The sequence below is a fragment of the Pseudoalteromonas sp. NFXS39 genome (assembly GCF_040148775.1).
GTDB classification, from domain to species: Bacteria; Pseudomonadota; Gammaproteobacteria; order Enterobacterales; family Alteromonadaceae; genus Pseudoalteromonas; species Pseudoalteromonas apostichopi.
In genome coordinates, this window is the sequence record NZ_JAGDEC010000008.1 from 173015 (window position 1) to 218513 (window position 45499).

A 45499-nucleotide genomic window follows, 5' to 3' on the forward strand; every position below is an offset into this window, starting at 1 on the left:
ATTAAATTTAATTACTTAACTAATTGGCAACCTTGCCGATAAGTATTGATTAGTACTATTTTCTGGAATTACATATGAACTTGACCGTTAGACAGCGAATTTGGGGTGGCTTTATTGTTATTACGTTACTCCTGCTATTTATTGGTGGTAACTCGTTGATCAGAATTACCAACATTGATCAATCGACACAGCGAGTTAATCAGCTGTCATTACCGGCTCTCGACAAAAGTTATGAGTTGCAAGTTGAATTCATTTTGATGAGTAAGTCAGCGCAAGCGAGCTTTTACACTACATCACAAGATGAATTAGCTGCACTTAGAAAAAACTTTAACGAACAGAAAAAGCGTTACGATAACTCCTACCAAGATTTACAACAGGTAGTTAGTAACGATCCGAAACTGAAACAAAGCAGCCAAGAAGTTGAACAAACTTATAAACGCTTTGCTAAATCTGTCGATAACCTTTTTGCAGACAAACAAACTCAACTTGAGCTCAACAAAACACTGCGCACCCAGCTTGAAAACATCGAGATAAGTGCTGAAGATGCTAACTCTGTTGTACTTGATATTATTGATATTGATGGTCTTGAAGAAAACCACTCGCGTGCTTATCAAGCTGCCAATAACATGGAAAATAACTTCCAATCAGTAGTAACTAATAGCACAGACATGCTAACGGTTAAAACGCTTAATACCTTAGATATCATCAAAAACGAACAAACTTATTACCTAGAAGAAGTTGAACGAAGCCTTGGCCTTATCCGTCCAGCTATCATTGATAATAATGCGGATTTATATAATGACCTAAATGGTTATTTTGAAAGTCTTGCTGACAACGTTCGCGGCAACAACAGTTTATCAGCAAATAAAAAACGTCTCATTGATGCAATTGCACAAACTCAATCTGAGCTGGCTAATGCAGAAAAATCAACCACTGAAGCTCTAAAGCAACTTAAAGAGCTTGTTGACCAAGCAACGGTCCTTGCTTTTGACTTACAGCAAGATGTAAGTGGGAACGTATCTACGGCAACCATTTGGACTTGGATTGCCATGGTTATCGCCACTTTAATTGCCATTGCTGTTGCAGCTATTACTGTTAGCCGTATTACTAAACCGCTTTCTGAAGTAAACCGTATTCTTGATATTGTCGCTAGCGGCGATATGACTCAACGTCTAGACGATTCAGCTAAAGACGAATTTGGAGAACTATCGCGTAGTTGTAATACGCTAATCGAAAGTTTACGTACGCTTATTCAAGGCATTATCTCTCGCTCTACACAGCTTGCTGCAGCCTCTGAAGAGACTTCAGCAATCACTGAAGAATCTAGCCAGGCCATTCGTAATCAACAAGCGCAAGTTGAACAAGCTGCGACAGCAACCACTGAAATGAGCAGCACATCACAAGCGGTAAGCAGCAGTGCTCAACAGGCACTTAGTGAAATCAAGAACGCAGATAAAGAAGCTGACCGTGTTAAAGGTATTTCTTCGCAAAACAAAGCGACTATTGAACAACTTGCTCGTGAAGTTGATGATGCATCACAAGTTATCAATAAGCTACACAAAGATAGCGCATCAATTGGTGGCATCTTAGATGTTATTCGTGGCATTGCAGAGCAAACTAACCTACTTGCACTGAATGCTGCAATTGAAGCTGCACGTGCTGGCGAACAAGGTCGAGGCTTCGCTGTTGTAGCTGACGAAGTACGCTCTCTAGCGAGTAAGACTCAAGAATCGACGCAAGAGATCCAAGCTATGATTGAATCGCTTCAGGTTGGTGCAGAGGCTGCTGTATCGGCAATGTCGAAAGGTAAGCAACAGGCTGAGTCGTGTGTTGAGCAATCAGACCTTGCCAACACAGCTCTTGACTCAATCACCGCAGCCGTTGCACAAGCTCATAATGTAAGTGAAGAGATCTCGACAGCCGCTCACGAACAGCAACAAGTATCGCAAGAAATTAGCGAACGCTTAGAGTCGATTGTTGCAATCGCAGAGCAAACAGCTGAAGGCGCAAACCAAACCAATATTTCGAGTTCAGAAGTTGCTAAGTTAGCAGAAGAACTTCGTTTATCGGTAGATGCGTTTAAAGTTTAAGAAGCTGCAAACGAGCTACGATCTAACAAAGATAGAAGCCGTGTTTGTGAAAGCAAACACGGCTTTTTTATATGTATTCACTTTATAAGGTGTTATTCAGGCACAAAAAAACCGCAACGAGTGCGGTTTCTTAAATTCTATTGGCGTTTAAATTAAAGGCCAGCGCGGTCTTTAATAACAGCGATCAGTGGTGAACCACCGTGACCGTTTGATTCAGCCCATGCGATGTCTGCACCGTCTTCTAAAGAGCTTTTAGATAAGTTCTTAACGATGTATTCACCAGCATCCGCAGCGCCGCTTTCAATTGCATGACGAAGCATATTTTTGCCATTACATTTTACAGCATCAAAGATGTTACGAATTTTCACACGTGAGCTTTTCAGCTTACTACGTAAACGGTTTTTATCATCAGCTGCGATGTACTCACAGATAGAAACCGCTAATTGATCATCAGCTTTTGCTGGTGCTGTATACGCAACTGACGCTGAAACAACAGCCGCTGCAAGTAACATATTTGGTAACTTCATCATATTTTGCCCTTATGTAATACTTTCTTCTTACCAAGATTGTGTAATATTGTACCAACTAATTATTTTTACCGCAATAATGTTACGAATTTTTATACAGCGTTACAAAGGTATACGAGTAAGAGTTTTTGTTATCAGGCTGATGCTGTTCTTGCTCTACAACTGTCCAATTAGCAACACTTTCGTAATCTGGAAACTGCGTATCACCGGCCACTTCAAGGTCGATGAATGTTAAGTATAGACGATCTGCTTGAGATAGAAATTGTTCGTATATATTTCCACCTCCAATAATCATAACTTCTTCAACATCAGCAACCAATTCCAGCGCAGCCTCAGGTGAAGTAACCACCTCAATACCCTCTGCGGTATAATCAGCATTTCGCGTGATAATAATATTTTGACGGCCTGGCAAAGGGCGGCCTATTGATTGAAACGTTTTACGGCCCATGATCACAGGCTTTGCCATGGTTACTTTTTTAAAGTGTTGCAGATCGGCAGGTAAATGCCATGGCATTTGGTTGTCTTGACCAATTACTCGGTTATTTGCCATAGCAGCAATCATTGAAATTTTCACACTAAACCTTAATACTTTTTTCTTATTAATAAAAAAAGGAGCGCATGGCTCCTTTTCAGTTTTAAATTTTATCGTTGGTAGATAACTTCTACATCGTAGTCATCATCATCCCAGTCGTCATCCCAATCATCATCGTCTTGAGAGGTCGCTTTCTGATGATAAGTATCCCACTTAAATTCAACTTCTTCTTTCTCTTCTTCAGCGAATTTCTCTTTCGGCATACTATCAAGTAGCGCCATAATGTCATGACAAAGTGCTTGAGTATTTTGTTTATTCGCAGCAGAGATACGGTAAACATTAGCCTCTTCACCTAGCTCTTCGGCAATTTCATTACACAGGGCTTCAGCTTCACCTTCTGGTAATAGGTCAATTTTGTTAAACACTAACCAGCGCGGCTTTTCAGCAAGTTTAGGGCTGTATTGGTGCAGCTCATTAATAATCGCAAAGGCATTATCAACCGGATTTGTGCCATCAACAGGCATAACATCAATGATATGCAGTAATACACGACAACGCTCTAAGTGCTTTAAGAAGCGAATACCCAGGCCAGCACCATCTGAAGCGCCTTCGATTAGACCAGGGATATCAGCAATTACAAATGACTTATTAGCGTCTGGGCGTACTACACCAAGATTAGGAATAAGCGTCGTAAACGGGTAATCAGCCACTTTTGGTTTAGCTGCAGAAACACTGCGGATAAACGTTGATTTGCCGGCATTTGGTAAACCAAGTAAGCCAACATCCGCAAGTAGCATTAGCTCTAGGCGTAAGCTGCGAACTTCACCAGGTGTACCTAATGTTTTTTGACGAGGCGCACGGTTTGTACTTGATTTAAAACGTGCATTCCCCAAGCCATGGAAACCACCTTTTGCAACAACAACCTTTTGACCATGCTTGGTCAAATCACCTAATGACTCTTCAGTATCAACATCAATGATACGTGTACCCACAGGTACTTTAAGCGTTAAATCAGCGCCTTTTTTACCAGTCATGTTACGGCTTTGACCATTTGTGCCGCGCTCTGCTTTATGAAAACGCTCAAATTGGTAATCAATTAACGTATTTAAGTTTTCATCGGCTTGTAGATAAACGCTGCCGCCATCGCCGCCGTCGCCGCCATCAGGACCGCCATCTGGTACATATTTTTCACGTCGGAAAGATACGACACCGCTGCCGCCATCACCCGCGTCACAACGAATTTCTACTTCATCTACAAACTTCATGATTACTCACTTTAAGATTGGCTTGTTAATAACTCTATTATATACCTAAGTGCCCTATTCAGCACCCAATGCCAAGGTGCTTAGGTATATATTTATACGCACTATTATGTGCCTTAAAACAAAAAACCCCGCAAAGGCGGGGTTTTTCAAATATCGAGTTGATTACTCAGCTACGATATTTACGTATTTACGGTTTAAAGGACCTTTCTGTTCGAATTGAACTTTACCATCTGCTTTTGCGAAGATAGTGTGGTCTTTACCGATACCTACGTTTGCGCCAGCGTGGAAACGAGTACCACGTTGACGAACAATGATGCTACCCGCTAGAACTGATTCGCCACCAAAACGCTTAACACCTAGGCGTTTGCTTTCTGAATCGCGACCGTTACGAGTACTACCAGCTGCTTTTTTATGTGCCATTTCTCAGTACCTCTAATTAAGCGCTAATGCCAGTGATTTTAACTTCAGTGAACCATTGACGATGGCCCATTTGCTTACGAGAATGCTTACGACGTCTAAATTTAACAATCTTAACTTTCTCACCGCGACCGTGTGAAACAACCTCAGCTGTTACTTTACCACCGTTTACGAACGGTACACCGATCTCGATTTTCTCACCATCAGCAACTAAAAGTACTGAATCAAATTCAACTGCTGCACCAGTTTCAACGTCTAATTTCTCAAGACGAATTGTTTGACCTTCAGTCACACGGTGCTGTTTACCACCACTTTGGAAAACCGCGTACATAATTAACTCCGTCTGTGCGCCCTCAAATCGACGCAACTAAAATATTCTTCAATAGGGCGCGAAGTTTACGCTAATGTGCAAAAACTAGCAAGCCTCTTTTTCGATAAAATGAATAAAAAATAGCTGCATTGAGAGCAATTCAATATTTTTCTCTATTCTATCTTAAAAACACCACATGCCAAGCGGTTTTTACGATCTCATGACAATTAAATTACGCTAATAATACGCACCTTGAAAATTCAAAAAGCTGATCACTTATTAATCAAGGTTATAAATTTATCTCGGCAAAATTGATCTCAAATAAAAAACTTTACAGTGTTTTTTTAATGAATCATCACAAAATATCGAGCAAGTGCTTTTTTTGTTGTACAATCAGCCCCGTATACCCATAAATATTGGCTCGGAGATCAATGGATATAAAAGCTATCCAGACGTTAATCGAAAATGAAATGGATGACGTCAATCAACTTATACATGCCCAAATGCGTTCAGATGTCGCTTTGGTTAACCAACTCGGTTTATACATAGTAAACAGCGGCGGTAAACGCGTTCGTCCTATGTTGGCCATTTTAGCGGCAAAAGCACTCGGTTATGAGGGTAAAGACCACATTACGCTTGCCACTATCATCGAATTTATTCATACCGCTACTTTATTGCATGACGACGTTGTCGACGAGTCACATTTGCGCCGCGGCACACCTACAGCAAATGCTGAGTTCGGTAATGCAGCAAGCGTATTGGTGGGTGATTTTATCTATACACGTTCGTTTCAGCTAATGGTTGGCCTTGGAAAAATGCCAATTATGCAAATTTTGGCTGATGCAACGAATGTCATCGCTGAAGGTGAAGTATTACAGCTAATGAACTGTAACGACCCTGACACCACAGAACAAAGCTACATGCAGGTTATTTACAGCAAAACAGCCAAATTGTTCGAAGCTGCAACAGGCCTTGCCGCAATTATTACTGAGCAAGATGAACAAACCCTTGAAGCATTAAACTTATACGGAATGCATCTTGGGACTGCATTCCAACTAGTAGATGATGTCCTTGATTACAACGCCGATGCCGAGCAACTTGGTAAAAACATTGGCGATGATTTAGCTGAAGGTAAACCTACCCTACCGCTTATCTACGCAATGCAAAAAGGCACTCCCGAGCAAGTTAAGCTGGTACGAGAAGCTATTGAGCTTGGTAATGGTATGGATCACTTAGAGAGCATTCTAGCAGCACTAGCTGACACTAAAGCGCTTGAGTTTGCGATGCAAAAAGCAGAACAAGAAGCTAACAAAGCGATTGCTTGTATTGCTTTCTTACCAGACACACCTTACAAACAAGCATTAGAGAGTTTGGCCCGCATCGCCGTTGCCCGCGATCATTAAACTCTATTTATTCGAGCCATTAAAAAAGCCTGCATTTGCAGGCTTTTTTGTTTTCAGCGCTTTTACTAAGTTAACGAATAAGCAAAGCGCCTATCATCCGGCGGAATTAACCGTTGATGAAATCAACACCTTCTTGGATGTCTTTATTAAGTGTAGCTAGCATGTCGTTTTTAGCTTGCTCTTCGAATGCACTTAACTCACCGTAAGAAAGGATTTCTTCAACGCCGTTTTTACCTAGACGTACTGGGTGTGCGAAGTATGCTGCGTCACCGTTTTCAACTGCAACGTATGCATAATCAACAACTTCTTCACCTTGTAGGCCTTTCACTAAAGACATACAGAAGCGCGCTGCTGCTGCACCCATTGAAAGAGTTGCTGAACCGCCACCGGCTTTAGCGTTAACAACTTCAGTACCTGCGTTTTGGATACGTGGTGTTAATGCTGCAACTTCTTCATCAGTGAAAGTAACACCTTCAACTTGAGAAAGAAGAGGAAGGATTGTAGTACCTGAGTGACCACCGATCACTGGAACTTTAACTTCAGTTGCGCTTAAACCTTTAAGTTCAGCTACAAAAGCTTCTGAACGGATCACGTCAAGCGTTGTGATACCGAATACACGGTTAGCATCGTAAGTACCCGCTTTTTTGAATACTTCAGCAACGATTGGCACAGTGCCGTTTACTGGGTTAGTGATAATACCTACTAACGCTTTAGGACAGTTTTTAACGATGCCTTCAGCTAATGTTTTGATGATACCTGCGTTTACGTTGAAAAGGTCCGCACGGTCCATGCCAGGCTTACGTGGCATACCCGCTGGGATAAGAACGATATCACAACCAGCTAATGCTGCGTCTAAGTTGTTAGCACCAAAGCCTTCAACTTTAACGTCTGTTGGGATGTGAGAAAGATCAACCGCTACACCAGGAACAACAGGGGCAACATCATATAACGATAATTCAGAACCTGCAGGTAAACTTGTTTTTAATAATAAAGACAATGCTTGGCCGATACCGCCAGCTGCGCCTAAAACAGCAACTTTCATTGGAATTCTCCGTAATTTGAGGTAGGAAATATTTGTGGCCCTAAAGATAATGAAATTAGCGACTAAAAACAAATTTATCCTGCTTATTTCGCGTATAATTTCGACCATAGTTGTAAACTTAGCTGTAAAGACACAGCATTTTGGACGACTTTGTAAACTAATACTGCATAAATATGCAGAGTTGTGTAGAATTACTCCACATTTTATGAATAAAGAAACGGCAACATGCAACCACAAGACAAACAAGAAGCACTAATCAAAGCGTTTAAAGCGCTATTAAAAGAAGAAAACTTCGGCTCACAAGGTGAGATTGTCGAAGCATTGAAAGAGCAAGGCTTTGATAATATTAGCCAAAGTAAAGTCTCTCGCATGTTAAGCAAGTTCGGTGCTGTACGTACCCGTAATGCAAAGCAAGAAATGGTTTATTGTTTACCGGCTGAAATGGGTGTACCAACAGCGAAAAGCCCGCTGCGTCAGCTTGTTATCGATATTATGCATAACGAAATGATGATCATTATTCGTACTAGCCCAGGCGCAGCTCAATTAATTGCTCGATTACTTGATTCTCTAGGTAAGGCGGATGGTGTACTAGGCACTATTGCAGGCGACGACACTATTTTTATCGCCCCTGCGAAGATTTCAGAAATCGATGTCACGCTTGATCGCGTGCGCACTTTATTCGATACAGTTTAAAGCTGCTTTAAAAAGTTTACTGACGGGGCGAAAAACGCAGATCCCATATCGGCTTGAGTAAAATCGAGCCAATGATCATAGCAATCGCCCTGCCCCAACCGGCTCTTTAATACCTGCTCAAACGCATCCCCTTGCGCCGCACACGAAACCATCAAAATCCCCTGTTTATGCACATCACCAAATGGCATGCTTTGATTAAGTAATAGTGGCTGACCGTGCTCATCTTTTAGTTCACTGCGAACCGCATGACTAGTTTCTACAGCAGGCACAATCAAGGTATTATCAAGACGCGTACGCCCCATGATTTGTTCTTGCTCGAACAACGACAAATGCTGCCAGACACTCAAGTCATGCACAAAACGCTGCACATGAATATAGCTGCCTTGGTCTTCAAAGTGCCCCGGTTTGTTGATAAGAGCCGTGCTACGCTTTTGACGACCATGAGGGGTATCACCAGCATAAATAAAGCCATTAAAATCACGCCCATCTAAAAACCGAAAATTACGTACCTGCTCCACCAGCTCTACATCCGGTGTTAATAACTTTAGAATTTGCAGAGCAAATAGATGGTTTACATCTTCGCGGTCTGAGCGAATTTGTACAAACAAGTCAAAAGGCTGTGCACTGATCACATGCTCACTATGAGTCACATTAGGAAAGCTTTGTAATTGACTTGGAATAAATTCGGGCAGGATATGCGGCCAATACTGAGCACCAAGGGCAACCACGCACGACAGCATGGCTTCAGAGAACTGATCTGCAAACTCATCTTGAATAACGCTGACGCGTTTTAGTTTTTTACGTAATGACTCATCATGGCCATCGTAAACATTAAAAAACAGGTGCAAACCATGTAAGTTTGCTTCAGCACAAATCCCAGATTGCGCTTGCGCCATAGTGAATCCTTAGCTTCTCGTTATTTGCACCTAGCCAAGGATTCAAGATTGATTAATCATGAAAAAAATTGACTGTGTGCGGCATTATTTTTATTTTTACAGGCTGCTCAACAGCTAACACGCGATCTTGCTCTGCGGCAACTTCACACTCTTGCCCTGCAATATTGATACGATACACATAACGCGTACCGATAAAGCGTCTTTGCAAGATTGTTAAACTGTTTGCGTCACTGTGAGCAGCTTCGCACAACTGAATATAGTGCGGTCTTATGTACACTTGACCTTGCTGACAATCTACATTGTTCGCCGTCAATGAGTGAACCACGCCAAACGCCGTTTCGTATTCAGTTGGCGTTAATACTTTCGCCGTTAAGTATATGCCCGTACCAAGAAACTCTGCAACCACCTTTGAGTTAGGTTGGCTAAATAACTGCTCCGCGGAGCCCTGTTGGGCGATTTTTCCACCATGCATAACCGCAAGCGTGTCGGCAAACGCGAAAGCTTCTTCCTTCGAGTGGGTAACAAATACCGCAGATACCTGCTGATCTTTAATAATGCGACGTATATCTGCAATAAGCTCAAAGCGTACTTGTGTGTCAATATTCGAAAATGGCTCATCAAGTAATAATAAGCTTGGCTTATAAGCAAGAGCACGAGCAATCGCGACTCGTTGCTGCTGACCACCTGAAAGTTGATGAGGGTAACGTCCAGCACAACCATCTAATTTAACAAGGCTGAGCATTTCGTCCACGCGCTCACGCTTTTGTGCTTTGCTCATATTACTGAGGCCAAACGCAATGTTGTCACTAACCGTTAGATGAGGGAATAACGCATAGTCTTGAAACATCATGCCGATATTACGTTTTTCAGGTGCAACAAATAGTCCGCTATCATTGACCACATTTGAATCTATGCTCATATAGCCTTGCTCGGGCTGTAAAATCCCCGCGATTGCCTTTAAGGTGGTGGTTTTGCCACAGCCACTTGCGCCAAGCAAACAAACAATTTCATCTTGCTCAACATTAAGATTGAGTTCACTCAATACCTTAGTGCCATTATACTGATAAGCTAGGTCTTGAATTATCAAATGACTCATGAGTGATTTTGCTCCATCGAACGATTAACGAAATACAAAGGTATTAACCCAACTAACACGATAAACAAAGCTGAAATAGACGCAAGCTCTAACTGCTCATCACTAACATACTGAAAAACATGGGTCGCAAGCGTTTCAAAATTAAAAGGCCTAAGTAATAAAGCTGCTGGCAACTCTTTCATGCACTCAATAAATACTAACAAACCAGCAGTAAGAATCCCTCGTTTTAACAACGGTAAATGTACCCGCCATAAGGTTTGTAATGGTCCTTTGCCCATTGATTGACTAGCCATATCTAGCGATGGACTAATACGCAGAAAGCTACTTTCAAGCGCACCATGCGCAATCGCATAAAAACGCACAACATAAGCAAAGATCATGGCAAATAAAGTGCCACTCAACAGTAACCCAGGCGATAAACCAAAAGGCTCAAGCCAGTTATTTAATGCATCATCTAGCTGAGTTAATGGGAGTAATACGGCAATGGCCAACACTGTACCTGGCAAGGCATAACCTGTACTAGCTAAACGTCCAGGAAGTAAAGAGTAAGCTTGTTTAGCAATTCGCTGATAAAACAATACCAACAAGCTCAATAGGATGGTTGCAATACTCACCACAACAGCGACTTTAAAACTCTGCCAAGCGTAATTAAAAAATGCCCCATTCCATGCTTCATCGGAATACGCAATGGCGTACTTAATTAACACCCCTACAGGCAGTATAAAAGCAAGTAACAGAACTAACATGCAAGCTAAGCTTGCAGCCCATGCAGCCCAGCCTTTTAAGCGATATAATGTTGCGCTGTTGATACTTGACTGACGTTCATATACAGCTTGATTACGTCGGCTAAAGCGCTCCACCATGATGGTTAAAAATAAAATGAGTAGCATAATGCCAGAGATTTTCGCTGCAGCCGTCAATGAGTAATAGCCAAGCCAAGTATCGTAAACAGCAGTCGTTAATGTACTCACCGCAAAATAATTAACGGTGGCAAAGTCAGCCATTGCTTCCATGCTGATTAATGTTATTCCTGCCACAATAGCCCCTCGACCAAGGGGCAAACTAACTCTTAAGAAACTTTTAAATGGCGATAACCCCATCAACTGACTAGCTTGTACTAATTTAAAAGACTGCTCTCTAAGCGCTGTTTTAAAAATAAGGAATAAGTATGGATAGAGTACCAGAGCAATCATAATAATGGCCCCGGTTAACGTACGAATATCAAAAAACCAATAATCATCTGGTGATTGCCAACCAAACCACTCTCTTAGCGCTATTTGAATTGGCCCAGCATAATCAAGTAAGTCAGTATACACATAAGCTATGAGGTACGTTGGCATTGCTAATGGCAGCATTAAAGCCCACTCAAACTGCTTACGTCCCGGAAAATCACAATAGGCAGTTAACCAAGCTAACGGTAAAGCAATAACGCAGCTTAATAGTCCCACTCCGACAATGAGTAATAGCGTATTACGGGTATAATCCCAAAGCACCGTGTCAAATAGGTGCTGAAATACGTCTGAATCCCCTTGCAGAGATTCAAATAACAAAAAGCCTAATGGCGTAACAAGCAACAGGCCAATAAGCCAGGCTATAAGCTGCCAACGCGACAGCGAAAACTTCACATGCATAAGTGGATTAATACCAGATAAAATAAAAGCTGTTAAAAAACAGCTTTTATAAAACGAGGTGTGTTCTCGTTATAAATCAAATTTTACTTCGTCAATTAGCTTCAGTGCCACAGGGCGATATTTGCTGATCTCATCAAGAGGAAGACTGTCTTCTTTAAATTCCCCCCATGATGCAACCATCTCAGATAATGCAACCCCTTGCTTTACTGGGTATTCCATATTAACTGAAGCATACATATTTTGCGCCTTATTGTCGGTCATATACTCAATCAGTTTCAAGGCATTTTCAGGGTTTTTAGCGTAACGGGTCATAACAACGCCCGATACGTTAATATGAGAACCACGGTTAGTTTGATTAGGGAAGTTAATATAAACAGCTTCTGCCCAAGACTTTTGCTGCTCATCTTGCAGCATTTTACCGAAATAGTAGCTGTTGCCTAACGCCAAATCACATAAGCCTTCTTTTACAGCTTTTACTTGCGCTCTGTCATTACCTTGCGGCTTACGCGCTAAATTAGCTTTAACACCTTCTAACCATTGCTTAGTTTTTACTTCGCCATGGTGAGCAACCATCGAAGCAACTAAACCTAAATTGTATGGGTGTTTGCCTGAGCGCGTGCAAATTTTGCCTTTGTACTTTGGATCGGCTAAATCTTCATATGTTAACTCAGAAAGAGCACCAATACGCTCTTTTGCAGAGTATACATTACGTACACGTTTAGTAAGCGCTATCCACTGACCATCTGCATCGCGAAAGGTGCTTGGCACATTCGCATTTACCACATCACTATTAATTGATTGTGTTAAACCTAAATCTTCTAATTGAATAAGTGCACTAAAATTTGAGGTTAATACTAAATCAGCTTTACTGTGCTTGCCTTCACGCTTTACACGCTCAATCAGACCTTTTTTCGCAAATACCACATTAGTTTTAATGCCAGTTTGCTTAGTGAAATCATCCAAAATAGGCTGAATTAAGAATGGCTGGCGAAACGAGTAAATATTTACTACGTCTGCAGCAAATGCCGGCACGCTCAATAATGCGCTAACTAATACTAAGGCTGTTTTCTTCATTTTATAGCACCTAAATAATAACAATTATCAAAATATTTTACCTAGAGTTAGCGCAAAGTGCACCCGTTTAAACTCATATTTCAATCAACCTAGCTGCCATTTAGGAATTTACATGTAAGAGATGTCTCACCTATATGGCAGCAATTGAGTAAAAAGCACCAGAAAACACTGCCCAAAAACACATAACCAATTGAAATTTAATAATATATATTAAATGACAATAAAATAACCAATAGATTAAGTAGGATTTTGACCTACTCAGCTTTGACCATTTCTCTATAATTACTTACATCAACTAAGCAAGAAGCTTAATGAGTAGATGGATAAGGAAGCATTACTCATAAAACCGCGGAATAAGGTTCATTTGGAGAATAAGGAATTAAGGACAGGCTCAGGAAGAGTAACGCAAAGGAGTGACAACCTACGGACAGCATCAGGATGATGTGGAATGGAATAACAGCAGGATGTTGTTATACAGGAAGTTAAAAAAGTGGAACAAAGGACAGGCCGTTAGGGCATCGCAACGGATTTGCAAATAAAGGGATAGTGTCTGGATGACACGTAAGGGAAGGGTAAAGTAATTACCAGCAAGGATGTAATGGACTTACAAGGAAACAAGGCGGGATTGCCTTATATTACACAGAACCAATAAGTAAAGTGTAATCGCATGGAGTGGCAAAGTTTAGGGAGTTGATTAGATTCAATTGCAGGATGCAAAAAATTAAGAAGATTCCGCAAGCGCGACTAGAGATAGTTCGCGCTTTTCTTTTATCCAAAAGGAACTACTCTGGACGCCCTTTATTTCTCTTACCAAGCAAGTATGCATCTCTGAACTTAAAAAAATGTTCCTCTAGCTTTTTCGTAGCATCCATTTCACCAGCTAGCTCAAGCACCATAATAGCAACCTCAGCGGTGCCTAATTGATGCTCATGTGGGGCAACACGCAATCGATAATCTGAGAGCTTTTCAGGCGTAATAGAAAGCACAGGTAAGTTATCTAGATAAGGGCTTTTACGGATCATTTTCTTTGCTTCGCGCCATGTACCGTCTAAAAAGATAAACAATGGACGTTTACCGTCCTCAGGCACTACTTCAGTGATCACACGGGTTTCATCTTCAACATCACTAGCAGGAAAAATAACCATGGGCTGATACTGTGGATCTGCCAATAAGCTTAACAAAGCATCATCTGGGTTCGTTCTATCCCATTTAAAAGCGTGGTTATCTGGAACGATCTCAGCAATTAAACGCCCAGTATTTGATGGCTTAAAACTCTCATTGTGATACATAAGTAAGCAGACCGCCGATTCACACTCAGCCTGCTCTACCCCTTCGCAGATACAATAATGCTCAGCTAATAAACAGCGCTCACAACGCGTTAATTTAGCTCCTCGCGCTTTAAATTCACGACGAGACTCAGCCATTTGTAAAGCACGAAGTACTAACACGGAGTTATTTGAGATAGTAGCCACTGTATTTACCAGAAAATTGAACGGCGCGTATTGTAGCTAAAAATAAGGGGAATAGATATTAATCTGAGTGGTTTGTTATAGCTCTAAACTAAAACAAAAAACCCAGCAGAAGCTGGGTTTTTAAGCTATTCGTCAAAAGAACTTACTTCTTTTTAACTGCTTTTTTATTTGGAAGGTCAGTGATTGAACCTTCGAAGATTTCAGCAGCTAGACCGATTGATTCGTTTAACGTTGGGTGAGCGTGAATAGTTAACGCTAGGTCTTCACCGTCTGCGCCCATTTCAACTGCTAGGCCGATTTCGCCTAACATTTCACCTGCGTTGATACCAACCATAGCACCACCGATAACACGACCTGAGTCTTTATCGAAGATTAGCTTAGTTTGACCTTCAGTACGTGCAGAAGCAATCGCACGACCAGAAGCTGCCCAAGGGAATACTGCAGTTTCGATGCTTAAACCTTGCTCTTTAGCTTCTTTCTCAGTTACACCAACCCATGCAATTTCAGGATCTGTGTATGCGATTGAAGGAATGCACTTAGGATCGAAGAAATGTTTCTGGCCAGAGATAACTTCTGCAGCAACGTGAGCTTCATGAACCGCTTTGTGCGCAAGCATTGGTTGACCAACGATATCACCGATAGCGAAGATGTGATCAACGTTTGTTTTAAGCTGTTTATCAACATTGATGAAACCACGCTCATCAACGTTAACGCCCGCTTTGTCTGCGTCAAGTAATTTACCGTTAGGTGTACGACCCACAGCAACAAGTACTTTATCGTAACGTACTGCGTCAGCCGGTGCGTTTTTACCTTCGAATGAAACGTATAGACCGTCTTCTTTCGCTTCAACACCAACAACTTTAGTAGAAAGCATTACGTTGAACTTGTTCTTAACGTATTTTTGGTAAATCTTAATAACGTCTTTATCAGCTGCTGGTACTAATTGATCAGCAAACTCAACTACGTCGATTTCAGAACCTAGCGCACGGTATACAGTACCCATCTCAAGACCGATGATACCACCACCTAAAACAAGTAGTTTCTCAGGAACGTCTTTAAGCTCTAAAGCACCCGTTGAATCAATTACACGGTCATCTTCAGGGATGAAAGGTAAGTTAACAGGTTGAGAGCCTGCAGCAATAATAGCATTATCAAAAGTGATCGTTGTTGTACCGTCTTCACCTTCAACAGCAAGGGTGTTGCTACCAGTGAATTTACCGTAGCCGCTAACTACTTTCACTTTACGCATTTTAGCCATGCCGTCTAGGCCGCCAGTTAATTGACCGATTACAGACTCTTTCCAATCACGGATTTTGTCTAGGTCGATTTCAGGCTTACCAAAAGTAACGCCGTGAGATGACATTTCAGCTGCGTCATCAATCACTTTAGCTACGTGTAAAAGTGCTTTTGAAGGAATACAACCCACATTTAGACATACACCGCCTAACGTGTTGCGAGATTCTACTAATGTAACTTCTAAGCCCAAGTCAGCAGCACGGAAAGCCGCAGAATAACCACCAGGACCACCGCCTAGTACAACAACTTGAGTTTTTAATTCGTTGCTCATGCTATTACCTTAAATGTTTGAACGGGACACTGCCCTTAAGTTTAACTGCCATGTTTCTGCAAGGCAGAAAGGGAGAGCAGATATCTATACCAAGATTGTTCTATGGCAAAGATTGTATCATTGCCAATGGTAAAAATCCCAGCAAAAAACAACTTGCTGGGATTTGATTCTTTATAAATTATGAAACGATTACATCACCAATTGACGGATATCGCTCATATAGCTTGCTAGTGTCACAGTAAAGCGTGCCGCTAGTGCACCGTCAATAACCCTATGGTCGTATGACATTGATAATGGAACCATTAATTTAGGCTCAAACTCTTTGCCATTCCACTTAGGCTTCATTTCTGATTTAGATACACCTAAGATAGCAACTTCTGGCGCATTCACAATTGGTGTGAACGCTGTACCACCGATACCACCGAGGCTTGAGATTGTGAAACAACCGCCTTGCATATCAGATGAAGTTAATTTGCCTTCACGTGCTTTCTTAGAAATATCCATCAATTCGCGAGAAAGCTCAATGATGCCTTTCTTATCAACATCTTTGAAAACAGGAACAACTAAGCCATTTGGCGTATCAACTGCAACACCAATGTTGATGTACTTCTTCAAGATTAAGCTTTCGCCGTCTTCAGATAGAGAAGAGTTAAACGTTGGGAATTCAGCAAGTGCTTTCGCAGCAGCTTTCATTACGAACACAAGCGGCGTGATTTTAACACCTAGCTTTTTCTTCTCTGCAAGGGCATTTTGCTCTTTACGGAATGCTTCTAGGCTTGTGATATCCGCTTCATCAAACTGTGTAACATGTGGGATTTGTACCCAGTTACGGTGTAAGTTAGCACCAGATAGCTTCTGAATACGAGAAAGTTTCTTCTCTTCGATCTCACCAAACTTAGCAAAGTCTACTTTCGGCCAAGGAATAAGACCTAACTCACCGCCACCGGCATTACCTTTACCTGCAGAAAGCTGACCTGACTCAACTTTCTTCACAAGGTCTTTCACGTAGTTTTGTACGTCTTCTTTCACAACACGATTCTTACGACCCGTGCCTTTTACGTTTGCTAAGTTAATACCAAACTCACGCGCTAAACGACGTACAACTGGCGATGCATGTGCATAGGCTTTGTTATCTGCAAAACCTTCGTTGCTTGCAGGTGCTGATGCAGGCTTTTCAGCCGCAGGCGCTTTTGCTGCAGGTGCAGGAGCTGCTTCAGCTTTTGCAGGAGCTGGTGCCGCTGCAGCTGGTGCACTACCCGCTACTTCAAATACAAAGATAAGTGAGCCAGTTGATACTTTATTCCCAGCTGCTACTTTGATTTCTTTAACAGTACCGGCAAATGGTGCTGGTACTTCCATTGATGCTTTATCGCCTTCAACGTTTAAGATTGATTGATCTTCTTCAACCTTATCGCCAACAGCAACCATCACTTCGGTTACTTCTACTTCATCACCACCAATATCAGGCACATTTACTTCTTTAGTGCTTGATTCAGCTGGAGCCGCTTCAGCTGGAGCTGATTCTGCAGCTGGTGCTTCTGAGCCACTTGATGCAGTTTCAAACACAAAGATTAAAGAGCCCGTTTTTACTTTATCGCCAGTCGCGATTTTGATCTCTTTTACAGTCCCTGCGATTGGCGCTGGTACTTCCATTGACGCTTTATCGCCTTCAACACTTAATAAAGATTGCTCTTCTTCAACCGTGTCACCTACCGCAACCATGATTTCAGTTACTTCAACTTCATCATCGCCGATATCAGGTACAGTGACTTCTTGTGTAGCTGAACCTGAAGATTGCTGAGCAGGTTCTGCTTTAGCTGCTTCTTTTGTTTCAGAAGGTGCAGAAGCTTGCTCTTCACCTTCGAAGATCATGATAAGTGAACCTGTGGTTACTGTATCACCTTCAGCTACTTTAATTTCTTTAACCGTACCTGCTTGTGCAGCAGGTACTTCCATTGATGCTTTGTCGCCTTCAACCGTTAGTAACGATTGGTCAACCTCAACCTTATCGCCAACGCTAACAAGGATTTCGGTTACTTCAACTTCATCGCCACCGATATCTGGTACATTAATTTCAATACTCATTGGAACCTCTTATGCGTATAGCGGGTTAACTTTGTTTGTGTCGATGTCAAATTTCTTGATTGCTTCAACAACCACTGACTTCTCAACTTCACCACGTTTAGCAAGCTCAGATAGTGTTGCAACCACAACATAACCAGCATTCACTTCGAAGTGACGACGCAAGTTTTCACGGCTATCAGAACGACCGTAACCATCAGTACCCAGCACTTTATAGTTGCTGCTTGGTACAAATGAACGAACTTGTTCTGCGTAGTTCTTCATGTAGTCTGTTGCAGCTACAGTCACTGCATCTGTTAATGCATTTGTGATGTAAGCAGTCTTTTGCTCAGCTTCAGGGTTAAGCATGTTGAAACGTTCAACATCTTGACCGTCACGTGTTAACTCGTTGAATGACGTTACAGAGAATACATCAGAACCAATGCCATACTCTTCGCTTAGGATTTGTGCCGCTTTACGCACTTCCATCATGATAGTACCTGAACCTAGTAACTGTACTTTCGCTTTCTCGCCAGCCACAGTTTCAAGTTTGTAGATACCTTTACGAATACCTTCTTCAGCGCCTTCAGGCATTGCTGGTTGATGGTAGTTTTCGTTCATTAGCGTTAGGTAATAGAACACGTTTTCTTGGTCTTCACCGTACATGCGACGGATACCGTCTTGCATGATTACCGCTACTTCGTATGCGAATGTCGGGTCATAAGAAATACAGTTAGGAACCGTGTTAGCAAGAATGTGACTGTGACCATCTTCGTGCTGTAAACCTTCACCGTTTAGCGTTGTACGACCTGCAGTAGCACCTAGTAAGAAACCACGAGCTTGTTGGTCACCAGCCATCCACGCCATATCACCTACACGTTGGAAACCAAACATTGAGTAGTAGATGTAGAATGGGATCATTGGTAAATCGTTAGTGCTGTATGATGTTGCAGCAGCAACCCATGATGACATTGCACCTAACTCGTTGATACCTTCTTGTAGTACTTGACCTGATGTAGCTTCTTTATAGTAAGAAACGATATCACGGTCTTGAGGTGTGTAGTTTTGGCCATGCGGGTTATAAATACCAATTTGACGGAATAAACCTTCCATACCAAAGGTACGTGCTTCATCGGCGATAATAGGAACGATGTTTTTACCAATGCCTTTATCTTTTAGTAACACGTTAAGTGCACGTACAAAGCCCATAGTTGTAGAGATGTCACGTTTTTGCTCTTCAAGTAGCGGCTTGAACGCGTCAACTTCTGGCAATGTTAGGCTTTCAGAAAACTTTGGAATACGCTTAGGCGTGTAACCTTGTAGCGCTTCACGGCGTGCATGAAGGTACTTATACTCTTCAGAGCCTTCTTCAAGAGTTAAGTATGGTAAGTCTTTAATTTCTTCGTCTGAAACTAAGTCTTGTAGACCTAAACGTGAACGTAAGTGTTCAACATGGGTCATATCCATTTTCTTAACTTGGTGTGCGATGTTTTTACCTTCAGCAGCGTCACCCATGCCGTAACCTTTTACAGTTTTCGCTAGGATTACTGTTGGACGATCTTTGGTTTCTTCCGCTTTTTTGAATGCAGCGTAAAGTTTTGATGGCTCATGGCCGCCACGCTTAAGCGCGAAGATCTCTTCATCAGTCATATCAGCAACAAGCGCTGCTGTTTCAGGGTAACGACCAAAGAAGTGCTCACGTACGTACGCACCATCTTTTGCTTTATATGTTTGGTAATCACCGTCAATGGTTTCGTTCATTAACTGAAGCAATTTACCTGTTGTATCTTTAGCTAGTAAGATATCCCAACCGCTGCCCCATACAACTTTAATTACGTTCCAGCCAGCACCTTTGAATAGGCCTTCAAGCTCTTGAATGATCTTACCGTTACCCATTACTGGGCCATCTAAACGCTGTAAGTTACAGTTGATTAGGTAACATAGATTATCTAATTTCTCACGAGCTGCGAATGAGATTGCACCGCGTGATTCTGGCTCATCCATCTCACCATCGCCTAAGAAAGCGTATACACGTTGGTTTTTAGTATCTTTTAAGCCACGACCATCTAAATATTTTAAGAAACGAGCTTGGTAGATTGATGCAATTGGACCAAGACCCATCGATACTGTAGGGAACTGCCAAAACTCAGGCATTAATTTAGGGTGTGGGTATGAAGGAAGACCGTTACCATCAACTTCTTGACGGAAGTTATCAAGCTGCTCAGCTGTTAAACGACCTTCAACGAATGCACGAGCATAAATACCAGGAGAGATGTGGCCTTGGTAATAAACTAAGTCACCGCCATCTACATCGTTTGGTGCTTTAAAGAAGTGGTTAAAACATACTTCATAGAATGCAGCTGAAGACTGGTAAGAAGCCATATGGCCGCCTAAGTCTAGATCTTTTTTCGACGCACGTAATACGATCATGATCGCATTCCAACGGATAATTGAACGAATACGACGTTCAATGTTTACGTCACCTGGGTAAGCAGGTTCTTGATCTACCGGAATGGTATTAACGTAGTTAGTGGTTGTGCCAGTAGGCATATCAACACCGTCTAAACGGGCTTGCTCTAACACTTGCTCAAGTAAGAATTGAGCACGTTCAACACCTTCTTCACGCACAACAGACTCAAGGGCTTGTAACCACTCTTGTGTTTCTAGCGCGTCTACGTCAATTTTATTGACTTCAGACATATGGAGGTTTCCTTATGTTTAAAATACTAATTATTTTAATAAATCTTAAAATTAAGTTGTTAACTAAACTTAGCTAATCACTTGCTTAATGTTGTTTGGTGCGTCTTAAACTACGTTCAATTCGCGAATGCTCTTTGCCAGCCTCAAGTAAGGCTTCTTCGATAAAGGCTAAGTGAGCATTACTAGCAAGACGAGCTTGCTCTGGGTTTCCTTCAATAACCGCATCCATCAACAGTCGTCTATGTTCTGCGAGCTGTTGGCTGATCTGTGGTTTTTTTAACAGTACAGTTAAATTCTGTAATACATTTTGCTCAAGCAATGCCTGCATGCCACGTACTAAATGTAGTAACACAACGTTATGAGATGCTTCTGCCACACTAAAATGAAATGCGTTAATTGCTTTTGCTTTTTGCACAAGGTCGTCATTAACGAGCGCAATATTGTCAAAGCTTTGTTTTACTTTTTTAAAGTCATTTGTCGTACCGCGCATAGCCGCATAGTATGCAGCAATTCCTTCAAGGGCATGACGAAATTCTAGTAAATCAAATTGTGACTCTGGATGCTTACTAATCAAATCAAAAAGCGGATCAGTGAGCCCCTCTTCAAGCTGATTTTTTACAAACGTTCCACCGCCTTGGCGACGCGTTACTAATCCCTTGGCTTCAAGTTTTTGAATTGCCTCTCGTAATGATGGTCGCGATACTTCAAATTGTTTCGCTAATTCACGTTCAGGAGGCAGCTTTTCGCCTGGCGCTAACGACCCCTCAAGAATCATATTCTCAAGTTGTTGTAAAATTACATCAGATAACTTTGCTGCTTTAATCTTTAAAGACATTTATTAACGTCCGCATTATTATGCGCTAACCCCATAAATATCGGGTACTTAGCCTTGTGCTTTGACCAAAAAGGTAAATTGGTCATACCAAATTTATCGCATACGTTATCAAAAACCCGAATTTCTGTCAATTTCACTACACTCAGCGCCCGGTTACACCCTAACGCAATTCGTCTAAAGATTAAACAGTATGGATTAAAGTGGCTTTTTCTAAAGGAAAAAACAATAAAAAATAAATGGTCAGACCAGATTGGGCAACTGAGCTTTTAGAGGTCAGGTTTTAGATGTTAGTTGAATTGAGTAGCTTTGTAGCAGCGGGTTTACCCCGCGACAAAACTCGTACACACCTATAAATCAAAACGCGATATAAAATCGCGCCTACGCCAAGCCACCAAACAGGGTTAACGCTGCAATGATCACTAAAAAGAACAAGACATTTCTTTTTACAAGCTTCATCATGCAAGTGGCTTCATAAGTACAGCCAAAATGTTGTTGCTCGATTTGCTCAGCGGCAAGAGCGGTTTGCGTAACAACTTTTCGGTTACTCACTGAAAAGTCGAGCACATACTTCAGCCAACAACTAGTACCTTTATTAAAGTTACCAATCACTAAATAACCAAAGCTCGCAACCCGTGCTGGTAACCAGTCAAGCCAGAATAATAAACTATGGATTAGTTTAAAACGCTTAGCGTAGGGAACATGGTGATCATCTCTTACTTTGTCAGCAAAAGTACGAACCAGCGCATAAAGAACCGCACCAGGTACACCTAAAACCACAAACCAAAAAATAACGGCACAATAAAAGCGAAAATTTAACCAAGCTAAAGTTTGGCCAAAGGTCTCACCAAGCGGCTCATCTTCTGTTTTCTTTTGGCCCATTTGTAATGCATATAAGGTAGCCGCTTCTTGATCGTTTCGTGTTAAAGCATTTAAGTAAGACTTATACAAAGCACGTTGCTTAGCACAGCCAAAACAAACCAGCAGCACAGCAACATTCACAGCCAACTGCCAGATAATAAAATCAGAGAGTTGATAAACTAACCCCGCGGCAAGTACAGGTAACATTAACCATATCAAAAAACCAATTGGCGAATTAAACAACCCCTTTTCTGACAGTTGCTTTTGCGAATGCTTTAAATAGGTATTGGCATAAAAACCGATTTGCCAGTAATCAGCTCGAGCTCCTAAACGCTCAATCACCAAAGCAATAATTATTGAAATTAAGATCATGCTTTTAACTATATCCTTTCAACTAAAACACTAAATCAAAATAGTACTGCCAATCAAAACTACTACCCGGATCAGTTTTTCTGCCGGGAGCAATATCACAATGGCCAACAATGCGTGAACGGTTTATTGCAGGATACTTATCCATTAACGCCTTAGTCACTAAGTGTAATGCATTATATTGTGCTTGGGTATACGCTTGCGTATCTGTGCCTTCAAGCTCAATGCCCACACTAAAGTCATTACACTGCTCTCTACCTTCAAACATTGAGATACCCGCATGCCAAGCTCGCTTCTCAAAAGGCACGTACTGAATAATTTCACCCGTGCGACGAATAAAGCAATGCGCAGACACTCTTAACCCTTTTAAATCAACAAAGGTTTCATGTGCCGTACAATCAATTGCCCCCATAAATAAATCATCAACATAGGGCGTTGCAAACTGCCCCGCTGGCAATGAGATATTATGAATAACAAGTAATGATACTTCGTTTTCAGGGCGCTCATCAAAATGTGTACAAGGCCTTTGTAACACATTGTTTAATTGCCCTAATTCATTTATATGCATATTAAAAACTAACGATGACAATAAAGTTAAATAGTGTAAAGGGTTAAAAACTCAGGGTCTAGTTGCTTTAATTTACTCGCTTAAAGTGAGGCTAAGGTTACATAAATGTGGGCAATCTTTGTCTTCTATTAAGAAGTTAAACATAGTAAAATTTCGCCAATTTATTAATAAACAATGAGCTTTTGACATGTCAGTCCCTCACACTTTAATTAGCCAACTGGTAAAACTTGCCCTTGATGAAGATTTAGATTACCAAAGCGCAAATGACGGTGATATTACCGCGCAACTAATTCCAGAAAACGAGCTAGCCAATGCCAAGGTAATTACCCGTGAAGACTGTGTATTTTGTGGTAAAGACATTATTTTAGAAGTATTTAACCAAGTCGACCCTTCAGTAAAAGTTGAGGTACTAGTAAATGACGGCGACAGAGTCACAGCAAATTCTACGCTCTTCACTGCATCTGGCTCAGCTCGGGCTATTTTAACTGCAGAGCGAACTGCCCTTAACTTTGTACAAACCCTCTGTGGTACAGCAACAACAACCGCTCATTATGTAAAAGAACTTGAAGGCACGACCACGCAACTACTCGATACGCGCAAAACCATTCCAGGCTTACGTGCCCTACAAAAATATGCTGTAAAGTGTGGTGGCGGCGCGAATCATCGCATCGGCTTGTTTGATGCCTTCCTAATTAAGGAAAACCACATTGCTGCCTGTGGTGGAATTGATAAAGCAGTCGCACAGGCTAAAATCAACCACCCCACAAAGCCAGTTGAAGTGGAAGTGGAATCACTTGATGAGCTTGAACAAGCGATTAACGCAGGGGCTGACATCATCATGCTTGATAACTTTACCGTAGAGCAAATTCAACAAGCAGTCGTGCTTACAGATAAGCGCGCAAAGCTTGAGGTATCTGGCAATATGACACTTGAAACCTTAAAAGCCTATTCACAGGCAGGTGTAGACTTTATTTCAAGTGGTGCACTTACAAAAAATTTACAATCAATCGACCTTTCAATGCGATTTAACGGCTAAAACTCTCCTTTACGTATTTAATGCTTTACCTAATTCATTGACAAGAAATTAAAAAAAGCATTAAATACGTAAAAAGCCTGAGCTAGTAACAAAAAACCAACATTCATTCAGCGTTTTTAATTATTTTGTATACCCACGTCCTGAACCTACACAAGATTGCAATCAATTCAATAAGTTCCTAAAGAGATGCGGTGTTTATAAATAGTACAAAGAACTAGATCTAAGCTTATTTTACATCAAACAAAGGTAGGAAAGTTCTGAAAAACTGCTTATTGAACAGGAAAATGGCTTCCAAAAACGCTTAATAATGCTAAAGTAAATTTTATGAACTCTGAACATAGGATGTTCTAGTAAAACTTTGTTAATCATCAAGCTTTACTCAAACTGACTTTAAGTAAAACTGTAAGATTTATCCTGTAAATTGAGCCTTGGTTTTACAACGCTGAAGTTACAGCTAAACTTACAATAAACATATCCTTTAGGAGAGGAACAAAATGACACAACAAAAGCAACAGGGCTTCACCCTAATTGAATTAATGATTGTTGTTGCAATCATCGGTATTTTGGCAGCGGTAGCACTGCCTGCTTATCAAGATTATGCGATTAGAGCAAAAGTAACAGAGGGCTTATCTTTAGCATCAGGTGCTAAAACTACTGTTACAGAAAACGCTATGAATGGTAATGCCCTAGACCAAAGCTGGGTAGCTCCGACAGCAACCAAAAATGTGGCAAGTGTTGCAGTTACACAAGCTACTGGTGTTATCACTATTACTTATACTGCTTCAGCGGGAGGTGGCACAGTTTTACTTACTCCAACTGCAGGAGGGGCTGCTTTAGCCTCAGGGACAGTTCCTACAGGTTCGATTAGCTGGACTTGTTCTGCAGGTACAATGTCTACTACATACTTACCATCTAGTTGCCGATAAAATTTAAAGCGCCTTCATTCGAGGGCGCTATTACCCTTGCATTATCTTCATCATGACAAAAACCAAAAATAATGACTTAGATACTTTCGAATGGGTTGGAGTGAGTGCGCGTGGCAAAAAGTTAGAAGGTGAGCTTTCAGGACAAAGTATTGCTTTGGTTAAAGCACAGCTACGCAAGCAAGGTATTATTCCGTCGAAAGTAAAACGCAAAGCAAAACCTTTGTTTGGTGCTCGCGTACAAAAAATCACAGCAAAAGATATTGCACTGATAACTAGACAAATAGCCACTATGCTCATGGCGGGCGTACCACTAATACAGTCAATTGAGATGATAGGTTCTGGCGCAAAGAATAAAAGTGTCGCTAAGCTTATGGAAGGTATTGGCGATGATGTTAAAGCAGGTATTCCTCTTTCGCAGAGTCTTCGTAAATATCCTCGTTATTTTGATGATTTATACTGTGACCTTGTAGCATCAGGTGAGCAGTCCGGTGCCCTTGATAAAATATATGATCGCGTCGCCCTTTATAAAGAAAAAGCTGAGGCTTTAAAGTCAAAAATTAAAAAAGCCATGTTCTACCCAATCGCGGTGTTAGTGGTTGCTCTAATAGTTACATCTATCTTGCTAATATTTGTAGTGCCGCAATTCCAAGATATTTTTAGTGGTTTTGGTGCTGAACTACCTGCATTTACTCTCATGGTGATTGGTATCTCTGAATTTATGCAGGAATATTGGTGGATAATACTCATTGCTATTATCGCTATTGGCTTTATCTATAAAGAAGCGCTACTTAAAAGTAAAAAACTCAGGGATGCCAATGACAGAGCGATATTAAAACTGCCCGTTATAGGTATGATCTTGAATAAAGCGGCGGTTGCTAGGTATGCTCGTACTTTATCAACCACGTTTGCTGCCGGTGTGCCGCTGGTTGATGCACTCGACTCAGCTGCTGGGGCCTCAGGTAATGCAGTTTACCGCTATGCAATTTTAGAAATTAAAGCCGAAGTAAGCTCAGGTAATCAAATGAACTGGGCAATGCGAAACTCAAAAATATTCCCCGATATGGTCGTACAAATGGTTGCCATAGGTGAAGAGTCAGGTTCACTCGATGGTATGCTTGCCAAAGTGGCCACCATTTATGAGCAGGAAGTGGATGATGCCGTTGATGGTTTATCGAGCTTACTTGAGCCACTTATTATGGCGGTTTTAGGTGTTCTTGTCGGTGGTTTAATTGTTGCTATGTACTTACCTATCTTCCAATTAGGATCAGTGATTTAAAATATAGCTGTAAGCAAAACTCTAACCGCTGATTGATAGCTTGCAAGATAAAATGAATAATAAGAATAGTTCAACACAGCGAAGTAAAATCGGCCTGTAAATGGCCAGAAGTTAGGTATTTTAATGGAAAACTTTTTTCTTGATATAACCACTGCGATGCAAACTCAGCAGTGGTTTTATTTTTTGACCGTCGGCTTAGTCAGCCTATGTATTGGTAGCTTTTTAAATGTGGTGATTTATCGTTTACCACTGATGATGAAAAGAGAATGGCAAACTGAATGCCGTGTCTTATTGGCCGGTGAGCTCAATTCAAAACAACAGACAGAACAAGCGCCATTTAATCTGGTAAAGCCAAATTCGACCTGCCCTAAATGCAAAGCACCGATCAAAGCTTGGCAAAATATCCCTGTGCTAAGTTGGTTATTATTAAAGGGTCGCTGTGCAAATTGTAAAACCGTTATATCTGTTCGTTACCCTATTGTTGAAATGCTTACAGCAGTTTTAAGTTTAATTGTTGCTGCTGTTTTTGGCCCAACGAAGCTTGCTCTTCTTTATATAGTGATTACTTGGGTTTTAGTCGCTTTAACCTTTATCGATATAGATCACATGTTGCTGCCTGACCAGCTAACCCTCCCATTGGTTTGGCTAGCGCTGATTGCCGCTACTATTGATATTACCATTGCCCCAACCGATGCCATAATAGGTGCCGCTGTTGGTTATTTAAGCTTATGGAGTGTCTACTGGTTATTTAAGCTTGCCACTGGTAAAGAAGGCATGGGTTATGGTGACTTTAAACTATTAGCCGTGTTCGGTGCGCTACTAGGTTGGCAAGATATATTAACCATAGTGCTATTATCAAGTGTCGTCGGTGCTATCATCGGCATTGCGCAAATCTTTATTCAAGGTAAGGACAAAACCACGCCAATCCCTTTTGGACCCTACCTTGCCATAGCAGGTTGGGTAACTTTGCTTTGGGGTCAGCAAATTCAAAGCTATTACTTTAACTATTTAGGTTACTAATTATGGCAAACTGGGTTTTAGGGTTAACCGGTGGTATTGGTTCTGGCAAAAGTGCAGTAAGCGCCATGTTTGAAGAGCTTGGTATTCAAGTTGTTGATGCCGATATCGTAGCCAGAGAAGTCGTCGAGCAAGGCTCTATTGGCCTCAAAAAAATTACTGAACATTTTGGTAATGAAATACTTACTAGCGAAGGCACGCTTGATCGTGCAAAACTAAGAAAGATTATCTTTGCAAATGAATCAGAAAAGCAATGGCTAAACAGCTTATTACACCCACTTATTAGGGAGTCAATGATCACGCAATTAAAGCAAGCCACCAGCCAGTATGTCATCTTAGTTGCTCCCTTACTTTTTGAAAATGGCCTAGAAAAATACTGCGATCACACCTTACTAATTGATGTTCCGGTTGAAGTGCAAATAACAAGAACTACAGCTCGTGATAATGTATCTACTGAATTAGCTAAGCAAATCATAGCCTCACAAATGTCGAGAGCTGACAAGCAAAAAAAAGCAACGGATATATTAGATAACAACCGCCCTCTTGAAGAGGTAAAAATTGATGTGCTAAAGCTACATAAAAAGTACCTGCCACACTCGAACTAGGCTATTGATTTTGTTTATAGATTTTCATTAAACAAAGCCTACCCAAAACCAATACAAAAGTACCAACAAGCATTCTAAATGACTGAGTTTATGGTGAAATTATTTTGCAATTTTTCCTAAATCAGACAAGACTGATGTAATAGCCTTACTTTTTCTGTTAGATTGTGGCAAATAAAGGATCAAACTAGGTGTTCAATGAATATAAACTCACCGCTACTTAGAAAATTTATTACACTCGGTCGTATTGATGCAGAGACCGTAAAATCAAAGCAGCGCGAATACAGCTCTACTGCCGAGCTTATTTCTAAAACATGTGGAATGGATGGGCATGAACTTGCGGAGCAATGTACAGACCTATTTCGTGTGCCTTATTTTGATATTAGAGATTTTGATGTAGCGTATATTTCTGAAGAGCTTATTAAAGACAAACTCATTCGTGAACACCATATTCTGCCGTTAGTAAAAAAAGGCCGTAAGCTCTATATTGCCGCCTCAGATCCGACCGACTACGGTGCATTTGAAAACTTTGAATTTAGTACCGGTCTTTCATGCGAAGTGGTCGTTGTTGATTATCTTCAACTTGAAAACAAAATTGAGCAATTACTTGATGCTGCAGGAAGCTTGCATCTAAGTGAAAGCGAATTCAAAGAACTTGGGGATTTAGAATCAGAGAGCCCACAAAACTTAGCACCTAAAGATGAAGATAAAGACGATGCACCTATTATTGTTTACATCAATAAAATTTTGATGGATGCGATTAAAAAGGGTGCCTCGGATCTGCATTTTGAACCTTATGAACACCGCTACCGTGTGCGTTTCCGTATCGATGGTATTTTGCATGAAATGGCAAGCCCCCCCAATAGCTTAGCCAGCCGTTTATCGGCGCGGATCAAGGTAATGTCACGACTTGATATCGCAGAAAAACGTAAACCTCAAGACGGCCGTATTAAGCTTAAAATTACTGAACGAAAAAGTATCGATTTCCGTGTCAGTACATTACCGACCCTTTGGGGTGAGAAAATCGTTATGCGTATTCTCGACTCATCAAGTGCTATGCTGGGTATCGATGTTCTTGGTTATGAACCAGAGCAGAAAAAGCTGTATATGGATGCACTTGATCAACCACAAGGCATGATCTTAGTAACGGGTCCAACGGGCTCTGGTAAAACAGTATCATTGTATACAGGTTTGAATATTCTCAACCAGCCAGAACGTAACATCAGTACAGCCGAAGATCCTGTTGAGATAAACCTTGAAGGGATTAACCAAGTACAGATCAATCCGAAAGCAGATATGACCTTTGCCAATGCATTAAAGGCCTTTTTACGACAAGATCCTGATGTGGTAATGGTTGGTGAGATCCGTGACCTTGAAACAGCTGAAATTGCTATTAAAGCGGCACAAACAGGTCACTTGGTATTATCTACCCTGCATACAAACTCAGCACCTGAAACCCTCACCCGTCTTTTGAACATGGGTGTACCAGCTTACAACGTAGCAAGCTCAATCAGCCTTATTATTGCTCAGCGTCTAGCGAGACGTCTTTGCCCTAAGTGTAAAACGCCAGAAACACTTCCTGAAGAAGAGCTGATTCGCCAAGGTTTTGATAAAGATAAGCTCAGTGAAGTCCAATTATTTGCACCAAATGGTTGTGATAGTTGTACAGATGGCTATAAGGGTCGAGTTGGTGTTTACGAGGTAATGCAAATTACCCCTGAAATCGCGCAAATCATTATGCGTGGTGGTAATTCGCTAGAAATTGCTGAAGTAGCGCTTCGTTCAGGCTTTAATAATCTGCGTTTATCTGGTCTTAAAAAAGCTGCCGATGGAGTTACCTCATTGAAAGAAATAAACCGAGTAACGAGTTTTTAAAACAAATTCGTTACTGGATTATCAGCTAACTGTTCAGTAAGATCTGACTAAAGTGCTTATTTAAGAGTTATTCCATGCCAACAGTTGTAAACTGCCCAACATGTAAATCAAAAGTCGAATGGTCGGAGCAGAGTCCGCATCGCCCATTTTGTTCAAAACGCTGCCAGCTAATTGATTTAGGCGAGTGGTCGTTTGAAAATAATAAAATTTCTAGTCCTATCAACAATGCCAATGAGCTAAGCCAAGATATGATTGAAGACATCGAAGCGATGCTGGCTAAAAATGATGATGCATTCTTTAAAGAATAAAGTCTGATTGCAGTGTAATACAAAAAATGCGGCATTTGCCGCATTTTCATATACATTTACTTTTAACCTTCTGAACGCTCGCCTTTATTCAGGCCATAATGGCCCTTTTTGTGACCTTTTTTACGAAGGTGCTGTTTGATTTTTTGATAACTTTCGCGCTGCTCTGCATTCAAAACTTGCCAAATTGCATGGTCAGATTTCATTTTCAGCATTGCAAACTGCTGGCCTTTTTCTTGGCGAGCTTTAATCAGCTCCAATGCGGCATTTTCGTCAAATGCTTTCGTTGCTAATAACGCATCCATTTTCTCTTTGTGTGCTGCACGAGAGGCTTTCATTGCATCTTTATCACCGCGAAGTGCTGCAAATTGCGATTTTTGCTCAGCAAAAATCGCTTTTAGTTGCGTTTGCTGATCTTCGCTAAGTTGTAACTTATCAATGCCGCGCTCAGAAAGTAAAAAACGAGCCTGTGGGTTCATACCACGGTTAAAGTCACCTTTCGCCATTGCTGAAGTAGCACCTACACTGGCTGCTGCTAAACCACAAACAAGTACGAATTTAGAAAGCTTTTTTGAAATAGTCATAATCATTACCTTTTGTTGGGTTGTGCTCTACTGTCGTTTCCGACCAATGTGATAACTATATCTAACTCAATGCAAAGGAACGCAAACCAGTGTAAAGGTTGTGTAAAGATTCACCTTTACACAATTTAGTGAGTAAAATAGCCTTAAAGAAGTAAATAGCTAGGTGTCAAAATGAAACTATTGATGATCGACGACGATACAGGATTGTGTGAATTACTCAGCGAGTACTTATCAGCACAAGGTTTTACAGTAGAGTGTGTTCATGATGGTGCTGAGGGCCTAAAACAAGCTATTAAGCATAGCTATGAGCTCATATTGCTTGATGTTATGTTGCCATCTATGGATGGCTTTGAGGTGTTAAAACAATTAAGACAGCATAAGCTTACCCCAGTGATCATGCTAACCGCGAAAGGCGAAGACTTTGATCGCATCTTTGGTTTAGAACTGGGCGCAGATGATTATATTCCTAAGCCATTTAACCACAGAGAGCTGCTAGCCCGCGTTAAAGCAATAACCCGTCGTATAGAGCATATCAATAGCTTATCGAGTCAACATGCCAGCTCATTGAGTGTAAACAGTATCAATATCAATTTCGCAACGCGAGAGGCTTCGGTAAACGACATCGTACTGAGCCTAACAGGCACTGAATATGAAATTCTTACTATGCTCGTACAGCATGCAGGTGAAGTGATAAGTAAAGAACAAATAAGTGAGCAAGTCCTGGGTAGACGCCTCGCCCCTTTTGACCGCTCAATCGATATGCATGTAAGTAACATTCGTAAAAAGATTGCAGAACACGTGAGTAATGAACGGATCAAAACCATGCGTGGCAGTGGTTATGTACTAATACAAGGCGAATAATATGCAAACACCGAGCTGGCTAAAGCATCCCCGCCACTATTTATTTTTAAAAATCTTTGCCTGGTTTTGGGTTACTGTCATAGCCACTATCACTATATTGGTGTTTTTAAGCCAGTTAACGAGCAATGTAGGCAATGATGACCTGCGTGGACCGATGCTTAAAAATCTTGAGTACACCGCTAAAAGTATTGAACGCATAGTTGCTAAACACGGTAAATCTACTCAAGAGGTACTATCTCATCCGCGCTTATCCAAACATAAATTATTGTACTTAAATGGTGAGGTGCATGGTGTTGAGATGCTCAGCGAACCGGTATCCAAAGACATTGATTTGAGCTTGCTTAACTTTACCAAATATATGCGTCCGCAAATTATTTTTACCGATGAATATCAAGCCTATGGGCCTGTAGTATTGAATGTACCTGAAGGTAAATTTTATCTCTACGAGATTGATGAAAAACGCAAAAAACCGTTTTTTGTCAGCTTATGGCTGATGCCAATTTGGCTAAAACTACTCATTGCTTTAATTGCTTCATTAATGCTTAGTTTCTTCTTTAGCCGTAATTTAATTGCCCCTATTAATAGTCTAAAAGAAACCGCAAAAAAACTGGCTCATGGTGATTTAACTGCCCGTGCCGATGTATCCCCTACTCGTCAAGATGAGCTAGGTGTACTTGGCCGAGACTTTAATACCATGGCAGTGCAACTTGAGCAGCTTATAAGCGCCCAAAAGCGATTACTCGCAGATATTTCCCATGAACTACGCTCACCATTAACGCGTTTAAAAATGGCCACGGGACTTGCGCAAATGCAAGCCGATGACGCACAAAACGCTTATTTAGAACGCATTGAAAAAGAGGCAAATCAGCTCGATAAAATGATTGCTGATGTCCTCCAAGTATCTCGCTTAGAGGCTAAAAGCCAAACACTGGCGTTAAGTAAACAATCTCTGCAAGTGATTGTTAATCACGTACTAAACGATGCTAAATTTGAAGCCAAGCAAAATAATAAAGAGCTCATTGTCAATGGGGCACTAACAGCCGACATCAAATGTGACGAAACCTTAATTGCCAGCGCCCTCGAGAATGTTCTACGTAATGCGATTAAATACGCTGAGCACTCTATTTCAATAGGTTTAATTGAATCAGATGCTATCTACATCACTATTTGTGATGACGGTAAAGGGGTTGAAGAAAGTAACCTTGCAAGACTTTGTGAGCCTTTCTTTCGTCAAGAGCATTCCCGCGATAGGAGTACAGGTGGTACCGGTTTAGGTCTTGCAATTGCAAAGAATGCTATCTCAGTACATGATGGTACACTAACACTTGAAAACCAAGAACACGGTGGACTTTGTGTAAACATCCGCCTTCCTTTTAAGAGTGAGTAAATGTTTTATAGCAGCGAAGCAAGCCTTGTCAGTAACATACCTAATATTAATAAGTTCTTTTCTGAGCAATTACAGCAAGACTTTCTGAGTACAGCTCATGGTAAGCTTTATTACGGTTATGCTATTCCTCGCCAAGCAAAAACCGCTGTTGTTATTAGTAGTGGTCGAATAGAGTCTTTGGTTAAATACAAAGAGTTGCTATGGGAGCTATATCAAAATGGCTTTGCTGTTTTTAGTGTTGATCACCAAGGACAAGGCCGCTCTTATCGCCATTTAGAAAACACACATAAAGGCTATGTAAACCGCTTTACTGATTATGCTGATGACTTTGCTATGTTTATAGATACAGTGGTGAAGCAACACTGGCAAGGAAAACAAGTACTGCTCGGACACTCAATGGGGAGCGCCATTGCCTATGATTACCTGTCACGATATCAACATCAATTTTCGGGGGCATTTTTGTCAGCGCCCATGTTTGATATTTATACCAAAGGGACACCAAAGCCTGTAGCAAAACTGGCTGCTAAAATTGCATCTTTAATTGGTCTTAGCCACAGTTATGCATTTGGCCAAAGCGACTACTTACCGGTCGACTTTGCAGCCAATGAGCTAACCAGTAGTGAAATTCGCTATAAACTGTTCAGAGAGCTGTATGCTGCAGAAAATGATTTACAGTTAGGTGGGGTAACCTATGGTTGGCTCAATGCATCGTTTGATTTTATCGCCTCTTTAGTCGATAAAAAAGTCGATATTCCTTTGTTTATCGCCAGTGCTGAGCAAGATACAGTGGTCGATAACGCCGCTCAGTTTGCACTTACACATAAACAAAAACAGGCACAACTAAAAAGCTATGCTGGTGCACGCCACGAACTGTTATGTGAACGCGACGAGATAAGGCAGGCTGTACTCAGTGATTTTTATCAGTTTTGTGCTGCACTTTGACGTGTTTTATTAACCACTGAAAGTGGGTCTAGGTGCATGAGAATATCCATTTCACAATCAAAATGTGTTTGAATTAAGGCCTCTACTTCATCTGCAACTTGATGCGCCCTGATCAATGATAATGAATCTTCAAGCTCTAAATGCATCTGAATAAACTTAATTTTACCACCTTGGCGAGTACGGATATCATGGGCGCCAAACACGTCTTGATGACTATTCACAATCTCCAATATTTGTTGTTTCTCTTCATCAGGAAGCTCTTTATCCATTAAGTGGTCAGCACTTTCACGAGCAATATCCCAGCTGTTATAAAGTAAGTAAGCAGCCACACCAATTGCAAACAAAGGATCGGCATAAGCGACACCGTACTTAGCTAATACGATTGCCAGTAATACAGCCAAGTTTAAGATTAAATCGCCTTTATAATGAATAGAGTCTGCTTTTATCGCAATTGACTCAGTGTGATTAATCACTTTTGTTTGAACAAATACCACCACAAGCGTACAAACGATAGCAAAAATACTAACCCAAATACCGAGATCAGAGTGCTTTAAAATAACAGGGTTAAATAAGCGCTCAACAGCATGAAAAGCTAAGAAACAACCCGAGCCGGCAATAAAAGCGGCTTGTGCAAGCCCAGCTAACGCTTCAGCTTTACCGTGACCAAAGCGATGATCATCATCAGCAGGACGTAATGCATAACCTAAGACTAAAAAGCTCATCAGTGATGCAGTGATATCCATTAACGAATCAGTCAATGAACCGAGCATCGAGGCTGAGCCTGATGCAAGCCAAGCCCAGCTTTTTGCCGCAATCATCAAACTCACCATTACAATGGTGACTAGACTGGCTGTTCTAACCCAAAACTCATAACTACGATGCTGCACAACAACTTACCTTCAGAGAGTAACTAGACTGAGTATATCATCTTTTCATTCTAGTTCGTGTATACTCAGCAGCAGATCTAATCCTTTTTAAATGAGATTCAAATGCTTGATATTGTGTTGTACCAACCAGAAATTCCACCGAACACGGGTAATATCATTCGCTTATGCGCGAACACGGGTTATGCGCTGCACCTAATTGAACCACTTGGTTTTGAGTGGGATGATAAACGGGTCAAACGTGCTGGTCTTGATTATCATGAATTTAGCCATGTACAGCGCCATGCGTCGTTTGAAGCATATCTTGAAAAGTGCCAGCCGAAAAAAGTCTATGCGTGTACCACTAAAGGCAGCCAATTTCACCACCAAGCGCAATACCAACCAGGCGATTGTTTAGTGTTTGGTCCAGAAACCCGCGGCCTACCTGATGAGCTCATTCAATCATTACCTAAAGAGCAGCGAGTTCGCATTCCGATGCAAAAAGATAGCCGTAGCATGAACTTATCTAACTCTGTGGCTGTATTTGTTTATGAGTCTTGGCGTCAACTGGGGTTTGTGAACGGTCAATAACTTATTGAAAAAACGCTCGTAATAAATATTTACTAATTGTTTAGCACGACCATTTTTTATGGACTAACCTAAATAGGTTAGTTTGTTCCCTAAAGATGGATTTTAATGCGCTTTTTCGCCCAAGTAGGCAGTATCATTTTGCTGATGCAGCACTTTTCTAGTGCTGCTTCTACTGCTGTTTCAAATCCCACTATCTCGCAAGCCCCAAACATAGCGCCCCTTTTACTGCTGATTCTTTTAGCTATTGTCATCCTTATTGGTGCGGTAATCTATTATCAAAGAAATCAAAAGATGACGCTATTGGATGCCCTACTCTCTCAGTCTAAAGATGGAATTTGGGTCAGCGATGAGCAGTTTCGGATCATAGAAATCAATAACGCATTTAGTGAAATATCGGGTTATAAAAAAACCGATGTACTTGGCAAAAAATTCAAAGCATTAACGCAAGCTGGTCGCGATAAGCAACTCGAAGAAATCATACAACAGGAGCTAAGTAATGACGGTTATTGGTCTGGCGAAATTTGGAATTTACGTAGAGATGGGCAACCCTACGCCATTGATTTGTGTATAACAAAAGTGACCACACCACGCTTTGCGAAAAGCTCTGTAAGATACGTTGGTATGTTTTCTGATGTGACTGCTCGTAAGAATAACGAGCGAGCTATGCTCAAGCTCACTACCAAAGACAGCATAACAGGCTTATCAAACCGCGCCATTTTTATAGAATCACTTGAAAAAGCAATTAAAGCCTGTAATGACACTTACCCAAGCCTGTTGATCATCTTTATCGACATAGACAATTTCAAAAAAATTAATGACTCACTGGGCCACACGATTGGCGATGTTCTGTTAAAAGAAGTCGCCTGTCGTTTAACCGACTCCCTAAATTCAGGCTTTACTATTGCAAGAATTGGTGCTGATGAATTCGCGGTACTGGTGCCGCCCTACCTATACTCTGGCAAAACGGTGTTCTTCGCCAAAAAGACCGCAGACATCGTACTACAACAATTTAAGACCCCTTTTATGTTAGATGGTTTTGAAACCTCGCTAACAGCGTGTTGTGGCCTTGCTATCTACCCAGACAATGCATACAACTGTGAAAACTTAATGCGCAGCGCAAATAGTGCCCTAAATCATGCTAAGAAAATGGGCCGTAATACTTATCAGTTTTTTGATAAAGACCGCCACACGCTCGACCCAACCGAATTAACCAAAGAAAGCGCTTTATTTAGAGCGATTACCAACAATGAGTTTGAGCTTTACTTTCAACCTAAGTTTGATGCTCAGCACAACCAATTGTACGGTTTTGAGGCTTTAGTTCGTTGGCCACAAGAGGATGGCAGCATCATTATTCCTGATGAGTTTATTCCTCTCGCAGAACAAAATGGGGCAATTATTCCGCTCACCCAATTACTGATGGAGCAACTTCTTAATCAGCTGGCTCAGTGGCGAAAGCAAAGCATTTCATTTGGTAATGTAGCTATTAATATTTCAGCCTTACACTTTCAACAAAGCAGCCTTATCGAAACGCTAATCGACAACTTGGCTAAATTTGACGTGCCTGCACATTGCTTAGAACTTGAAATCACTGAAAGCGCCATGATGGATAACCCTGAGTTTGCAGAACAGCAAATGAAACGGATTAAATCAATTGGTGTACATATCGCGCTTGATGACTTTGGCACTGGCCATTCATCGCTAAGTTACCTAAAGCGTTTTCCAATAGATACGCTCAAAATCGACAAGTCATTCGTAAAAGACATCGATAAGAATGAACAAGATCGCAATATCACTGCCACCATAGTGCGACTAGCTAAATATTTAGATATAAATGTGGTTGCTGAAGGAGTGGAAACTGAGGAGCAGGCCTATATGCTGCATATTATGGGTTGTCATTTCCAGCAAGGTTATTATTACTGTAAACCATTAAAAGCCGAGCAAGTCAGCGAATTTATTAATGACACGTTAGAGAACCAGCAATCTAGCTAGCAGTTAAAATTGCAAATAAAAAACGCGATTCATGAATCGCGTTTTTTATTTTACAGTGCACAATCTGAATTTTTAAGATTGTTTATTCGGATTTTTGCTCACGGCCAAGCAACGCCATCGCAGCTTCTTTTACATCTTTATTTTCATAAAGCACTTTGTAAATTTGCTCCGTAATTGGCATTTCTATGCCTGTACGCTCAGCAAGTAGGTACACTTCTTTGGTATTTCTATAGCCTTCTACGACCTGACCTATTGATTCAATCGCAGCTTCAACCCCTTCACCTTTACCAAGCGCAAGACCAAAACGACGGTTACGAGATTGGTTATCTGTACAGGTTAAGATTAAGTCACCAAGGCCAGCCATCCCCATAAAGGTATCTGAACGAGCACCTAATGCACAACCTAAACGACAAAGCTCAGCTAAACCACGAGTGATCAAGGCTGTTCGTGCATTAGCACCAAAACCAAAGCCGTCAGACATACCTGCGCCAATTGCAATCACATTTTTAACCGCGCCGCCAAGTTGTATACCAATGAAATCATCATTGTTATACACCCTAAATGAACGTCCACAGTGTAAAAGGTCTGCCAGCTGCTTTGCAAAATCTTTAGAAGTCGACGATACCGAAATAGCCGTTGGTAAGCCCATTGCCATTTCTTTAGCAAAAGTAGGCCCAGAAAGCACAGCCAATGGGATATCATCCCCAAGCTCTTGCACTGCTACTTCTTGCAATAAACGGCCAGTATTAGGTTCTAAGCCTTTAGTAGCCCATGCAACTTCGGCACCTTCTGACAACCAAGGTTTAATTTTTTGAAGCGTACCTGCAAACGCATGACTTGGCACAACAACAAGAATGATCTTGCTTGCTTTAACTGCCGTTTCTAAATTAGCTTCTAGTTGAAGCGTTTCAGGAAAGCTAACATCAGGAACATAACGTTGATTCTTCCGCTCAGCTGCAAGCGTAGCAACGTCATCGCTATTGCGGCCCCACAAGGTAACTGGGTGACCATTTCTGGCAAAGCAAATAGCAAGGGCGGTGCCATAAGACCCCGCCCCTAATACTGTAACAGCTGATTGTGCTGTACTCATAGCTTATGCGTCTGCAGTTGCCTGTTGGTCTTGAGCAGCACGTTGTTGCATGTATTGAGCAAATAGTGCGTCAAAGTTAACTGGCGCTAAGTTTAATTGTGGGAAAGTACCACGGTTAACTAGGTTTGATACTGCTTCACGAGCGTAAGGGAAAAGTACGTTCGGGCAGAAAGCACCTAACATGTGCGCAAGCTGAACTTCTTCAACTTCACCGATAGTGAAAATACCCGCTTGTTGGATTTCACAAAGGAATGCTGTTTCTTCACCGATTGAAGCCGTCACAGTTAAAGCAAGAACAACTTCAAACACGCCTTCTTCTAATTTGTTAGAACGAGTATCTAAGTCTAGCTTAACTTCAGGGGTCCACTCTTTTTGGAAAATAGCAGGTGAATTAGGTGTCTCAAAAGAAACATCTTTAGTATAAATGCGTTGAATTGAGAATTGAGCGCCTGCTTGTTGTTCTGCTGCTGCGTTTTGATTTTCTTCGTTCATTGTAATTCCTAACTTGTATTCGTTTTTATATTTAAAATTTATTAAGCGTTAAGCTTTGCGTCTAAAAGGCCTTGCGCTTCAATTGCCATCATGTCGTCACAACCGCCGATATGTTCATCATTAATGAAAATTTGCGGAACCGTGTAACCACCATTAGCTTTGTCGATCATTTCATCACGACGCTCAGGGTGAACACCAATATCGATATTCGTGTAGTTTACACCTTTGCTCTCTAATAACGCCAAAGCGCGTTGGCAGAATGGACAGTATGCTTTGGTGTAAAGAACAACTTTACTCATAATAATTCCTCTATCGGGCTGTTAGCTGCTTTGTTTAACGACCGGTCGTTGTTGGTAAGCTAGCTGATTGCCAAGCGCCCATACCGCCCGCTAATACATAAACACGCTCAAAACCTGCTTTATGCATTGCAGTTGCGATACCTGAGGCAGTCATGCCCGTGGTACATACTAGTATAATGGGTTTAGTCTTAAACTTTTCAAGGCTTGAAAAATCAGATTGCTTTGCTTTTTCTGGATTTAAGTGAGTTGCGCCTGCAATACGGCCAGAGTTAAACTCTTTTTGTGAACGTATATCAACGACTTGACCATCATCACGGTTAATTAGCAAAGTAAGTTGCTGTGGATTGATTTGACGAATAGCCGAAAATTTACTTTTAAACCAACTGCTGATCAGCATTGCGACTAATGCCAACCAGATAATGCTCAAAACCGGATGATTTGAGATAAATTCAATATATTGATCCATGCGTTTTCCACTAAGAAATTTAGGTGCCACAGCGCATAGCCATGGGTTAATTAAAATTTGCCACGCAAGTATACGTGCTTGAATTGAAAATGCTAGGGCGTGAAATATTTTAATATGACATATTGATAGCTGATCAAAACCATAAAACACGGTATGCTAGTGATATATAAGTGCCAATCTTCAGGAGCTATAATGACAGAGCATAAAAAACCATTGGTATTAATGATCTTAGACGGTTGGGGATACCGTGAAGACACAGAAAGTAACGCTATTCTTGCTGCTAATACCCCAGTACTCGATAACCTTTGGGCAACCCGCCCACATACATTAATTTCAGGTTCGGGACTTGATGTTGGTTTACCTGCAGGACAAATGGGTAACTCTGAAGTAGGCCACGTAAATTTAGGTGCTGGCCGTATTGTTTACCAAGATTTCACTCGCATTACTAAAGCGATTGATGATGGTGAGTTCGATAGCAACCCAGCACTTGTTGATAATATTGACAAAGCTGTAAAGGCTGGCAAAGCCGTTCATATTATGGGTCTTTTAAGCCCAGGTGGTGTTCATAGTCATGAAGATCACATTGTCGCAACGATTGAACTTGCTGCCAAGCGCGGTGCAAAAGAAGTTTACTTTCACGGTTTCTTAGACGGCCGTGACACGCCGCCACGCAGTGCAAAAGCATCAATTGAACGAATCGAAGCCGTATTTACAGAACTTGGCTGCGGCCGTTTAGCTACGCTTGTTGGTCGTTACTATGCAATGGATCGTGATAACCGTTGGAACCGTGTCGAGCTTGCTTATGACGTTATGGTTAGTGGCATTGCTGAATACAGCTATACAGATGGCGTTACCGCACTTGAAGCCGCTTATGCACGTGACGAAAACGATGAATTTGTTGCTGCAACAACTGTTGTGCCAGAGGGCCAATCAGCTGCTGAAATTAATGACGGTGATACAGTTATTTTTGCTAACTTCAGAGCTGACCGAGCACGTGAAATGACTCGTGCCTTTGTTGATGCTGACTTCAGTGGTTTTGATAAGAAAAAATCACCTAAGTTAAGCGCTTTTGTAATGATGACTGAGTATGCAGCAGACATCAAAGCGCCGATTGCATTTGCACCGGAACCTTTAACAAACGTATTGGGCGAATGGTTAGAGAAACAAGGTAAAACACAGCTACGTATTTCTGAAACAGAAAAATACGCACACGTTACCTTCTTCTTCAGCGGTGGCCGTGAAGATGAATTTGTTGGTGAGACTCGCGAACTGATCCCATCACCTCAAGTAGCAACCTATGATCTGCAACCAGAAATGAACTCTGAAATGCTGACCGATAAACTTGTTGAAGCAATCGCTAGCGGTAAATACGATGCTATCATCTGTAACTACCCTAACGGAGACATGGTAGGTCACTCAGGTGTATTTGAAGCTGCAGTTAAAGCTTGTGAAGCAGTTGATCACTGTATTGGTCGTGTGGTTGCAGCACTTGAAGAACATGGCGGTGAAGCTCTGATCACAGCCGATCATGGCAATGCTGAACAAATGGCTAACCCAGCAACGGGGCAAGCACATACTGCACATACAAGTGAGCCTGTGCCATTTATCTATGTTGGCCGTGATGCAACACCGCATGATGGTAAGACATTAAGTGACGTGGCACCAACCATGCTCCACCTACTCGGCTTAGAGCAGCCAAGTGAAATGACTGGTAAACCAATCATGACGCTGAAATAAGCTATGAGTAAATGTATTAACCACTTCCTTAAAATTGGTTTAATACTGACTTCATTAGTAGCAACTTCGGTTGTTGCTAATGAAGATCAAACCAAAAAAGACCTATCAGATATTCAATCAGCTTTACAAAAAACAGAGGCTGAACTTAAAGGTCAACGCAAGTCAATTGCCCAAATGCGCAAAGATCTCCGCGCCCATGAACTCGACATTGCTAAAAATGCAAAAGCATTAAATCTTGCAGCCCAATCGGTTAAAGAAAACGAGCAACAACAGCGTGAACAGCAAGCAAAGGCACAAAAGCTGAAAGCCCAACAAGCACAGCGACAAACCTTATTAGCTGCACAGTTAAAAAGTGCTTACATGGCTGGTAGCCATGACTACTCAAAAATGCTGCTTAACCAGCAAGACACTGCCAAAATTGAACGTACACTAAGTTATTATAATTACTTAAATAAAGCACGCATCGAACAAATTGAAGAGCTCAAAGCACTGCAGCAAGAAATTGCAGACAACCAAGCTGAACTTGAAAAAACTAAACAACGCCTAGTTGCTTTATATGACGAACAAAAAAGACGTCAGCAAGCCTTAGTCAATGCACAGCAAGAACGTAAAACTAACCTCAATAAACTACAATCAGCATTAAAAGAAACAAAGAGCTCAATTGATTATTTAAAAGAAAACGAGCAAACCCTAATAACCGCAATAGAAGAGCTAGAACAAGAACGAAACCAAAAAGTAGAACTACTAGGCTTACAAAGTAGTAAAGGCAAACTTGACTGGCCAACTAAAGGGTCATTACGCCATCGCTTTGGGCAACGTAAGCACGGCAACATAGATTGGAAAGGCGTACTTATCAGCGCTAAAGAAGGCAGTAATGTAAAAAGCGTACAGAACGGCCAAGTTGTTTACGCTGACTGGCTAAATGGCTTTGGTTGGGTTATCGCTATTGATCATGGCGATGGTTTCATGAGCTTGTATGGCCACGCACAAACTCTACTTCGCGATGTTGGCGACCTTGTTAGAGAAGGGGAGACAATTGCTTTAGTAGGTCAAAGCGGCGGACAACCGGATCCTGGTCTATACTTCGAAATACGCCACAAAGGACGCGCAGTAAATCCTGTAAAATGGTGCAGACGCATTTAATTGATTAAATAGCTGCACTCTATGAGGAGCAGCTGATGCTAAAAACTAAACATTCTTGCAAAGCACACTTTTCCCCAGCTAAGTTTTTCACTCAGCTGTCTTTAGTGATGCTTATAACCTTTCTCTGCCTGATGCTGCAATCGTTTCAGGCTCATTCTAAGCCCTCGTTACAGTCTCTTCAGCATCATGAATTAAACGAAATCCTTTTTAATATTCATACGTATTATGTAGATGATCTTAAACTACAAAATTCATTTGTTAACCAGCCAGATAATTTACAAATCGAAGAATTGTTCGAACGCCTTGACCCTTACTCAAAGTATCTGGATGAGAATGAGCTCGATGCCATCTTCAGTAGCACTAATGGTCGATACACAGGACTAGGTATCGAAGTCAAAGTAGAAGATGGTCGAGTATTTATAGTCAACATCATTGATAAATCACCTGCAGCAGTTGCTGGTTTACAAGTAAATGATGAAGTTATTGGTATAAATCAACAGCCAATTATAGATAAAAGCATTGAAGAAGTAGCGAAATTAATTCGTGAAAGCGGGCAAAGCGCTGTCGATGTAGCAGTTAAAAGGGAGAAAGAAGCTGAGCTCAACTTCTCGATTAAACGCCAACAAATTAATTTGCAGAGCGTTAGTGGCTATTTAGCAGATACAGGCGTTGCACTAATCAGTATCAATTCATTTAACAATCACACACTGCACGATGTTGCTCGAGAACTTGCAAAAATGCAAGTCACCAATAGCTTTCCACTTTCTGGGCTAATAATTGATTTACGTGACAATCCTGGTGGTACATTACAAGGGGCCATTGAAGTCGCTGATCTGTTTTTAGATAACGGCACTATTGTTTCAACCAGAGGTCGCTTCAACGAAGCCAATCAAAAGTATCAAGCGCATAAGGGTGACATACTCAATGGTGCCCCTATCGCCCTACTTATTAACGAGAACTCAGCATCTGCGGCTGAAATACTCGCTGCAGCATTAAGAGATAATCAACGAGCAGTGCTAATTGGCGAAACCTCATTTGGTAAAGGCTCTGTGCAGTCGCTTATTCCATTAGGTAACGGTAATACGGCATTAAAATTGACCACAGCACGCTATTATACACCTGCAGGTCAATCAATCGATGGTAAAGGGATTCCCCCAGATGTGAGTATTAATCAAACAATGCTTTCAGAAATTGACCAAGACGTTATAATAAAAAACATTCAAGAATTGGCGCTTTTTAGCTCACTTCTAGATAGACAAGACAAAAAGCAACTTACAGCAAAGCAGCTAGTTATTATGCAGTAAGTAAATGCTCACAATGGATATAATAATTACAAAAAGTGAATCTACGAACAGGCTTATTACTCGCCGTATGTTGCCTACCGCTATTCTGCCAAGCAAAGCAAATAGCCATAGTAATCGATGATATAGGTAATCATCAGCGCGATCTTGAAATATTAAAATTACCAGGGCAAGTGACATTCTCAATCTTGCCCCATACCCCCTATTCGCAAATTTTTGCAGAGCGCGCCAGTAAAACTCATAAAGAATTGCTTTTACATGTTCCAATGCAAGCGCTTGATAAAAGCAAAGCGCTTGGTCCAGGAGCCCTAACAGATACCATGACTAAGTCCGAGTTACAAACAACTCTCGGGCATGCGTTAGCCTCATTGCCACAAGTAAAAGGTGTCAATAATCATATGGGGTCTGAGCTAACACAGCTAACTGAGCCTATGAAATGGACCATGGAAGTCCTAAAAAAGCGTGGTTTGTACTTCTTAGATAGTCGAACAACTAGCCAAAGTGAAGCGCAAAATGTTGCCAACCTTTATGGTGTCGCAAACGTATCTCGTCATGTATTCCTTGATAACAATATCACCCAAAGCCAGCTACAACATCAACTTGAAGAACTAAAGACCAAAGCTGAGCACTTCAACTATGCAATCGCTATTGCACACCCCTACCCAGAAACCGTTGCATTTCTACAGCAAGCACTCCCAAAACTACAACAGCAAGGCTTCGAACTTGTTCCACTCTCACAGCTAGTAGAAACCAAATACATTCAATTAGCCAAGGCTGAACAAAGACAAGGGGAGTAAGCTGAACAAAACACGATTTGCGAGTTAGAAAGAGTAAGTCATAAAGGCTCTAAGTTCTAGGTTCTAGGTTCTAGGTTCTAGGTTCTAGCTTCTAGCTTCTAGCTTCTAGCTTCTAGCTTCTAGCTTCTAGCTTCTAGGTTCTAGGTTCTAGGTTCTAGGTTCTAGGAAGAGTGTCGTTGTAGGAATGACTTTAGCCATGAATGTGTTTGTTAAGGTCTAGATACGGCACTGACGTGCCTCCTACAAAGTTTTGTTGCTGAGGGAGTCTCCGCACTATACAACCCCACATTTCAGCTGACATCTGACGGCTGAAAGCTGACAGCTCCAGACGCAAAAAAGCCCGACTCTTTCGAATCGGGCTTTCTTTAATTTGGAGCCTGGCAATGTCCTACTTTCACATGGCAAATGCCACACTATCATCGGCGCTGTTTCGTTTCACTACTGAGTTCGGCATGGGGTCAGGTGGGTCCAAAACGCTATTGTCACCAAGCAAATTTGGGTCGTTAATCGCCTT

The 45499-nt window shown here is 41.4% G+C and carries 42 protein-coding genes and 1 rRNA gene; 19 read left to right on the forward strand and 24 right to left on the reverse strand.

Annotation, left to right across the window (positions count from 1 at the left end):
- Positions 1 to 74 precede the first annotated feature (74 nt).
- Positions 75 to 2090: a methyl-accepting chemotaxis protein gene (locus J3455_RS15725; protein ID WP_130049687.1), complete on the forward strand. Its 2016-nt coding sequence runs from the start codon at positions 75 to 77 to the stop codon at positions 2088 to 2090.
- Positions 2091 to 2242: 152 nt separating this feature from the next.
- On the opposite strand, the gene J3455_RS15730 is transcribed toward J3455_RS15725, so the two are convergent.
- The 5 genes from J3455_RS15730 to rplU all read right to left on the reverse strand — a co-directional run bounded on the left by J3455_RS15730 (position 2243) and on the right by rplU (position 5162).
- Positions 2243 to 2620 carry a DUF3718 domain-containing protein gene (locus J3455_RS15730; RefSeq protein WP_178926594.1) on the reverse strand — a complete coding sequence of 126 codons (378 nt, stop codon included), beginning with the start codon at positions 2618 to 2620 and terminating at the stop codon, positions 2243 to 2245.
- A gap of 79 nt (positions 2621 to 2699) precedes the next feature.
- Complete coding sequence (gene folA, locus J3455_RS15735; protein WP_502935102.1) at positions 2700 to 3179, reverse strand: type 3 dihydrofolate reductase; 480 nt, start codon at positions 3177 to 3179, stop codon at positions 2700 to 2702.
- Positions 3180 to 3259: 80 nt separating this feature from the next.
- Complete coding sequence (gene cgtA, locus J3455_RS15740) at positions 3260 to 4414, reverse strand: Obg family GTPase CgtA (protein ID WP_130049689.1); 1155 nt, start codon at positions 4412 to 4414, stop codon at positions 3260 to 3262.
- Positions 4415 to 4576: 162 nt separating this feature from the next.
- Positions 4577 to 4834: a 50S ribosomal protein L27 gene (gene rpmA / locus J3455_RS15745; protein ID WP_054551015.1), complete on the reverse strand. Its 258-nt coding sequence runs from the start codon at positions 4832 to 4834 to the stop codon at positions 4577 to 4579.
- A gap of 16 nt (positions 4835 to 4850) precedes the next feature.
- A complete protein-coding gene (rplU, locus tag J3455_RS15750; RefSeq protein ID WP_036965957.1) occupies positions 4851 to 5162 on the reverse strand; it encodes a 50S ribosomal protein L21 in 312 nt (103 codons plus the stop codon).
- A 410-nt stretch (positions 5163 to 5572) separates the two neighbouring features.
- Between rplU and ispB the strand changes: the two genes are divergently transcribed.
- Positions 5573 to 6544, forward strand: coding sequence for an octaprenyl diphosphate synthase (gene ispB, locus J3455_RS15755; RefSeq protein ID WP_167658210.1), 972 nt, complete (start codon positions 5573 to 5575; stop codon positions 6542 to 6544).
- Between the two features lie 106 nt (positions 6545 to 6650).
- Here the strand turns inward: ispB and mdh are convergent, their stop codons facing one another.
- On the reverse strand, positions 6651 to 7586 hold the full coding sequence (gene mdh / locus J3455_RS15760) for a malate dehydrogenase (RefSeq protein WP_349562026.1): 936 nt from the start codon (positions 7584 to 7586) through the stop codon (positions 6651 to 6653).
- Between the two features lie 225 nt (positions 7587 to 7811).
- On the opposite strand from mdh, the gene argR reads away from it, so the two are divergent.
- On the forward strand, positions 7812 to 8279 hold the full coding sequence (argR, locus tag J3455_RS15765) for a transcriptional regulator ArgR (protein ID WP_054551012.1): 468 nt from the start codon (positions 7812 to 7814) through the stop codon (positions 8277 to 8279).
- Here argR and J3455_RS15770 read toward each other — a convergent pair.
- The 11 genes from J3455_RS15770 to ampD form a co-directional block, all read right to left on the reverse strand.
- Positions 8276 to 9175 carry a Dyp-type peroxidase gene (locus J3455_RS15770; RefSeq protein ID WP_130049692.1) on the reverse strand — a complete coding sequence of 300 codons (900 nt, stop codon included), beginning with the start codon at positions 9173 to 9175 and terminating at the stop codon, positions 8276 to 8278. The genes argR and J3455_RS15770 overlap by 4 nt on opposite strands.
- A gap of 52 nt (positions 9176 to 9227) precedes the next feature.
- Positions 9228 to 10271 carry an ABC transporter ATP-binding protein gene (locus J3455_RS15775; protein WP_130049693.1) on the reverse strand — a complete coding sequence of 348 codons (1044 nt, stop codon included), beginning with the start codon at positions 10269 to 10271 and terminating at the stop codon, positions 9228 to 9230.
- Positions 10268 to 11902: an ABC transporter permease gene (locus tag J3455_RS15780; protein WP_167658211.1), complete on the reverse strand. Its 1635-nt coding sequence runs from the start codon at positions 11900 to 11902 to the stop codon at positions 10268 to 10270. The genes J3455_RS15775 and J3455_RS15780 overlap by 4 nt, the downstream gene beginning before the upstream one ends.
- A 69-nt stretch (positions 11903 to 11971) precedes the next feature.
- A complete protein-coding gene (locus J3455_RS15785; protein ID WP_130049695.1) occupies positions 11972 to 12976 on the reverse strand; it encodes a Fe(3+) ABC transporter substrate-binding protein in 1005 nt (334 codons plus the stop codon).
- Positions 12977 to 13758: 782 nt separating this feature from the next.
- Positions 13759 to 14400, reverse strand: a complete 642-nt coding sequence (locus J3455_RS15790) for a tRNA-uridine aminocarboxypropyltransferase (RefSeq protein ID WP_130052202.1) — start codon at positions 14398 to 14400, stop codon at positions 13759 to 13761.
- 190 nt (positions 14401 to 14590) lie between these two features.
- Entirely contained in the window at positions 14591 to 16015 is a 1425-nt protein-coding gene (gene lpdA / locus J3455_RS15795; RefSeq protein WP_054562783.1) for a dihydrolipoyl dehydrogenase, read from the reverse strand.
- 189 nt (positions 16016 to 16204) lie between these two features.
- The gene (gene aceF, locus J3455_RS15800) at positions 16205 to 18100 is read right to left on the reverse strand and encodes a pyruvate dehydrogenase complex dihydrolipoyllysine-residue acetyltransferase (protein WP_349562027.1); all 1896 of its coding nucleotides are present in this window, start codon (positions 18098 to 18100) and stop codon (positions 16205 to 16207) included.
- Between the two features lie 9 nt (positions 18101 to 18109).
- Positions 18110 to 20776, reverse strand: coding sequence for a pyruvate dehydrogenase (acetyl-transferring), homodimeric type (aceE, locus tag J3455_RS15805; protein WP_349562028.1), 2667 nt, complete (start codon positions 20774 to 20776; stop codon positions 18110 to 18112).
- 85 nt (positions 20777 to 20861) lie between these two features.
- Entirely contained in the window at positions 20862 to 21611 is a 750-nt protein-coding gene (pdhR, locus tag J3455_RS15810) for a pyruvate dehydrogenase complex transcriptional repressor PdhR (protein WP_130049698.1), read from the reverse strand.
- 378 nt (positions 21612 to 21989) lie between these two features.
- Positions 21990 to 22841: a beta-lactamase regulator AmpE gene (gene ampE, locus J3455_RS15815; RefSeq protein ID WP_178926591.1), complete on the reverse strand. Its 852-nt coding sequence runs from the start codon at positions 22839 to 22841 to the stop codon at positions 21990 to 21992.
- Positions 22842 to 22863: 22 nt separating this feature from the next.
- Positions 22864 to 23406, reverse strand: coding sequence for a 1,6-anhydro-N-acetylmuramyl-L-alanine amidase AmpD (gene ampD / locus J3455_RS15820; protein WP_130049700.1), 543 nt, complete (start codon positions 23404 to 23406; stop codon positions 22864 to 22866).
- 187 nt (positions 23407 to 23593) lie between these two features.
- Here ampD and nadC point away from each other — a divergent pair, with 187 nt between their 5' ends.
- The 7 genes from nadC (at position 23594) to yacG (ending at position 30446) form a co-directional block, all read left to right on the forward strand.
- Positions 23594 to 24442 carry a carboxylating nicotinate-nucleotide diphosphorylase gene (gene nadC, locus J3455_RS15825; protein ID WP_167658216.1) on the forward strand — a complete coding sequence of 283 codons (849 nt, stop codon included), beginning with the start codon at positions 23594 to 23596 and terminating at the stop codon, positions 24440 to 24442.
- Positions 24443 to 24936: 494 nt separating this feature from the next.
- Positions 24937 to 25368, forward strand: coding sequence for a pilin (locus tag J3455_RS15830; protein ID WP_130049702.1), 432 nt, complete (start codon positions 24937 to 24939; stop codon positions 25366 to 25368).
- Positions 25369 to 25420: 52 nt separating this feature from the next.
- Positions 25421 to 26644 carry a type II secretion system F family protein gene (locus J3455_RS15835; RefSeq protein WP_130049703.1) on the forward strand — a complete coding sequence of 408 codons (1224 nt, stop codon included), beginning with the start codon at positions 25421 to 25423 and terminating at the stop codon, positions 26642 to 26644.
- Positions 26645 to 26767: 123 nt separating this feature from the next.
- Positions 26768 to 27664 (forward strand): prepilin peptidase, encoded by an 897-nt coding sequence (locus J3455_RS15840; RefSeq protein ID WP_130049704.1) that lies wholly within the window; start codon positions 26768 to 26770, stop codon positions 27662 to 27664.
- A 2-nt stretch (positions 27665 to 27666) separates the two neighbouring features.
- The gene (coaE, locus tag J3455_RS15845) at positions 27667 to 28266 is read left to right on the forward strand and encodes a dephospho-CoA kinase (RefSeq protein WP_297330597.1); all 600 of its coding nucleotides are present in this window, start codon (positions 27667 to 27669) and stop codon (positions 28264 to 28266) included.
- A gap of 195 nt (positions 28267 to 28461) precedes the next feature.
- The gene (gene pilB, locus J3455_RS15850; RefSeq protein ID WP_130049706.1) at positions 28462 to 30138 is read left to right on the forward strand and encodes a type IV-A pilus assembly ATPase PilB; all 1677 of its coding nucleotides are present in this window, start codon (positions 28462 to 28464) and stop codon (positions 30136 to 30138) included.
- A 74-nt stretch (positions 30139 to 30212) separates the two neighbouring features.
- Positions 30213 to 30446, forward strand: coding sequence for a DNA gyrase inhibitor YacG (yacG, locus tag J3455_RS15855; protein ID WP_130049707.1), 234 nt, complete (start codon positions 30213 to 30215; stop codon positions 30444 to 30446).
- Between the two features lie 62 nt (positions 30447 to 30508).
- Here yacG and J3455_RS15860 read toward each other — a convergent pair whose 3' ends face one another.
- The gene (locus tag J3455_RS15860) at positions 30509 to 31027 is read right to left on the reverse strand and encodes a Spy/CpxP family protein refolding chaperone (RefSeq protein WP_167658220.1); all 519 of its coding nucleotides are present in this window, start codon (positions 31025 to 31027) and stop codon (positions 30509 to 30511) included.
- Between the two features lie 171 nt (positions 31028 to 31198).
- Here J3455_RS15860 and J3455_RS15865 point away from each other — a divergent pair, with 171 nt between their 5' ends.
- The 3 genes from J3455_RS15865 to J3455_RS15875 are packed head-to-tail and all read left to right on the forward strand — an operon-like array spanning position 31199 to position 34217.
- A complete protein-coding gene (locus J3455_RS15865; protein WP_130049709.1) occupies positions 31199 to 31888 on the forward strand; it encodes a response regulator in 690 nt (229 codons plus the stop codon).
- Between the two features lies 1 nt (position 31889).
- A complete protein-coding gene (locus J3455_RS15870; RefSeq protein ID WP_349562029.1) occupies positions 31890 to 33275 on the forward strand; it encodes an ATP-binding protein in 1386 nt (461 codons plus the stop codon).
- The gene (locus J3455_RS15875) at positions 33276 to 34217 is read left to right on the forward strand and encodes an alpha/beta fold hydrolase (RefSeq protein ID WP_130049711.1); all 942 of its coding nucleotides are present in this window, start codon (positions 33276 to 33278) and stop codon (positions 34215 to 34217) included.
- Here J3455_RS15875 and J3455_RS15880 read toward each other — a convergent pair.
- Positions 34196 to 35104 carry a cation diffusion facilitator family transporter gene (locus J3455_RS15880; protein ID WP_256855022.1) on the reverse strand — a complete coding sequence of 303 codons (909 nt, stop codon included), beginning with the start codon at positions 35102 to 35104 and terminating at the stop codon, positions 34196 to 34198. The two genes, J3455_RS15875 and J3455_RS15880, sit on opposite strands and share 22 nt — an antisense overlap.
- 102 nt (positions 35105 to 35206) lie before the next feature.
- Here J3455_RS15880 and trmL point away from each other — a divergent pair, with 102 nt between their 5' ends.
- Together trmL and J3455_RS15890 are read left to right on the forward strand one after the other, a co-directional pair.
- Positions 35207 to 35671 carry a tRNA (uridine(34)/cytosine(34)/5-carboxymethylaminomethyluridine(34)-2'-O)-methyltransferase TrmL gene (trmL, locus tag J3455_RS15885; protein WP_054550977.1) on the forward strand — a complete coding sequence of 155 codons (465 nt, stop codon included), beginning with the start codon at positions 35207 to 35209 and terminating at the stop codon, positions 35669 to 35671.
- A gap of 105 nt (positions 35672 to 35776) precedes the next feature.
- Positions 35777 to 37660, forward strand: a complete 1884-nt coding sequence (locus J3455_RS15890) for a putative bifunctional diguanylate cyclase/phosphodiesterase (protein WP_256855023.1) — start codon at positions 35777 to 35779, stop codon at positions 37658 to 37660.
- A gap of 82 nt (positions 37661 to 37742) precedes the next feature.
- On the opposite strand, the gene gpsA is transcribed toward J3455_RS15890, so the two are convergent.
- The 4 genes from gpsA to J3455_RS15910 are packed head-to-tail and all read right to left on the reverse strand — an operon-like array spanning position 37743 to position 40007.
- Positions 37743 to 38750 (reverse strand): NAD(P)H-dependent glycerol-3-phosphate dehydrogenase, encoded by a 1008-nt coding sequence (gene gpsA / locus J3455_RS15895; RefSeq protein WP_130049714.1) that lies wholly within the window; start codon positions 38748 to 38750, stop codon positions 37743 to 37745.
- A gap of 3 nt (positions 38751 to 38753) precedes the next feature.
- Positions 38754 to 39242 (reverse strand): protein-export chaperone SecB, encoded by a 489-nt coding sequence (gene secB, locus J3455_RS15900; protein ID WP_058586639.1) that lies wholly within the window; start codon positions 39240 to 39242, stop codon positions 38754 to 38756.
- Positions 39243 to 39283: 41 nt separating this feature from the next.
- Positions 39284 to 39541 carry a glutaredoxin 3 gene (gene grxC, locus J3455_RS15905; RefSeq protein ID WP_130049715.1) on the reverse strand — a complete coding sequence of 86 codons (258 nt, stop codon included), beginning with the start codon at positions 39539 to 39541 and terminating at the stop codon, positions 39284 to 39286.
- Between the two features lie 34 nt (positions 39542 to 39575).
- Positions 39576 to 40007 (reverse strand): rhodanese-like domain-containing protein, encoded by a 432-nt coding sequence (locus J3455_RS15910; RefSeq protein ID WP_349562030.1) that lies wholly within the window; start codon positions 40005 to 40007, stop codon positions 39576 to 39578.
- 192 nt (positions 40008 to 40199) lie between these two features.
- Here J3455_RS15910 and gpmM point away from each other — a divergent pair, with 192 nt between their 5' ends.
- The 4 genes from gpmM to J3455_RS15930 are packed head-to-tail and all read left to right on the forward strand — an operon-like array spanning position 40200 to position 44985.
- Complete coding sequence (gpmM, locus tag J3455_RS15915) at positions 40200 to 41744, forward strand: 2,3-bisphosphoglycerate-independent phosphoglycerate mutase (protein ID WP_130049717.1); 1545 nt, start codon at positions 40200 to 40202, stop codon at positions 41742 to 41744.
- A 3-nt stretch (positions 41745 to 41747) separates the two neighbouring features.
- A complete protein-coding gene (locus J3455_RS15920) occupies positions 41748 to 42887 on the forward strand; it encodes a murein hydrolase activator EnvC family protein (RefSeq protein ID WP_130049718.1) in 1140 nt (379 codons plus the stop codon).
- Positions 42888 to 42922: 35 nt separating this feature from the next.
- Positions 42923 to 44191 (forward strand): S41 family peptidase, encoded by a 1269-nt coding sequence (locus J3455_RS15925; RefSeq protein ID WP_349562031.1) that lies wholly within the window; start codon positions 42923 to 42925, stop codon positions 44189 to 44191.
- Between the two features lie 35 nt (positions 44192 to 44226).
- On the forward strand, positions 44227 to 44985 hold the full coding sequence (locus tag J3455_RS15930) for a divergent polysaccharide deacetylase family protein (protein WP_239977169.1): 759 nt from the start codon (positions 44227 to 44229) through the stop codon (positions 44983 to 44985).
- A gap of 375 nt (positions 44986 to 45360) precedes the next feature.
- Here the strand turns inward: J3455_RS15930 and rrf are convergent.
- A 5S ribosomal RNA gene (gene rrf, locus J3455_RS15935) occupies positions 45361 to 45475 on the reverse strand.
- Between the last annotated feature and the right edge of the window lie 24 nt (positions 45476 to 45499).

Bases quoted from the DNA above. Each gene is read 5' to 3' on its own strand.
- J3455_RS15725 (WP_130049687.1), top strand. From the start codon at position 75: ATGAACTTGACCGTTAGACAGCGAATTTGGGGTGGCTTTATTGTTATT.
- J3455_RS15730 (WP_178926594.1), bottom strand. From the start codon at position 2,620: ATGATGAAGTTACCAAATATGTTACTTGCAGCGGCTGTTGTTTCAGCG.
- folA (WP_502935102.1), bottom strand. From the start codon at position 3,179: ATGATTGCTGCTATGGCAAATAACCGAGTAATTGGTCAAGACAACCAA.
- cgtA (WP_130049689.1), bottom strand. From the start codon at position 4,414: ATGAAGTTTGTAGATGAAGTAGAAATTCGTTGTGACGCGGGTGATGGC.
- rpmA (WP_054551015.1), bottom strand. From the start codon at position 4,834: ATGGCACATAAAAAAGCAGCTGGTAGTACTCGTAACGGTCGCGATTCA.
- rplU (WP_036965957.1), bottom strand. From the start codon at position 5,162: ATGTACGCGGTTTTCCAAAGTGGTGGTAAACAGCACCGTGTGACTGAA.
- ispB (WP_167658210.1), top strand. From the start codon at position 5,573: ATGGATATAAAAGCTATCCAGACGTTAATCGAAAATGAAATGGATGAC.
- mdh (WP_349562026.1), bottom strand. From the start codon at position 7,586: ATGAAAGTTGCTGTTTTAGGCGCAGCTGGCGGTATCGGCCAAGCATTG.
- argR (WP_054551012.1), top strand. From the start codon at position 7,812: ATGCAACCACAAGACAAACAAGAAGCACTAATCAAAGCGTTTAAAGCG.
- J3455_RS15770 (WP_130049692.1), bottom strand. From the start codon at position 9,175: ATGGCGCAAGCGCAATCTGGGATTTGTGCTGAAGCAAACTTACATGGT.
- J3455_RS15775 (WP_130049693.1), bottom strand. From the start codon at position 10,271: ATGAGTCATTTGATAATTCAAGACCTAGCTTATCAGTATAATGGCACT.
- J3455_RS15780 (WP_167658211.1), bottom strand. From the start codon at position 11,902: ATGCATGTGAAGTTTTCGCTGTCGCGTTGGCAGCTTATAGCCTGGCTT.
- J3455_RS15785 (WP_130049695.1), bottom strand. From the start codon at position 12,976: ATGAAGAAAACAGCCTTAGTATTAGTTAGCGCATTATTGAGCGTGCCG.
- J3455_RS15790 (WP_130052202.1), bottom strand. From the start codon at position 14,400: ATGGCTGAGTCTCGTCGTGAATTTAAAGCGCGAGGAGCTAAATTAACG.
- lpdA (WP_054562783.1), bottom strand. From the start codon at position 16,015: ATGAGCAACGAATTAAAAACTCAAGTTGTTGTACTAGGCGGTGGTCCT.
- aceF (WP_349562027.1), bottom strand. From the start codon at position 18,100: ATGAGTATTGAAATTAATGTACCAGATATCGGTGGCGATGAAGTTGAA.
- aceE (WP_349562028.1), bottom strand. From the start codon at position 20,776: ATGTCTGAAGTCAATAAAATTGACGTAGACGCGCTAGAAACACAAGAG.
- pdhR (WP_130049698.1), bottom strand. From the start codon at position 21,611: ATGTCTTTAAAGATTAAAGCAGCAAAGTTATCTGATGTAATTTTACAA.
- ampE (WP_178926591.1), bottom strand. From the start codon at position 22,841: ATGATCTTAATTTCAATAATTATTGCTTTGGTGATTGAGCGTTTAGGA.
- ampD (WP_130049700.1), bottom strand. From the start codon at position 23,406: ATGCATATAAATGAATTAGGGCAATTAAACAATGTGTTACAAAGGCCT.
- nadC (WP_167658216.1), top strand. From the start codon at position 23,594: ATGTCAGTCCCTCACACTTTAATTAGCCAACTGGTAAAACTTGCCCTT.
- J3455_RS15830 (WP_130049702.1), top strand. From the start codon at position 24,937: ATGACACAACAAAAGCAACAGGGCTTCACCCTAATTGAATTAATGATT.
- J3455_RS15835 (WP_130049703.1), top strand. From the start codon at position 25,421: ATGACAAAAACCAAAAATAATGACTTAGATACTTTCGAATGGGTTGGA.
- J3455_RS15840 (WP_130049704.1), top strand. From the start codon at position 26,768: ATGGAAAACTTTTTTCTTGATATAACCACTGCGATGCAAACTCAGCAG.
- coaE (WP_297330597.1), top strand. From the start codon at position 27,667: ATGGCAAACTGGGTTTTAGGGTTAACCGGTGGTATTGGTTCTGGCAAA.
- pilB (WP_130049706.1), top strand. From the start codon at position 28,462: ATGAATATAAACTCACCGCTACTTAGAAAATTTATTACACTCGGTCGT.
- yacG (WP_130049707.1), top strand. From the start codon at position 30,213: ATGCCAACAGTTGTAAACTGCCCAACATGTAAATCAAAAGTCGAATGG.
- J3455_RS15860 (WP_167658220.1), bottom strand. From the start codon at position 31,027: ATGACTATTTCAAAAAAGCTTTCTAAATTCGTACTTGTTTGTGGTTTA.
- J3455_RS15865 (WP_130049709.1), top strand. From the start codon at position 31,199: ATGAAACTATTGATGATCGACGACGATACAGGATTGTGTGAATTACTC.
- J3455_RS15870 (WP_349562029.1), top strand. From the start codon at position 31,890: ATGCAAACACCGAGCTGGCTAAAGCATCCCCGCCACTATTTATTTTTA.
- J3455_RS15875 (WP_130049711.1), top strand. From the start codon at position 33,276: ATGTTTTATAGCAGCGAAGCAAGCCTTGTCAGTAACATACCTAATATT.
- trmL (WP_054550977.1), top strand. From the start codon at position 35,207: ATGCTTGATATTGTGTTGTACCAACCAGAAATTCCACCGAACACGGGT.
- J3455_RS15890 (WP_256855023.1), top strand. From the start codon at position 35,777: ATGCGCTTTTTCGCCCAAGTAGGCAGTATCATTTTGCTGATGCAGCAC.
- gpsA (WP_130049714.1), bottom strand. From the start codon at position 38,750: ATGAGTACAGCACAATCAGCTGTTACAGTATTAGGGGCGGGGTCTTAT.
- secB (WP_058586639.1), bottom strand. From the start codon at position 39,242: ATGAACGAAGAAAATCAAAACGCAGCAGCAGAACAACAAGCAGGCGCT.
- grxC (WP_130049715.1), bottom strand. From the start codon at position 39,541: ATGAGTAAAGTTGTTCTTTACACCAAAGCATACTGTCCATTCTGCCAA.
- J3455_RS15910 (WP_349562030.1), bottom strand. From the start codon at position 40,007: ATGGATCAATATATTGAATTTATCTCAAATCATCCGGTTTTGAGCATT.
- gpmM (WP_130049717.1), top strand. From the start codon at position 40,200: ATGACAGAGCATAAAAAACCATTGGTATTAATGATCTTAGACGGTTGG.
- J3455_RS15920 (WP_130049718.1), top strand. From the start codon at position 41,748: ATGAGTAAATGTATTAACCACTTCCTTAAAATTGGTTTAATACTGACT.
- J3455_RS15925 (WP_349562031.1), top strand. From the start codon at position 42,923: ATGCTAAAAACTAAACATTCTTGCAAAGCACACTTTTCCCCAGCTAAG.